Source organism: Parasediminibacterium schistidii (assembly GCF_046546515.1).
Lineage (GTDB): Bacteria > Bacteroidota > Bacteroidia > Chitinophagales > Chitinophagaceae > Parasediminibacterium.
In genome coordinates this window covers 173,015-230,685 of sequence record NZ_JBKHKJ010000002.1, presented here as the reverse complement: position 1 = coordinate 230,685, position 57,671 = coordinate 173,015, and the positions used below count along the sequence as shown (strand labels likewise).

The following is a 57,671-nucleotide window of genomic DNA, read 5'->3' as shown; positions in this document are numbered from 1 at the left end:
GTTGCACATTAAATGCCGTGTAAAAAGGTGTGAAGTTCATCAATGGACCCAGTACGCGCCAGTTGGCTGGCGAATGTGGATTGGTGTTTACCTGCTGGCGTAGCACTTCGTCTTTCTCTTTGCTGCGCCAAATCTGGGCAAAAGATATAAAGAAACGTTGGTCTGGCGTAAAGCCGTCTATTCGTGTAGTGTCTTTGCCCTGCTTGGTCATTTTAAAGGCTTCATAAGCTATGGCAATGCCGCCAATGTCTGCCATGTTTTCGCCAGTAGTTAGCTCGCCATTTATATGTAATGTATCTAAAACGGTAAAGCTGCTGTAGAGGTCTATTACTTTCTTGCTTTTGGCTACAAACTGCACACTATCGGCGGTGGCCCACCAATTGGCAAGGTTGCCGTCTTTGTTGTACTGTGCGCCTTGGTCGTCAAAACCATGTGTCATTTCATGGCCTATCACCATGCCTATGCCTCCATAGTTAATGGCATCGTCGGCGGCAGGGTCAAAGAATGGGAATTGCAAAATGCCGGCGGGGAATACAATTTCATTAAAGGTTGGGTTGTAATAGGCATTGATGGTAGGCGGTGTCATGCCCCACTCTGTTTTGTCAACAGATTTGCCCACTTTGCTTATTTGGTAGTTAAACTCGTTTTTGGCACAAGCAACCAAGTTATTGAAATAAGTACCTCTGTTAATGGTTACTGCACTGTAATCCCTCCATTTGTCTGGGAAGCCAATTTTCTTTAAAAAGGCGTGTAGCTTTTCTTTGGCAACAGTCTTGGTTTCACCGCTCATCCAATCTAGCCTGTTGATGCGGTTTTCAAAAGCGATGCTTAGGTTGTTTACCAAAACCAGCATACGTTTCTTAGCGTCTGCTGTAAAGTATTTTTTTACATACAACTGGCCAAGTGCATCGCCAAGGTTACCATCCGTGGCACGGTAAATACGTTCCCAGCGGGGTTTTATTTTTTTCTGTCCGGTTAGGGATTTAATATAGTTGAAACGTGCATTTACAAAGTCGCTGCTTAGGGCAGGGGCGGCTTCTTTCAATACGCTTGCTTTCAAGTATTCCTTCCATGTGCTTAAAGGCACTGATTTTAACAGCTCGTTTACCTTGGTATAAAAAGCAGGCTGGTTTACGTTTATAGAATCTGGGTTTACATGCAGCACAGCAAACAAACCCTTCCAGTCAAACACCGGCATTGTTTTTTGCAAATCCGTTACTGCCATTTTGTTGTAGTTGCTTTGAGGGTCACGTAGTTCTACGTTGGTGCGGTGGCTAGTGGCTAATTGTTTTTCCAAATCATAAATAGAGGCTACGTTTTTAGCTGCTTTTACAGAATCGGTTCCAGTAATGGTAAATAACTTTGCAAGGTAGGCTTGATATGCTTTTTGGATAGCAACGGTAGCAGGGTCGGTTTTAAAATAATAGTCCCTGTCTGGCAAGCCTAAGCCCGCCTGTGAGAAACTGAGGATGTTCATGCTGCTGTTTTTGTCATCGGCACTCACGCCAAGTGCATAAAGGATATTGGTGTTTTCAGCCTGTTCCCTAGCAATAAATAACGTAATGCCTTTTGAATCTTTTATGGCATCAATTTCTTTTAAAAACGGCTTTATAGGCGAATAGCCCAATTTTTCTATGGTTGCCGAATCCATCCCAGAAGCATAGAAATCGCCTACTTTTTGTTCTATGCTGCCAGGTACCTGCCCTCCTTTAGACACATCTAGCAATATGCCTTTTAGTTTTTCCTTGGTACGGTTGTACAAATCTAAAAAAGAGCCAATGCTGCTTTCGGTAGGGGGTATCACTGCATTTTTCTCCCATTTTCCATTTACATATGTATAAAAATTGTCGCCTGGCTTCACGGACTTGTCCATATTGGCCGTTTCGATAAACTTTTGTTTGGCAGGCATTTTTTGTGCCGATACGGCAATGCCCATCATTGCAAAACAAGCTGTGCCAGCTATTTGATATATTCTCATAAAATAAATTAAGCAATGAAAATATTGCTTTTTTCTATATTGTCAAATTTGAGTGTTAAAATAAATAAATAGGAGTCAATATTATATAACAAAACAAGAAACTGCCCTTATGGATATATCCCGCAATACAACCTGATAATGGAATTATAACTGAATAGAGTAATATTAAATTTAGCTTTAAGCCGCCACCCCCATCCGCCGAAATTCATTTACTGCCCGTTGGTACAATTTCTGCTACATATTATGTGTCGACTAGATAACTTCACCGCATGGTAAAGAGGTTAATGCTATTAATTTTTGTAGGCATGGCGGTCAATGGGCTTTGCCAACCCTTTTTTAGGCTGCAAGATGCCATTAATACCGCCCTGAAAAATAATTTTGACATACGAGTTGCACAAAACAATATAGACATTGCCCATATAAACAACTATAAAGGCATTGTAGGTGCTTTGCCTACTGTTGCTGGGTCTTTGGCCGACAATGAGCAGGTGCAAAGCATTAACCAAACCTATACAGACGCAAGCAAAGACGTAAAAAGAGACAATGTTGGCTCCAACACGCTTACAGCTGGCATTACAGGAAGCATACTGCTGTTTAATGGCATGAGGGTACATGCTACCGAAAAAAGGCTAGCCCTGCTGGAACAGCAAGGCAGGCAACAGCTAAACCTGCAAATACAAACGCTTATCGCATCTATCACCACGCAATACTATACTATTGTAATGCAGCAAGGGCTTTTGAAAACCATTTTGAAATCGATAGATGCCTCGGTAGAAAAACTAAGCATACTGCAAAGCCGCAAGCAAGTAGGGCTGGCAAATGATGCCGATATTTTTCAGGCACAGTCTGACTTGAATGACTTGAAGCAACAACAAAAAAGCCAGGAATTAGCTATAAGCCAGGCAAAAATAATCCTCCTTACATTAATTACCATACCAACCGATACCAACATTACTATTCGTGATACCATTATTGTAGATACAACCATTGTACTAGATAGTATTAAAAACAGGTTGGCTAACAACCCCCAAATTGTGGCGGCAGCACAGCAGGTAGCCATAAACAGGCAAATAGAAAAAGAAACTGCAGCCCTCCGCTACCCAACAGTAAAGGCAAATGCAGGCTATTTGTTTAGCAATAATAAAAGCGCGGCTGGCTTTAGCCTGCTCAACCAATCTTACGGCCCTTTTGTAGGCGTTTCCTTAGGCATACCTATTTATAACGGCTCTATATACAAGCGGCAGCAGCAGGTAGCTGCCATAAATACCGAGAATGCCGCCTTGCAAAAAAATAGCCTGTTGTTCAATGCTTATGCAAATGCCACCAGCTATTACGAAACCTATACCGTTTCGCTGCAGCAGTTAAAAACCGGCAAGGAAAACTATGCCCTTTCGGGCAAACTCTTGGATTTGGTACTGCAAAAATTCAGGCTAGGGCAGTCAACCATTATCGACTTAAAACTGGCACAGCAAAGTTTTGAAAATGCAGGTTACCAGTTGGTTAGCCTTAGCTACAACGCAAAAGCTGCTGAAATAGCACTGAAACAACTAGCTAGCAATTTAAAATTTTAGTAGTAAGTTTTTATTAGTAAGCAAGGCGGTTACCGATTGGTGACCGTCTTTTTTGTAGCCCTAGGACTTAAATAAGCCTTAAAAGCCGCTTTTATATCCCAATTTTTAATAAAGTGTAGCATAAATACCCCACTTATTTTTTTTATACCTCCTCATATCCCACATAGGTAGATACAAAACCATTTGGCACAATAGTAGCCTAATTGTAAAAATTATAACATTAAGACAGTTATGGCAATTACGCCCTAGCTAAAACATTAAATGACAAATAAGATGAAAAAATTATTACTACTAGCTTGTATGTGTATAGCATTTACACTAGTTACAAAGGCACAAACACAAGATTTGAAATGGAGCGTAGGCTTGCATGGTGGCGTAACGCAGTATAATGGCGACCTGGGGAACGATTTCTACAGCACAAATTACTCGCTGGACAATATTAATTATTTAGGGGGTATTACTTTTTCCCGGTATTTAGGAAACCACTTAGACCTGAGCTTAATGATAGACAAGGGCAAGATTGGCTATACCGCCGATAAAACTTCAAAGCCTTTTTCTTCTGGGTTTACGTCTGCATTGCTTAACTTGAAATTTAATATCCTTGGCGAAAAGTCTTTTGTAAGACCTTTTATTTTTCTTGGAGCTGGTGCTATGGTGTTTGATAAAAACCTAGCTATTTCTAATACAAACGTTGATTATGCTACACCATCTTATGGTGCTGGTGTAAGGTTTAAATTGGGTTCTCAAGTAAACTTTACTTTGCAGGAAACCTTTATTTACTCAAACAACGACAAAAGAGACGGGGTTGTTGGTGGTCAAAATGATTCGTACCTTTTTCATACAGCAGGATTTTCTTTCAATTTTGGCAAGAAAAAAGATGCTGACAACGATGGCGTAGCTGATCGTATAGACAAATGCCCCAATACTCCTGCCATGGTAGCTGTTGACAAAACAGGTTGCCCGCTAGACAAGGACAAAGATGGCGTTGCAGATTATATTGACGCTTGCCCCGATGTAGCTGGCACAGTGGCCTTGAATGGCTGCCCAGATAAAGATGGTGATGGCGTAGCTGATAAAGACGACCAATGCCCAGATGTAGCTGGCCTTGCTAAGTTTCAAGGATGCCCAGATACTGATGGCGATGGCATAGCAGACAAAGACGACAAATGCCCTACTGTAGCAGGCCTTGCCAAGTTTCAAGGTTGCCCAGACACAGATGGTGATGGTGTTTCTGATGCAGACGACAAATGCCCTAATACAAAAGCAGGCTACAAAGTAGATGCTTCTGGATGTGCAATGGATAACGACAACGATGGCGTGGTGAACGAAGAAGACCGTTGCCCTAATGCAGCTGGTCCAGCAAGCTTGAAAGGTTGCCCTGATACCGATGGTGATGGTGTGGCAGATATAGACGACCGTTGCCCTGCTGTAAAAGGCACAATGGCCAATAAAGGTTGCCCACAAATAACCAAAGAAGAAGTAACAAGGATTACACAAATAGGCAGCAAAGTTTTCTTTGAAAACAATAGCGATAAATTGAAAGTAGCTTCTCTTGTACAACTTGATGAACTTGCAAAAATATTAAACCGTAACGAAGGTGCAAACTTAATAATTGACGGCTATACAGATAGCAATGGCGACCCTGCTAAAAATGTTACGCTTTCGCAAAAACGTACTGAGTCAGTAAAAAATTACTTAGTAGATAAGGGCATTGCTGCCTCTAGGGTTACGGCTTCTGGCCATGGCGAAGAAAACCCAATTGCAAGCAACAAGACTGCTCTTGGGCGTGCAAAAAATAGAAGGGTTGAATTAAAAACAACCTACTAGCTTATAAAAATAAACAGATTTTATCTTGTTTTAGTGTTAGGGTTGGGGTTAGGGCTGTGGATTTTTTTCCACAGCCTTTTTTTAAAGCCCTAAAATATTATACAAAATAAACTTTTCAAATAGAATTTATCAGTTGCAAGCATTGGCACGGTAATGGTTTTATTCATCAGTAATTAAAAATTAAAAAAATGGGAAATTTACTTTATACAATCGCAGTAATACTTATTATTTGTTGGGCTATTGGGGTTTTTGCTTACAGTGTAGGGGGGCTTATCCATATTCTACTTGTAATAGCATTAATTGCCATAATATTTAGGTTAATACAAGGTAGATCTATTTAATAACAATTAAAAACAAAAAATCATGAGCACAAAAAGAATAGTTTACACACTATTGGCAGGGGCAGCCGCAGGAGCTATATTGGGCATTTTATATGCACCTGAAAAAGGGAGCATCACAAGGAGTAAAATTTCAAGCTTAGGCGAAGAAGACTATGCCGATATAATAAAAGACAAATTCAATGATTTGTTAGACACCGTTAGCGACAAATATGCTGTTATCCGCAGCGATGCAGAGGCCTACTTGGCAAAAATAAAGGCAAAGGCTGCCGAGGAAGAAACGAGCGGTGTGGAAATTGTGGTTTTATAAAACAACTCTAAGCATTATTTTTAGGCATAAAAACACAAAGAAGCACAAAGCAGAATTCGGAATTATGGGGTGCATAAAAGTATCCCAATAAGCAGCAGATGTTTAACTATTTAAGGGTAAGGCAATCAGCTAAGTTTTGAAATGGACCCGTATCATTTATTACAAGTCACATTAGCATTTAGCAATGATGGCTATTCAAAATAATCAAATTATGAAAAAAATTCTTTTAGCATTTACCGTTTTGCTTGCATTTGGCACATCCTACGGGCAAGGTTCATTAACTCCAGGAAAAGCACAACTAAACCTTGGCCTTGGATTTTCTAGCTGGGGGGTACCTGTATATCTTGGCATAGATTATGGTGCTTCGAGGGATATTACAGTAGGTGGCGAGTTGTCTGTCCGTTCGTACAGGGAAGACTGGAGAGGCAATCATGACTATTACAAGAGTACTATCACAGGTATCTCTGGCAATGTAAACTACCATTTCAACAGGGTTTTGGAAATCCCTAAAGACTTCGACTTTTACGCAGGGCTAAATGTTGGGTTTTATGTATGGTCTTTACCCGCAGCCTATGATGGAACGCACAGCTCTGGCTTAGGCCTTGGTGGGCAAGTAGGCGGCAGGTATTATTTTACCAATAAATTTGGCCTAAACTTGGAATTTGGTGGTAACAATGCGTTTGGCAACGGAAAAATAGGCGTTACGTTTAAATTGTAATTGCTAGTTTTCAGAAAGGCACGAAAACAAAAATTAGCACAAATAAAAAAAGAGGCACTAAGAAGAATAAGAAAAATGAATTACATGCTTTGTATTCCATCCTTTCTTTAAAACTTAGTGCCACCTTGCGTCTTAGTGTCTTTATGGCATATTAACCAAAACCAATTACCGTTTCCCTACTACTAACACTTGGAACGTGCCAGGTATAGCTTTTGGCCTGCCTTTGCCTGTGGATGCCTCCAAATCGGCAGTGGGAAGATACAATAGATGGGTTTGTGTGTCCAATGCAATTGTCCTAGACCCTTTTTTAGTGTTACTTGTACCTGTTACAGCAAACTTGTTGGCATCATCTTCATGTATCACGGTAATAGTGCCATCTGTTCCGTTTGAGGTATAGATATTATTGGTTGTTGGATCAAAAGCAGCCCCGTCACAGCCTGCACCTATGGCTAGCTTGTCTATAATAGCTCCTGTTTCGACATTTACGGCTATTAACATGCTGTTATCGCCACAGGCTGCAAACAATCTTTTTGTTTTTGTGTCTATTACCAGCCCCGTAGGTGCATCTCCAGGGGTAATTGGCCAATGTGCCAATATGGAATAGGTTTTGCCATCAATAGCTACTATCTCATTTTTGTCTTCAATGTTCACGAATATTTTTCCAGCACCATCGCTTACTGCTGTTTCAGGGCTGCCGCCAACTCCCACGGTAGCTACTACTTTATCGGTAGATGGGTCTATAAAAGACAAGTCCTTGCTTTTGCCATTGCAAACCACTATTTTTTTGATTGCAGCGTCATAGAAAATAGCATCGGGCTTTTGGCCAGTAGGGATGGAGTCAATAATCGCAAATGTTTTTAGGTTAAACACCGTGGATGTATTGGTTTTGCCATTGGTGGTATAACCCTTGTTCAAAGCAGGCACAAAAGCAATGCCATGCACGCCAATGGTATTGGGTATAACACCCAAGGAGTCGCCTGTGTTTTTATCAATAATATTTACCTGCGTACCGTGGGATACAAATACCCTGTTGGAGTTTGGCTGCACGGCAATATAATCCCACCCGCCCGCACCAGATATTTTAAATGTTTTTAATACTTTAAAGTCTTTTTGGGCTTTTGCATTGATAGCACAACTTGCTATCATGCCAATCAATAATATTCTTTTCATCTTTGCCTATTTCCTTTTTTTTAATACCTTAGAATTTAATAACAGCAGACAAAGACAACCCACTGCCCCTTCCCACGCTCCGGCCTGTAATATCAGTATATATGCCACCCCAGATAGAAACATTGTCGTTAATAACTTTTCCGGCATTAGCAGCTATGCGCACATAATCGAAATCTTTGTTGTAATTGTAAAACACTTGGGTGCTGCTGATGGCACTACTTAGCGAATTAATGCCGCTTATAGTGCCGCTTACCTTCCAATCATCGCTCAAGGGTACACCACCCGTGATATTGGCAAACACTTGAAATGGCCCCTCTGTATTAAAGTATTGCCTAACCCCAAACTCTATATCGTAATAAGGATTGCGTAAACTGCCCGTGGCACTACCAGAAAAACCCAGTTTCAGCTCGCCTGCAAGCGATTGGAAACCAATAATAGGATTTGGTTTTAATGGGTTGCTGTACAAAGGAAAATACAGCAGTCCTGTAAGGGACACATGGTTATTAGCATCGAAGTCGTTGAAAAAATAGCTAAGACCTACCATGGCATCGCCAAAGCCTGCTGTTGTAAGGCGTTTTTTGTTGCCCTGCGTATTATTGTCAACCTGTACCACAAAGGGCAGGCTGTACAGAAAGTTCCACCTGCGGCTAAGGCCATAACCTCCATATATGCTAAAATAATGAGAGGAAAAATTACCCGTAGGATAGTCTGAATAAGCCCTTTTGCCGTCCCAGTAACCATTTGCATGGTAATAATTGTAGCCCGGTATTATTACAGAACGCCCTTTGCCAATGGGGAAACCAGCCCAGGATAATTGTATCCCAAAAACAAGGCAAACTAGTAAAAAAGTAATTTTTTTCATTTGTATATTTATAATGAGCAAATTTAATACGAAAGCCTCAACGTTTCTTTTATCCAATTATTTTCAAAAATATAGAATGATTGGTCAATTCCCACTTCATTGTCGGGGCAACTGTATATTTCTCGCTTAGGCGCCAATACCTGGTTGTAAAAATTGTAAGCGCATTGTGGCAAACTAACCCCATTTTTTAAAGACGTGCCTACCAATGTGGGGCATTTTATTAACGAAGCAAAACTGAGGGCATCAAAATAATCCCACGTTTTAAAGAAATTATCAAGGGAAAGCCTGTTTGCATTGAAAAATCCTTTAAAAGCAGGGATAGGCCAAGGCACTAGTGTCTTTATTTCACCTACGGCAAAAGTAGTACGCATATCTACCAACGTAGGCCTGTCTAGCACAAGCCCCTTCACTCTGTTGTCAAAACCTGCCACTACTGCTGCAATTGCGGCCCCTTGCCCCGTGCCAGTAACTATTATTTTTGCTGGGTCTATCTTTAGGTCTGCGGCATTCTTGCAAATAAAGTCAATCCCCCTAAGGCAGTCCATGTATACTGCCCGGTAAATATAAGTTTCACGGCTGCCCAGCCCATTTACTATAAAGCTGCTATAGTCTAGCCTTCCTATGTCAGCACTATTGCCAATGCCCCTTACATCCAGCGTAAAAACCGCCATGTCTGCCCTCGATTCTGGCGCCACGGGTGTTACATAATCCGGCAGCCTATACAAAACCGGGTTTTTACCCCTGCTTTTTGGCACGCTAAGCCATCCCCTGATGGTTGCATTGCCCAGCGACTGGAACTCAACCAAATATACATCATTGCCATTGGTAGAAACATCCCCTCGCCTAGTAACCCTATAATTAGGGTTTGTGTTGGCCAACTCGTTGCGGGCATTGTCCCAAAAACTGGCAAAATCATTTGGCCGCACGCCGGTAGGCTTCATTTTTTCTGGCTCCACCGAAAACACATAACTCAAAAATTGGTTATAATGATTGGTGGTTATGCTGAATACTATATTATAGAAACCTGTAGGCAGCTTGGCAACATCTATCTCAACGTCTTTGGAATAGCTGCTGCCCGGTTTTATAAAAAGGGGTATATCCTCGTGATAAAGCGACTGTTGAAGGTCGTTTTGCACATCCACATAAATATTGCCCTTTTGGTTGTCGTTTATTACATTCTTTAACTTAATGCTATAACCCACTTTGCTGTCTTTGGGGCCATAAATCCCATTTTCCCTGTACCCTTTTATTTTATAACTCATGGAGCTAACATCCGGCTGGCCAAAGCAAACCATACTTGCAGCCATTAAAAAGCAACACAAAACGGCATATAGCAACATGCTGGAACGTGAATTGCCCTTATGTAACAGTGCCTGTTGCATTCAAAATAAATAGATACGGTGCTATAATAACGAAAAGATGGTTATAAAATTGCACAACTGAACAGTTGTGGGCAATTTTAAGTGGAAGTTGTGCGTAACGCACAAGGCTGCATATAGCGGGAGAAGGGATTTTAAAGATTAGTTGTAACTACTAAGGTGTTTTTGTGGGCAATATAACTATCGGTTGTAAAGCGGTTTAAATATCCAATGGCTTAGGGGCAGCAGCTAAAACTTCTTCGCTTACGCCATCTGCATATTGCTCAAAATTGCTGGTAAACAATGCAGCTAGCCTATTGGCCTCTGCAATATAGGCGTATTTATCTGCCCATGTAGACTGTGGGTTCAAGATGCTTGTTGGAACATTGGGGCAGGTTACAGGCATTTCTACCCCAAATACAGGGTGTGTTTGGTATACAACTTCATCCAAATCCCCATTCAGTGCAGCGGTAATCATTGCCCGTGTGTAGGAAAGTTTCATCCTGCTGCCCACGCCATAGCCACCGCCGCTCCAGCCAGTGTTCACCATCCACACGTTCACCCGGTTTTCGGTTATTTTATCGCCCAGCATTTTAGCATAAAACCCAGGGTGCAAAGGCAGGAAAGGCGCACCAAAGCAGGCACTAAAAGTGGCTTTTGGCTCTGCCACGCCAGCTTCTGTGCCAGCCACTTTTGCGGTGTAGCCGCTTATAAACTGGTACATGGCCTGCTCGGCAGTAAGTTTGGTTATTGGCGGCAAAACACCGTAGGCATCGCAGGTTAAAAAGAAAATATTTTTAGGCCGCTTGCCAATACTTGGCTCTGCGGCATTGCTTATAAAATCTATCGGGTAGCAAACACGGGTATTCTCGGTAATTGATTTATCTTGAAAGTCGATGGTATTTGTGCCTTTGGCAAAAACAATATTTTCCACCAATGCCCCCGGCCTGATGGCTTTAAAAATTTCAGGTTCTTTTTCCTCGCTCAGGTCTATACATTTGGCATAGCACCCGCCTTCAAAATTAAAAACCGAGTTTTTTGTCCAGCCATGCTCGTCATCTCCTATCAGTTTTCTTTCAGGGTCTGTGCTAAGGGTTGTTTTGCCCGTTCCGCTCAACCCAAAAAACACGGCAACATCGCCATTTTCCCCAATATTGGCACTGCAGTGCATACTCAATACTTGCTTCTCGAACGGCAGCACAAAATTCAAGATGGTAAAAATGCCTTTTTTCATCTCGCCCGTATAGCCAGTGCCGCCAATAAGGATTGTTTTGTGGGTAAAAGAAACGATGGCAAAGTTGTTTTGCCGTGTGCCATCAATTGCTGGGTCTGCTTTAAACCCCGGTGCTTGGATAATGTGCCAGTCAGCCTTGAAGTTAGCAAGCTGCTGCTCTGTTGGGCGTAAGAACATATTGTGGCAAAATAAGTTGCTCCAAGGGTTTTCATTCACTACCCTGATGTTCAGTTTATAATCGTTGTGGGCACATGCCACGCAATCTCTTACCCAAATTTCATGCTTTCTGTTTAGGTATTGCAGCATTTTGGTCTTTAGCTGGTGGAAATATTTTTCATCAATCGGTATGTTGAAATTGCCCCAGTCGACCGTACTTGCTGTAATGGCATCTTTTACTATGAACTTATCTTTTGGGCTACGGCCTGTAAAATCGCCTGTTGTTATGCACAAAGCCCCCGTGTCGTTCAGCACGCCTTCGCCCCTAAGCAATGTTTGTGTTATCAATTCATTGGGAGGAAGTTGGTAGCTAACGTTTAGATTGCTAATGCCAAGGCTATTTAATTGTTTGTAAATAGCATTGCCCACATTTGTTGCATTCATAACTATTCATTTTTGTTTGAAAAAATTGCATTGCTGCATAGGTATTTTTGCCACAAAGGCTCGAAGGCTCAAAGTGGCACTAAGGAAATAAAGAAGAAAAACAGGTCTTTTCAAGTATAATGCAGCATATTCGCCTAAACTTTGCCCTCATTAAGCGTTTTGCCTTTTTTGCTTACATCCACTTTGCGACTTCTTTGTGAGAACGGCTCTGCGAATCTTTGCGGTTTAGCCATTCGCTTCAATTAAAAAGATGCTTTTACGCCATAGCTACCAGAAGGTGAGGGGCAAATCAACTAGTACTTTCTACTACCACTGTTTTCCCTTCTACCATTTTGTTGTAAACCGCCATGTCCAGCATGTTCTCGTTTCGGGCAATTACTACCGTTGCCACGGTATTGCCTATCATATTGGTAAGTGCCCTGCACTGGCTCATAAATCTATCTACCCCTATTAGCAATGCCAACCCTTCTACAGGTATTATCTTAATGGCTGCCAAGCTGCTGGCCAGCACTATAAAGCCGCTGCCCGTGATGCCGCCCGCCCCTTTGCTGGTAATCATTAGCACGCCCACGATTGTTAGCTGCTGCCAAACATCTAACGGCACATTAAATACCTGGGCTATGAACAACATAGACATGCTTAGGTAAATAGACGTGCCATCTAGGTTAAAACTATAGCCCGTAGGTATTACCAGCCCCACCACCGATGCCTCGCAGCCTGCTTCCTCCAGCTTGTACATAAGGTTCGACAGTACAGACTCGCTGCTGAAAGACCCTGCCACAATCAATATTTCTTCTTTTATGTAGGCTAGTAGCTTTAAGATACTTAGTTTGTAATACCGCATTACAAGGCCTAGCACAAGGAAAATAAAAATGATTGCAGCCAAATAGAACGTCAACATCAGCTTGCCCAATACAAACAGGGTAGCAAAGCCAAACTTGCCTACTGTATAAAGGATACCTCCAAAAGCACCAAGCGGGCTTAACAGGGTAATCATGTTCAGCACCTCGAACAGCACTTTGTTTATTTTCCCGAATGTGGCAACGACCGACTTTCCAGCATCGCCTATTTTATTCAGCCCAATGCCAAACAGCACAGAGAACACCAATACCTGAAGAATATCGCCTTTGGCAAAAGAATCAATTACGTTGCTAGGGATGATGTGAATAAAGAAATCAATCCATTTTACCTCTTTCCCTGTTTGCACGAAGGATTCAATACTGCCAAGCGATAGGTTTTGTGTGGATATGCCCACCCCAGGTTTTAATATATTCACAATCATTACACCTAGGAACATTGCTACCGTAGATGCTATCTCAAAGTAAAGGATGGCTTTGCCACCAATTCGCCCAGCTTTGCCTAGGTTGCCAGAACTGGCAATGCCAATAGTGGCGGTAAAAAAGATAAGCGGCGCAATCAGCATTTTAATGAGGCTGATATATGCTTCGCTTATTATTTTGCCTGTACCGTTCAGCGATGGGAAAAAGTAGCCTATAGCTATGCCCAGCACCACGCCTATCAATACCTGTACATACAATTGCTTTAAATATTTCATGGCAAAGCTTTAAATTATTTTATGCCCCAAAAAAAGTTGGATACGCAAATTTACCAAGCATTGTTTTGGGTAAACAATTACAATAAATAATTCAAAGGCAATTAAGTTCCAGCTTTTAATAGGTAACGGCAACTGCTGAAACCCCTTTTTTTCATACGCAATATTTTTAGGCAGCTTGTGCAATTGTGTGCAAATTGATAGGGCAATATTAGGCAGGTAGGATGGAAACGAAACCTTCGGAATGGTTCGGAATAATTACCAAACGTGTTTTGGTAGTTTCGGAAACAAGACATGACTCATTAAAATTGCAATACCATCACTGTTATAGCAACATCACCTAGGATATATTCCTTTTGATGTTTGCACAAAGGCAATAATTGCTCTATAAATGGCTTTGCCAGCAAGCGTTGAGGAGTTGAAAGTATGATGGTGCAGCCTTTTTCAAGGAATGTTGTTATTACACCCAGCAATACTTGAAAACTTTCGGGGTTGTAGTTGATGTCGCTTAGCAGCAATACTTCTATATCAATTAGGTTACTCGGCAAATCGTTCCAGTCGAGCAAGCCCACTTGCATATTTTGTAGTTGGTTGTGCTGAATAGATTGCCCAATGGCATCAACAGCCTCTGGCAAATAATCCGTGCAGTAAACATTTTTTGCATGTTTCGCAGCCACTACAGAAGGCAAGCCTAACCCAGCAGCTATTTCAAGTACCTGTTTGCCTTGTATATACCGCTCATTTTCATCAAAGAAACTAGCCATTGCCAAAGAAGCTGGCCAAACTTTGGCCCAATATGGGAAAGGAGTATCTGGGTTTTGTTTCTTTTGCTGCTGGTAATGTTGCTTTATATACTCTTGATCGGGTACATATAGTTCCACAAAGCTTTTTCCAATATTGATTTGCTGTATGGCTAAAGGGGTGGTCATGGGGTAAAAATATATGAAATAGCCTGTTTTCTTAGTTCTTCTTCAAGTATTTATGTCTTTGTATCAAAATGATTTTTAACCCCAAATTGCAAAATCAAGGTTAAAGGATAGCATGGAAAGGAATGTTTCGCCTTTCTTTTCTTATATTTGGTATGGCAAGCTATAAAATATATCTACTATTTGATTAGAATTTTTACCTGAATTATTTACCAAAAACAATTAATGTGCATTAACTGTTTTCCTCATTACTACTTATCCGCTTTTTTCAGGGATTTTTTAAAACCATTAAATACAATAGCATGCCTTTAGCAAAAATTATTTGGGTAGATGACGAAATGGAAAGCCTGCAGTCGCAGAAAATGTTCTTGGAAAACAAGGGTTATGACGTAACCACTTTTTCAAATGGCTTTGATGCGTTGGACTACCTGAAAACCAACCCGGTTGACGTGGTGCTGATAGACGAGACCATGCCCGGCATTACCGGCTTGCAAACACTGGTAAAAATAAAAGAAATCAACCGCCAGATACCCGTGGTGCTGATTACCAAAAATGAAACAGAAAACCTGATGGACGATGCCATCGGCAGCCAGATAGCAGATTACCTCATTAAGCCAGTAAACCCAAACCAGGTACTACTTAGCCTAAAGAAAATAATAGATAACAAGCGGTTGGTTTCCGAAAAAACCACTACTACCTACCAGCAGCAATTCAGGAACCTGTTTACTGCGCTAAACAGCAACCCCGACTACAACGACTGGATGGATATTTATAAAAAGTTGGTGTATTGGGAGCTGGAAATGGAAAAAACCAATAGCCCCGAGATGCAGGAAATATTGGCTTCGCAAAAAGAAGAAGCCAACACGGAGTTTTTTAAGTTCATCAGCCGCAACTACACCAAATGGATGAACCCAAAAACATTTGAAAAACCCATCATGAGCCATACCTTGCTGCAGCAAAAGGTTTTACCCTTGCTGGAAAAAGGCGTGCCTGTGTTTTTTGTGTTGATAGACAACCTGCGGCTAGACCAATGGAAAACAATAGAACCCATTTTTACAGAAAGCTTCCGTATAACGGATGAGGAAACATTTTATTCCATACTGCCTACGGCTACACAGTACAGCCGCAACGCTATTTTTAGCGGCATGTTGCCCATAGACATAGAAAGGCAATTCCCCAACCAATGGAAGAACGATGACGAGGAAGGTGGCAAAAACTTATTTGAGGAAGATTTTTTCAGGGCCAGCCTAAAAAAGTTGAAAAAAGACAACCTAAAAGTAAGCTATACCAAGGTGCTGCACCACCACGATGGGCAGAACCTAGTGAACAACATACACAATATGCTTACCAACGACCTGAACATAATCGTGTACAATTTTGTGGACATGCTTAGCCATGCCCGTACTGAAATGGAGGTTTTGAAAGAATTGGCTGGCGATGAGGCAAGCTACCGAAGCGTTACCAAAAGCTGGTTTGAACACAGTGCCCTGCACAGTGCCTTGAAAAAAATTGCCGACAAAAAAATAAAACTGGTACTATCAACAGACCATGGCACGGTACGTGTAAAAAAACCAAGCAAGGTAATTGGCGACAAGCAAACCACCACCAACCTGCGCTACAAGCACGGCAGGAACCTGAACTATGAACCCAAAGATGTGCTGGCTTTCCGGGATCCTAAGGAAGCGGGTTTGCCATCACCAAATGTCAATTCCTCATTTATTTTTGCTAAGGAAGACGGGTTTTTATGCTACCCCAACAATTACAACCATTATGTAAACTATTACCGCAATACTTTCCAGCATGGAGGGGTGAGCATGGAAGAAATGATAATACCCGTGGTACAGATGGTTAGTAAGTAATAAGTCGCTAAAAACCCTGAAAGAGTTAAACAACAATAGCCACAGATGCAACCTGTGGTAGTATGCGTTTAATAGACCTAATGGCTGTGCTGAGAAATTTTATACTTAAAAGAAAATGGTTTGCGAAAATCATTTCAATAAAAGCCTTGCTCGTGATGAGGTTCAATCATGATAATCATTCAAATCATTTAATCAGTGGTATAAAATGTTTTACTTCGCTCAATCATGACCATAGAACAAGCACAAGCAGATATAGACAACTGGATAAAAACCGTAGGCGTTCGTTATTTTAATGAATTGACCAACCTTGGCATTTTAATGGAAGAGGTAGGCGAACTATCACGGTTAATGGTAAGAAAATATGGAGAACAGTCGTTTAAAGAGAGCGATAAAAACAAGGAATTGGCCGATGAAATGGCCGATGTACTGTGGGTGCTAATGTGCCTCGCCAACCAAACTGGCGTAAACCTAACCGAAGCATTGGCAAAGAACTTTGAAAAAAAGAATAGTAGGGATGCTAAACGGCATCTGGAAAATGAAAAACTAAAATAAAAAATGCGTGCTTAGGCTATCCATTTATTTTCTAGCGGCCCTCCTTGTCATTCAATCTTGTGCGTTGCGTAAAACTGAAAAAAATGGACTACCGTTTCCGTGGGCTATTACCCCAGTTCCCAGTTAAGCAAACAGGTGGGCAACCAGCTTTCCGAGAACCAGTTCTATACCCTTTGTGCCAATGCCACCCATTTTTACAAGCACCGTAGCCTGCTGATGATAAGTGCAATTATACATTTGAAAAAAAGAAAGATTTTTTGTGTCCAAGCATCCTATCCAAGATTTAGCTTTTACGGCGATAGCACCGTTCAAGGCTTAGCTATCTATTGAGCTTTTTCCGAAGCGGAGAAGAGGGAGAAGCATAAAATTCCCCACCCGAGGGGTGGCCGCAGGCCGGGGTGGTTATTCGCTCCAATAAATACATTATCTATAAATCAAGCTGATATTATAAAAATTCAGCAACAGCATTTTAGATAAACATTTATACTTTTACCAAATGACGGTTAAAGGCTTACGAAATTGTAATTTACTAATAAAGTCAAGCCGTTTATGAGCGGTAATATTGTGAGCTATGAGTATATCAAAACCTAAAATTCATTTAGATGAAACTGTAAAGGACTTAGAACTATTTAAGTCCAAGGAAGACTTCCAAATTTGTAAACCAGAAATATTTAAGTATGGTATCATGATGGAAGAAGTTCCTAATCACATTCGGGAAGCTGATTTTGAATACCTACAGTCAAAAATTCCAGCATATGAGTTATTACATTCTGACTTTATAAATATTTTCCCTGAAAGAATAGAAAATACTTCAAATGACGACAGAAAAAAGAAAATAATTTCAGAAATAATTGGAGTTTCTTTTGGAATAAAATATACTATTGAGTTATTAAATACTTCCCCTAGTAAATTTAAAAAGATTGGTGTGCCAATCGAAGGAAAATATTTAGACTACTCAATTATAGTAGAAAATAAAGAGTATGAATTAGAAACAAAAGGGACTGTCAATAAATACTATTCAACATTTAAAAATGATATTTTAGAAAAAAAGAAAGACCAATCATTAAAAAGCGTTTTTCTTAGATTTGGAACAATAGCAATGATTAATAATTTTGGTGATACAAAACTATCACAATGCGTTATCGTAGATGACCCCCCAAATGACAATAATATAGCAAGTGACGACTCTTCATTTGAAGTACAATTGCTGAACTATGGTATTTTTTTAAGTTACATTTTAGATTCAAAATATTTCAACAAGTACATAAGACCACTTAAACAGAAACAATTAAGGAAGGTTAAAATCAATCAGAAAAAGTTTTTTACGAAATACATATTTAAAGGAAAAGAGTTTTACGGTGAGTGCTTTGACTATAGATTAATTAGAGAGAATGAGGATGTTAATAATGGTTTAAACAATAATTTGGATTTATTTCAAGAAAAAACCAGAAAGTTTGGTAAAACAAAATTCTTCATTGGTCTTGAATTGAAAGTTATAGAAGCCATTAACAGAAAACATATAGACAATTTGAAAAATTATGAGGCTGAATGGACTTTAGAAGATGAGGGTCTCACCATAAAATTTTTAGATAAGGATGGAATACTCATTGTTAAGTCAAAAGATGGTGATGATAATCAATTAGAAAATATTTTTACGGAAGCAGAAGTGAAAAAAAGACTAGGTTATTCTTTTAACCAGCAACTTGGTAATGCACATACTTGTGGCGCGCCATGTAGGAGTAGAGAAATAAAGGATAAGTCATGTGAAATTAGAACATACCGAGAGTTCTGCCATTTTCACAGATAATAGTCAAGATTACCTACAATATACCCCTTCGACTTTAGCTAGGAGAAATTTAGGCTTTCAAAAAACCAAATTCATACACCTGTGGTTGTAACTTTTCCGATAATGTTTTATATACTTCTGCAAATTCTTTAAAACTAACTGGTATATAATCCCCACTGGAATTTCTTGATTCTAAGGCTTTGCGTATTTGATACCAACCTACATCTGCACGGTTTAATTTTAATTCATCCCTTACCGTCCTTACATCTGTTTGGGCAAAATAAGCTTGCCATAGTTTTTTGCCTTCTGCTAATACAGCTTTGGCTTCTGTACTAAATACTAAGTCTGCCATATACTGCACCATGAAATCACTCTCAAACCGATCCGGTGCGTTTACTTCATTTTCTGTAAAAGGGATAAAATGGTTTACTATGCTCCATGTTTTGCCATTCCACTCTAAATCATTTGCACTAGCAGTTAGATTACTACCATTAAATAACATCCATACTAAACAATCATTATTAAATACTGCTGGCAATGGCTTGTCAGGCTGTAGAAACTGGTCTCTATCGTTAAGCCATGTAGCTTTTACTAATCTTCTAATAGAAAATATTATGGCTGTTTCGCGAACATTTTCTTTGTTGATAAAAAAACCTCTTGCGCTGCCATAACCAGAAGAAAGCAAATTTGTATTCATTGTTGCATGTGAAACATCATTTGAATTGGAATACAAATAACCAATTGCATTATCAGACCACTTTGTACCTCGTAAGTCTTTTGTAACTGTAGCAGGAATAACAGCATTTTTTAAGGGTACAATGTCTATTTTATTGGTTTTGGGTCTTACAATCCAATTTGTTAATAACTGTGTAGATGGTAAGTTATAAAATACTTTTTCACCTATCGGATTTACATTTTTATCTAAGACTTCAACTTCAATTTCTTTTACTAATTCTTTTTTCTTTGCATTTTGATTTGTTGCCCAAACTAAAAAACCGATGGGAAAGTTTCCATTTATGCCATCAAAAGCTTTACTGTGTACAACAAATCCCCCTAAATATTTTGCGTTCCATTCATTTCTAAAAACTTCGAGAGTTGGGGCGTTGACATATTTTAATGTACTAAACATTGCAAGCTTAGCGGAAGGCATCTCTTGTGCAACTCTTACTACAAATTGTGTAAACAATTCATTACTCGCCTTGCCATATCCTTGCATTGCTGATAAAGCTAATTTTGTTTTTGCAACACCTTCTTTGTTGCCACCACCAATTCCTTCGCCAGATTCTGCATAAGGTGGATTAATCAATACCAATATCTTTTTGCCTTCAGCAATGGCGTTGCGTAAGCTTATAGGTATTTTATTTGTAAGCGAATAATCTATTTTACCGTCTTCGGAAATATCATCGTTTAAATAGTCGTACTGAAAACGTTGGGCGGCTACACAAGTTTTGGTAGCTTTCATTACATCTACATCGGCTTGGTCTAGCGTACTCATGTATATATTTCGGGGGTTACTATGCTTTACCTCTAGGTTGCCCACCCCGCAACACATATCCCATACTATATATTCTCGTTGCCAGTTATTGCCAAGGGTTTCGGTTAGTTTGTCATAGGCTTTATCAACCACGGCAAGTGGTGTGTAGTAAGCCCCTTTAAAGCTACGTTCGTCTATCGGTATCAGGCTATCCCTGCGTTCTAACAAATAATTCCGGTATTCTGCTTTTGGTGGGCGGTTGTAAATTGTCCAAAATTGGCGGTAGCCTTCTTTGCTGCCAAGTTCGTATATTTTGCCAGCAAGGCTAAATACGGGTGCATTGTTTTTATGCAATAATTCTGCTGGTAGGTTTTCGTGTGTGCTTACTGTTCCATCGCTCATAATATCGGCGAAAAACAAAAGGGCATAATTTTCTACAGCTATGCCTTTTATTTCCCTGCCAATCATTACTACCCATTTATCAAACACCTGCTTTAAATTGTCAGGCGTTATTTGGGTGCGTATAATGTCCCCTTTCTGTATAGCATTTTTTATAGTGCTTATAAATTCATCTTCGTGCGTTTCTATTTTAAAACTTACTATATAAGTGCCAATGTAAGCAGATACAATGTCTAATGCTTCCTGCGTATATCCGCTTGCACTTTTACCCCATTTTATAGGTTGCTTTTTATTAGATATTAACGGCAAAGCATCCGCAGTTTTCATTATTGCTCCTTTCTTTGTGTCTATCACACATAAAAAGGGGGGGATGTAGTCGCCTTGGTTAAGGGCTTGCTGCACATAATGCAAAAGCTGTGTAAACATTTGGTATGTGCTATGCTTATATCCGTCTTTAGCTTCAAACCATATTTCTTTGGTTTGTATATCAATAAGGTTTTTTGCTATATCCCTTTAAACCCAATGCCTTTATATAAGTATCTTTTACATCTTCCTCGCTATGTGCCAGTTGCAGCTTTTCGTATAAGGTCATGGGTTTTTGGGTTTTAATTTCTTTCTAAATTAATGGCAATCTAGTTTGTTATTTATTTGGTGCAATATATATCTGTTCATGTATATGAAATAACTTATTCAGATTTTCCCCGCTAGTCGTAGAGTTCCCAAATAAAAAGGTGATGCTGGGCGTATGTCTCCAGACTACGCCCTTGTGTTTGCAAAACTCCTGTTTTGCATATCCATCAGGGCATAATGTTAGCGAAACGTATCACAACTATACACTCAGTGCCAAAATCCTATATAGGGGAAATTTGGGATACTCAGCTTGGCGTAGACTCCTGTCTACGTCATAGCGTTTGCAAATCTCCCGATTTGCGTCTTCATCAAACCCAGACAGTTCAAGAGCTTATAGCATTTAGAGGGTTCATCTAACAATAGTACAATAATAATTTTCCGAAATACTAATATATTTAGTTTATCTTCGTGCAATATTTAGCTTAAAGCATGGAGACAAAACAACCCAAGCTAAATCGTAGTTCTTTTTTACTAATATTAAAATAGTTGTAGTGCCAAAATTTGGTGTTGCGTTTATCACCCACAAATCACTCACTTTTTCTCACAAATCACTCACAAATCACGCACAAATCACTCAAAAAGTACGCACAAAACACGCACGAATCACTCACAATTTTTTTCCTATATTGTTGATAATCAATGGTTTAAATGAGTGAAAGCAATTTTTGAAAAACAACAGAGTTGGAAAAAAACCAGAAATTGGCAAAACTGAAACTATTTTAATAAAAAGCAAGGTAAAATGGATATTATAAAAAATAAGCAATTGTTCTTGGTTTGCCCTTCCTGCAAACGCAGGAGGTTATAGTCGTTAGAAATCGGTTTGCGAAAATCATCCTGCTAAAAGCCTTTCAGGCTAAAGGCTTCCGGATGGTAGCTGGCTTAGGAAAATGATAATCCACCATCAAAATCTTATCAGTTTCTTATCAATAAATTATCATTCTACTATAATAAAACTATCATTCCATTATCAATACAGTATCATAAAATTCACTTAAATTATCATAAAAAATGAGGTAAAAAAAACTTAAACAACTGAATGTCAATGAGTTATAGTAAAAAATGAAAAAAGTAAAAAAAAAATAAACTACCGAAAAACAAAAAATAACCCATTTCAAACTATCGCTTAGGTCTTCGCATTCTCTCCTTCGTTCTTGCCCCCTCTCCCTTTTTCTTGCCCCTCTCCTTCGGAGAGGGGTTGGGGTGAGGTCGGCACTGGGGCAAGGTCGGGTTGGGGTGAGGTCTCTCCACAAAAAAAAGCACTCCAGCTCAAAATAGCTACTCCCCAAAAACCACTCATCGGCGGCCCCAACCAGCCAGAAATGGCTTCTTTCAAGTCTATCGGCACAGACAATATGGTGAACCTATTCACGGGTGACTTTAGCTATAATATCCCACTGCTATATGTAGGTGGATACCCCATCAATATCTTTTACGATGGCTCCATAACCATGGAGCAAGAGGCAAGCTGGGTAGGCCTCGGCTGGAACATCAACCCCGCCACTAGCGCAAGTGTTCAGCGTAGCTGGTCACTTGCGCTTGCAAAATAAGCCCGTTTGTAACTGGCATCTAGCTTGTAGACATATAGCCTAGTGTGTGAGTGAAATGCTATAAGGAAGCTATTTTTATGGCTAGTCCGGAATTTTAATGAATCCATTTGCCATAGGCAATCACTTGAAAAGCAATAATACATAAGATGAGTATTTGGTAAGGTACCTACCAATAATCCAATAAGCTTAAAACTATACTTTTTCAGTTAGCTTTAAACTTTTTATAATTTCAATCATCTATTTTTAAATAAAACTGTAAATGAATATGATTAAAGAGATTGCTTGTGTGGTTGCCTTTACAATGTTTTCTCTTTCTATTAATGCCCAACAAAGGGTGAACGCAAACGGAGAACCTTATGCCGAAGATATTCTTAATAATGTATGGAAATGGCCTGCTTCTCCCGAAGTACCTGCTACAAAACCAGACTTAACTGGCTTTGCAGCCGACCGTTTGGGAAAAGTGCCAAAAGCTGGCGTCCATCCAAGGATATTGTTCAGTCCAGATCAAATACCAGACATCAGAACAAGGATTGAAAATACCAATGCAGGGAAATTGTTATTGGAAAACCTACACAAGCGCACATCCATATTTGAGAAAGAAAGTAATTGGGAATATAAAACGTTCAATCAATTGGCAAATGGTGAATGGGAGGAGGCGAAGAAAACGCTTGATACCAAGCCCAAGGCAAACGGTAGCGAAGGTCATTACCAACCCTATTTTATTTATGAGATGATGCTTAAAAGCTTCGATTGCCTCATATTCGATAAGAAGGAAGAGGGCAAGAAAGTGGCAAATGCTTTTTACAATTATGTAAAAATCAAACGCCCTGTTTATGATTCACTCATAAAAGGCTCTGCCTATCCGGAGGATGCTTGGCGGGCGGGCACAAAGGAGGTGATGGCTTATCAGTTCATTGCCTATCTATATGATTTCACCTACAATAACCTCACTATCGAGCAGCGGGATTACATACGTGAGTTATTGGCAAAATATACCTATGGTAGGATAACATTGGGGATGAAGATACCGCCTCACTTTCGTAATTGGAATTGGATAATGGTGGCACAGTCCTTTGTGTTGAATGCAATAGCTATTGAGGGCGAAAAGGGTTATGACCCCAGAGTATATAAGAAATCTAGCGAAGTGGTACAGTCTTATTTAAGCTATGCCATTTCGAGTAACGGGATGAGTACTGAAGCAGTAGGTTATACTGCTTTTGGGTTCTATTGGGGCTGCCCTGCCATGATTGCCATGAGCCGTAGGGGCGATGTATATTTGGCACACCCACATTTTAAAGCGATGAAAAACTGGTGGGTGGGTACCATGCAACCGTATGCCTACAAATGGGAAAGTCACGGTGACGGCGGCGATGGTGGGCCATCAGTTGAGCAAGTGGGAATGATGAAATATTATTATCCAAAAGATAGTTTGGTAGATTATCTATGGCAATGCAAGGTGAATGAAAAAGGGGATAAATCACTCCTAGAGAAGATGAACATTATTGTGCCATTGATATGCGCCACCGACCCTAACAAAGATGCCAATGGCAAAACAATAGACTATCAGAATGGTGCAAAGCTAAACCTGCCACTCACATTTTATGATAGTACAAGAGGATCTATTGACACAAGGAGTTCATGGAACAAGGATGCTGTTTTTTTTGAAATGGAAGCAAGGCAAGACGGGATAGCTGCTTCGCACGAACATGCAGACAGGGGCAACTTTGATTTCAGCGCACTAGGACGTGGATGGAGCGTGGATGGCTTCCGTGGAGTAGAATCGAAGTACCACAATGTGATATTGATTAACGGAAAAGGACAAGGTTATTTTGCTACCCCTGCCAAATGGTTGAAAACAATTGACCTGCCAGAGGCTACTTTCGGCATTTGCGATACGAAATATGCGTATGATTGGCGTTGGCCTAAACCAATAGAAACATCTGCCATTGACGATCCTAAATTCAAGACATCCAGGTACAAGAGCTATCTGCCAAGTGTAGAACGTTTCCATAGTTTGTATAAGAACCAAAATTTTGAGAAAGATCCATCACCTAATGTAGTGGCACATTATCAACCTTATCTGTATGGCAACCCACTGCAATGGGATGAAGATGGATGGCCAGTACGTATACCTTACAATCCCGTTCAACGATCGTTTCGTACGGCAGGTTTAGTAAAAGGGAAACATCCTTATTCTTTGATTGTGGACGACATTCAAAAGAATAACGAACAGAACTTGTATGAATGGAACATGATGTTAGAGTGGGATTTGAGTATTATTTCAATTGACGGTAATGATGTTATTCTTGGAAAAGACAAGGGCGAAAAACCCGATGACGACAACCGTTTTAGGGGAGCATCTAGAAAACAAGAGAACGGAGAACCGCTTTTATTGGTAAGGATAATAGAATGCAATCACCCCGATTCACTTCATTTTGATGAGAACCCATCCCCACACTTAGAGGTATTTGAAAAAATAAATACACAGTTTTTTAAAGACAGAACTTTTGGTTTGGATAAGCGATTGATAATACCTTCTTTGTCCGTTGCGCCAAACTTCAAGATATTGTTGTACCCATTTAGGGGAGGAGATAAGCTACCCATTACGAGTCTACATGAAGACAAAGAGGGTACAAAAATATTCACTATTACCACAGATGATAAAACGGTAAACGATGTAGTTATCTTTAAGATGGGTGCAGCAGGAAGGAGTGAAATGAGTTATAAAAAAGATGGAAAGGTTGTGTTTTAATTTGAGAGAGAGAACTCTCTGAGAGCTTTCCACTGGTCCACTGGCGCGAGTGTTCTGCGCAGAAGGTCACTCGCGCCTACCAAATAAGCCAGTTTTCAACTGGCAGTCGCATAGGTAAAACCCTCCAGTAAAAATTCTTTGAAATATACATTTGTCATAAACGTCTTTAGCTTATCTTTGAATCATAATTGGGGTTAATAAAAGCAGGTAAAAGCACGGCAAAAAATAATTTTAAAAAATAAATGGTTTTCTGCTCATAAAAACTAACTAAGTCATTGGTTTTCAATACTTTAAAAATTACAGGCGTTATTAAAAATGCATAAAAACACCCATTTTCCTACACTTTTATTGTCATTTCATGATACTTTTACTATACTTTTATGGTAGTTTTACTATCATTTTATGATACTTTTCTAATAGTTTTATAGTGCTTTTTTTGTATTTCCCACAGCCCTTCCCCAATTCCTCCATTGAGGCTACCAGCCAACCGTTGCCCCACCTGCGATACCCTAAGCAGCCTAGTAAAAGCTATAAAGCATACTTTGCAGGCCAGCCAGATACAATAGCCCCCATAACCACCGACATTGTGCTAGACACCATGCGGGGAGCCATGGCTTACAATGCCACAATCGTTGCCTCCTTCCAAGAGTATATTAAAAACTATATGCCTATTTTTGATAAGAACTTTTCCTTATCCTTCCACTGCCACTAAACTATTATTTTTGCAGCCTGTATTATTATATACATTGGCACCACATAAACATCATTATGCAATTGTATTGTAACTCGCTCACTCAGTATAGCCGTTTAATTACCCGGGAAGTAAACATAGGGGGCTTGCTGCTGGGCAATGCGCACCCCATCCGCCTCCAAACCATGACCACTACCGATACAATGGATACCATTGCCACCATTGAGCAAAGTATCCGTTGCATAGAAGCGGGTGCAGAGCTGGTACGCATTACGGCCCCTAGCAAAAACGAAGCGGAAAACCTTAGGAATATCAAGGAAGGGCTTCGCAAAAGGGGATATAACACACCCATTATTGCCGACATACATTTTACCCCCAATGCGGCTGAAATTGCTGCCCGTATCATAGAAAAGGTAAGGGTAAACCCAGGCAATTATGTTGACAAGAAAAAGTTTGAACAGATTGATTATACCGATGCTGAATATGCCGAGGAGATTGACCGCATCAGGGAACGGTTTACGCCATTGGTAAAAATCTGCCAAGAATACGGCACGGCTATGCGCATAGGCACCAACCACGGCAGCCTGAGCGACCGTATCATGAGCCGCTATGGCGATACGCCCATGGGCATGGTGGAAAGTGCCATGGAATTTTTGCGCATTGCCCGTGGCGAAAGCTACCACAACATAGTGCTAAGCATGAAAGCCAGCAACCCGCAGGTAATGGTGCAGGCGTATAGACTATTGATACAGCAAATGGAAGGGGAGTTTGGCGAATGTTACCCACTACACCTCGGCGTAACCGAAGCGGGAGATGGCGAAGATGGCAGGGTGAAAAGTGCTGTGGGCATCGGCACTTTGCTAGAAGACGGCATTGGCGATACCATCCGCGTAAGCCTTACAGAAGACCCTGAACTGGAAATACCCGTTTGCCGGGATTTGGCGAAACGTTATTCGGTTGAATGTCAACAGTCAACAGCTAACAACGCAGCAGCAACGTCTGTAAACCTTCATCCGTCAACTGTAAAACCCGTTCCTCTGATTGACAAACCGCCTTACAGCCCTTTTCAATACGCCAAAAGAAAAAGTTTTGCCATTGATAATATGGGCAGCCACCATGTGCCTGTAGTAATTGCCGATTTGAGCAAGCAGAAATCAATTACCCCTGCCAGTCTGGAAAGCATTGGATATACGTACCACGAAGCCAGCGATAAATGGAACATCAGCGATGCGGCGGCCGATTATATTTTTACGGCTACAAAGCCAGTAGGCTTTGCCTTGCCAGGCACATTGAAAATAATTAGTTATTACGATGCCTGGAAAGCAGCAGCAAATAAAACAAAATGCTTCCCTATTGTAGATGCGGATAAATATTTGGATGCAAACACCACCCTTTCTGAAACATTGAACTTTGTAATGGTGGATTGCTATTCAGGAAGTTATCCACAACCTCACTTGGAAACCTTGTTTGCAAAGTTGAAAACCGATGCTACAGCAATTATTAGTTTGTTTTCTACTAATAAAAACAACATGCAAAGCATCCGCCGCATGTTTATGGAACTGGAGCTGCAAGGCATACAAAACCCTGTAATAATTATTATAGACAGCAACTGGCAAACGCCTGACGAACACCTCATCCATTATGCCACAGAAGCAGGGGCTTTACTACTGGATGGTTTTGGCGATGGCATTTGTTTTGGCATGACTGGTGATAGCTACAAATTGCAGGATGCTGGTTTCAAAAATACCGAGGGGAGGAATTACAGCAGCAACGCCTCGCCAGAGCAGTTTATCAATTCCACTACCTTTTCCATATTACAGGCCACCCGTACCCGTATTTCCAAAACAGAATATATCAGTTGCCCTAGTTGCGGCAGGACATTGTTCGATTTGCAGGAAACTACTGCCAAGATACGCAGCGTAACCAACCACCTGAAAGGTGTAAAAATAGCCATCATGGGCTGCATTGTTAATGGCCCCGGCGAAATGGCTGATGCCGATTTTGGCTATGTGGGCAGTGGCGTGGACAAAATAACCCTGTACAAAGGCAAGGAAGTGGTAAAGAAAAACATAGAAAGCAACATTGCCGTAGCCGAGCTGATTAATTTACTCAAAGAAAGCGAGGCGTGGGTGGAGCCATTGGTAAGTGCCAATTAGTAAATTTAGATAACTTGTGCCTTAGATAAACTTCTACAGAAGTTATTCTTTGTACCCTTTATGTTTTCGTGCCTTTGTGGCAAATAATAGTCTCTTAAACCCTGTGTGGTGAAAAATTAGAAACATGCAAACAGATTTTTTGGTAATTGGAAGCGGCATTGCAGGGTTAACGTATTCTTTAAAAGTGGCAAAATATTACCCCGAGAAACAAATCATTGTTATCACCAAAACCCAAGCCGATGAAACCAATACCAAATATGCGCAAGGCGGCATAGCGGGCGTGTGGGACGAGGAAAAAGACAGCTATGACAAACACATTGAAGACACATTGATAGCAGGCGATGGCCTTTGCAATGAAAAAATAGTGGAGATAGTTGTAAAAGAAGGTCCTGAAAGGATTAAAGAAATTATTGAATATGGCGCCCGTTTTGATAAAGATGCCTCGGGCGAATATTCATTAGGGAAAGAAGGGGGCCATAGCGAAAACCGAATCCTGCACCACAAAGATGTAACCGGGCAGGAAATGGAAAGGGCTTTATTGGAAGAAGTGGAGCGTACACACAATATCCGCCTGATTAAGCATTGCTTTGTCATAGATATTATTACCCAGCACCATCTTGGTTACCTAGTTACAAAATCCACCACAGATATTACCTGCTATGGCGTTTATGTGCTGAACGTGCATTCCAACGCAGTAGAAAAAATTACTTCTAAAATTACCTTGTTGGCCACAGGTGGCAATGGGCAGGTGTACCGCACCACTACCAACCCTCGTATTGCTACTGGCGATGGTGTAGCCATGGTGTACCGTGCAAAAGGACGTATAGAAAACATGGAATTTATACAGTTCCACCCCACAGCTTTGTTTGAACCCGGTGTTTCCCCCTCCTTTTTAATCACAGAAGCCGTTCGTGGCGATGGTGGCATTTTGCGCAACAAACAGGGCGAGGCTTTCATGGAACACTACGACGAACGCAAAGACCTTGCACCCCGCGATATAGTAGCCCGTGCAATAGACAATGAAATGAAAAAGAATGGTACAGAGCATGTGTTCCTAGATTGCAGGCACATGGACAAGGAAAAATTCATACACCATTTCCCCAATATTTACCAAAAATGCCTCAGCATTGGGATAGATGTTACCCAGCAAATGATACCCGTAGCCCCAGCGGCACATTACAGTTGCGGCGGCATTAAAACAGATGATATGGGGCGCACATCCATTAAGCACCTCTATGCCTGTGGCGAATGTGCAAGCACGGGTTTGCATGGTGCCAACCGCTTGGCCAGCAATAGCCTGCTGGAAGCAATGGTATTTGGGCAGCGTTGTTTTACGGATAGCACTGAACTGATTGAAGAAATAAATAATAACAACCATTTCCCTTCCGAGCTGCCCGACTGGAAAGCAAAAGGCACCACCGAACCAAAAGAAATGATATTGATTACCCAAACACGCAAGGAGCTTGAACAAATCATGAGCGACTATGTGGGTATTGTGCGCACAGATGTCCGCTTGCGCCGTGCCATGCGCCGCTTGGATTTATTGTATGAAGAAACTGAATCCCTTTATCGAGCCACCAAAGTTTCCCCCCAAATGTGCGAACTCCGAAACCTTATTACCGTGGGCTACCTCATTGTAAAAGGGGCAGAATTCAGGAAAGAAAGCAGGGGATTGCATTACAATACCGACCATTTGGAAAAAAGCGCATTGCTGCAGAATATTATATTGTAGTTCTTGGTAAACAATCAAATTATTTGATTAAACCTTACTTTTGAAAAAACAACCAATATGAAACACTTAAAAGAAGCAAACAGGTATTTAGACAATGCCTGGGAAATATTAAATGGAAAAGCCCAGAAAGAAAACGGGTATTATAAAGGCAGGAAAAGCGTAGAGTGGTACAAAGAGGAACTTGGGAAAATGGACAAAAAAATCCTTACTCATTTTAATAGTGCCTATAACACGCTACATTTATTGATGGGCTATGACGGGGAATCAAACGCAGATGTGTCTAGCATTGGCTTGAAGGAAGCAGAAAAATTTATTAATTGGGCAGAGCAAAAAAAAGCATTGCCACAGTAGTAATCCCGTAAGGTGATTATGTAGGCATTGTGCGTACCGATGCCTGCGTTCAGTGCTGCTCATGTAATAAGTGGTATAATAAATGTCTATTCTCAATGAAAAAAAAAACGATACCGCTTATCCCCCCGCACAAAATACCTGTTTATGCCATCGGGCTGCTCAGGAACCCATTGAAAGCCATTTCTAAAATGATTGGCCTATATGGCGATATTTTTGCCATGCAACTGGCCAAGAACAGCAATATCATTTTTGTAAACCATCCCGATTTTGTAAAGCATATTTTAAAAGACAACCAGGATAACTATTCACGTGGCAAAGCCGTGAAGCAGTCTGCCATCACAGGCCTGCACGAACTGCTGGGCAATGGGATTTTCATGAGTGATGGGGAAGACTGGGAAGCGCAACACAAGTTGCTAAAAGGGCTTTTTTCTGTAACAGCCATTGAAGCCACCCTGCCAACTATTGAAAACGAGCTAATTGGGTTGATTAAAAAATGGGAAAATGAAATAAAAACTAACCCTATTGTAAACATAGAGCATGAGCTAAACCTATTAATGTTGTGCATCATGCTGCGGACACAGGTATCTGCCGAGCTTAGTTTTGATTACGATGCAATGTATGATGCGCTTAGTGGCAGGATGGAGTCTTCTAGCGTAAAGGCTTTGTTCATGTTCCAATTAAAAGCTTTTTTGCTGAAGCCATTGGGCATTAAATACCAATATACCAAGCACAAAAAATATTTAGAAACACTAAATGCTATTGCCGATACTTTGGTAGAGGGGTTGGTTGAAGGAAAATACAAGCCCACTGGGTTGTTCCAATTGTTATTAGCCGATTACCAGTTGCAAAATACAACCAAGGAAGGCATACGCGACCAGTTTATGAATTTTTTGTTTGCAGGCTTCGACACTACAGCCACAGCCATTACATGGACATTGTACAGCCTTGCTGCAAACCCCGCATTGCAGCAGCAAGTAAAGGACGATCTGGCAAATTCCATAAAAAAAGATGCTACTTTGCACCTTGCCAACAGGCAATTGCCCTTGCTGCAAATGGTTATGAAAGAGGCTTTAAGGTTGTACCCACCCGTTTGGTCTTACGCAAGGGAAGCGGCAACAGATGATGTAATGTGTGGCTACCCGGTGCCTGCAAAAAGCATCATGGTAATAAGTTCTTATGCCTTGCACCGCCACCGGCAATTTTGGCCGAGTGGAGATGTGTTTACAATAGAAAATTTTGAAAAGGAAAATTTCAAGGGCAAAAACTTTGCCTATATCCCTTTTGGTCAAGGCAAAAGGATGTGCATTGGCCGTGCCTTGGCCGATTATCAAATGCAAGTAATTATAGGTGGTATTTTGCAGGCCTTTACCTTAGAAACGTTATCTGCAAAATATCCTGGCATTACTGCCAATATAATTATAAAAGGCGAAAAGCCAATAAGTGTAAGGATTTCTAAATAGAAATTTTTCATGGCTAAAGCCATTTATTGCTGATGGTTTTCCCTTATACAGCGCCCTTTTGCAAAGCCTCGTCTCTCCTTACTTTGTCCCAGTATTTTTTTGCGACAACCAGCATACCAAAACTTTCGCCGTCTTCTTTGTCTATGTGCTTGTGGTGCATTTTGTGCGCCCATCTAATGGCTTTTATATAGCGGTTATTGCTTTTAGAAAGCCATTTAAAACGTTGGTGTATAATTACTTCGTGCACTATAAAATAAGCCGCCCCATACATGGCAATGCCAGAACCGATGCTCACAATAATATCATGATCGTACATACTGCCCAGCATAATACCCAGCCAGCTAGGGATGGCAAAAATGAGGAAAAAGGCATCGTTTTTTTCAAAAAAGCCGTTGCTTTTTTGATGGTGGTCTTCGTGCAGGTACCACAAGAAACCGTGCATGATATACTTATGAGTAAGCCAAGTAATGCCCTCCATCATGCAAAAAACAAAAAGGGCAACAGCTATATGCAGCATCATGGCATAGAAATTTGCAAGGCTATAAAGAATAAACTTTGAATGATTAACAAATGCATGGCAAATTGGTTCTGTTTATCAAAATGAAGCCATTTAAAAACAAGCAGCAGCAAACAGCTTATGCAAAACCAGCAAACAAAATTATAATTGGGTATGGTGTGCCCATGCCACTCCCATAAATGCAGTTTGGCAGCCACCGGCTCCAAGATATAGTCGAACAATGTAGCTACCAAAGCCCCATCAACAACAAAGGAAACGGTCTTTAACCAAGGCCTTAACTGTATATCCGCCAGTTCGTATTGTTCTTCCAGCCAGTCATTGGCTTTGTTCAGCAATACGCCACTGCAAAAAACAACCACAAACCAGTTGATGCCAATAAGGTAAGGCACGCCATTTAGCTGCTTGCCCATAGTGGCACTGTAATGGTAGCTGCCAAATAACTTGCCCGTGTTCACCCCAATCATCTCTGCCCCCATACCTATTAAAAAAGCGGTAAAAAAGAATAAAAAAAATGGTATGTTTTTTTGTGGCTGTACCCAAAATAGCAAAACAGCCATTAACAACAAGTTGAAAGGGGTATTTTGTATAAACCAATTGCTGTTTGGCGAAAACAAAATACCAATTGCGCCACAAAAATGGAAAAGGATGGCTATAAAAATGGCAATATTGTGCTTTGTAAAATAGGTCTTTGTCACTTTGTTCAAAAAGGTTAATTGATACGCAAATGCAATTTTTGAATTTTTGAACTTTGGAATATGCATATGTGATTTCTTTTTACAAGTATGGCTGGCAATAATATACGCAGAAGCCATTTATATTAGCGTGTATAATATCATTTTAAAAAATTAATAACAATAAAATTCTTTAATTGTTTCAACAGCAAGTACTCATAAGTTATTTTTAAAAGAAAATATATGAGCATGTATCATGCCAAAACCTCAATATTTGTTAAAAAATGTTAAAAAAATCTTGCTTGTGGTATCCACAAATAAACATGAAAAATATCGTATTGGTTTCGGGTGAGGTATTTGAACCGAATGATTGGCCGAAATGTTGTACCGAAGACTTTTGCAAGTTAGAGCAAAATTATTTCTGTCCTTACTTTTCATTTTAATTTAAAATTCAAAATTAATAATATGTGCCTACCTTAGATGCTAAAGTACTACCCTTCCACGGTGTGCCTTTATTTCCCCTTTTCTTTTCTTCCCATCCAGCCTTTTTTCCTTGGCTGCTTTGCTAGGCTTGGAAGCAATCCGGATTTTCTTTTTTACAAGGCTATCGTTTACAAGCTGGTTCATTTTTGCTACTACATTGGCTTTATTGTCTAGCTGTGTCCTTGCTGTTTGGGACTTTACCAGTAGCAAGCCCTCGCCTGTTATCCTGTTGGATAGTTTTTGTTGGATGGTTTCTTTTTGTTTTTCATCTACGAGTACTGATGCGGCTACATCCCACCGGCCTTCTACCATTGTCTCTACCTTGTTTACGTTTTGCCCACCGCTGCCACCGCTCCTTGCCGTTTTAAATTGTATCTCGGCAGTAATATCTATGCTCATCATTTAAAATTATATGCCAAAGATAAGCCGCTGTCACAAAGGAATAAAATTGCCACTAAAGCACAAAAACACAAAGAAGCATAAAGCCTTTCATTTTTATTCCCTTCGTACAATTTTGCTCCTATGTAGTTTCGTAGCGACATTTTTAACGGTATTGGTAAAAACGGGTGCATAAAAGTCTCCCTACAAGCAACTGGTGTTTAGCTAAAAACAACCAATTAATATAAAAAATTAGTGCTATTCGTGCATTAGTGGCTAATTGGTTGTATAGGAATTTTTCGCTTTTTAGTGAAAAAACACCCTAGTACCACCCTGCCCGCCAATTATCCCAAAAAGCTGGAACATACACCTCATGGGCAATAATATGGGATGCAAAACGAGAACACTTATACAATTTCTACACTATTACTTTTTCTGGGTTTTTTATTAAAATAGTTTCAGTTTTGACAATTTTCGGTCTTTTTTCCTATTTGCGATTTTTTGAAAAATCGTTCCCAGGCATTTAAGTCATTGATTATCAACAATAACGGCAAAATTTTATGCGTATTTTATGCCTATTTTGTGCTTATTTTTTGAGTGATTTGTGCATACTTTTTGCGTATTTTATGCTCATTTTGTGCGTAATTTTTGCCTATTTTACAGCCATCAATACAAGGCTAATTTTTTAAGCTAAAACGATCTTAATATTAATAAAAAAATAACTTTGATGCAAGTACTGGTTGATAGCTTGTAAAATACATTCAGCCAGGGTTTTAGCAAGTGCATCCCTGGCACAAAGATAAGGTTTTTAAAGATTAGGGAATATCGCCACAAAGCGAAAAACTTTTATGCACCCGTAAAAACTATTTATTTTACCAAATTGGCTGTTATCTTTGCTTCCCTTTTTATTTAAAGCCTGTTTAAAGAATTTTATGACAGAAGAAGCAATTGTAGCCGTGTTACCCACATTGACATCCAAAGATTTTGCAACAGACCAGGAAGTGCGTTGGTGCCCTGGCTGTGGCGATTATTCCATTTTGGCACAAGTGCAAAAAGTAATGCCCTCTATCGGCGTGCCGAAAGAAAACATCGTGATTATTAGCGGCATTGGCTGTAGCAGCCGTTTCCCTTATTATATGAATACGTTTGGGATGCACTCTATCCACGGACGCGCAACGGCTGTGGCCAGCGGACTGAAAGCGAGCCGCCCAGAGCTAAGCGTATGGATAGTAACAGGCGATGGCGATGGGCTAAGCATTGGTGGCAACCACACCATCCACCTGCTCCGCAGGAATTTTGACGTGAATGTATTGCTGTTCAACAACCAAATTTATGGCCTTACCAAAGGGCAGTACTCGCCTACATCAGAAAAACAAAAGATTACCAAGAGCACACCAGTTGGCAGCATTGACCACCCATTCAATCCCCTTGCTTTGGCATTGGGCGCAGACGCTACTTTTATAGCTCGCAGCATGGACAGGGATCCTAAGCACTTGCAAGCAATGCTTACCCGAAGCCACCTGCACAAAGGGGCTTCGTTCCTTGAAATTTATCAGAACTGCAACATTTTTAACGATGGTGCTTTTGAAATATTTACCGAGAAGGGATCCAAACCAGAAGAGGCTTTGTTTTTGGAACATGGCCAGCCATTGATATACGGCGCAGCAAAAAACAAAGGCATTAAACTAGATGGCTTGAAACCAGTAGTCGTGAACCTAGAAGAAGGCGGCAGCAAAGACGATTTGTGGATACACGACGAAAACGATTTTTACAAGGCGCAGATATTGGTAAGGATGTTTGACGACCCAAGGATCGAGGGGCATTTCCCACGGCCGTTTGGCGTGTTTTACGAAGGCGAAAGGGATTGCTACGAAGATGTAATGGCCATGCAAATAGAAGAAGCCATTGCCACAAAAGGCAAGGGCAACTTAGATAAATTATTAAAAGGCAAGGAAGTTTGGGAAATTGTATAAACTGCCCAACGTTTTTTACTTAACAGAATAGCTGCCCAATAAGGGCGGCTTTTTTTATTCTGCCACAAAGCCACGAAGGCTCTAAGAAGCACTAAGAAGAAAAAGTAAAGTTATTATTCACCACATAGGCACAGTAGGCACATAGGCCTGGTTAAAAGTAAAAAGAAAGAAAACATAGTAAATTCTTATTTTATTCCCTCTTTTTCGCAAATAAATTTACAGCATAGTATCCCTATGTTTTCGCTCTCTTACGCGCTTAAAACTATGTGGCTATGTGGTGAAAAACCACCTGCGCAATAATGTTCTCTTGAAACTTTGTGTTCCTTTGTGGCTTTATGCCTTCTTGGTAAATTATTTAACTTGCAACCTTATATGAGAGCAGTAATCCAGCGAGTAACAGAAGCCTCTGTAACAGTAGAAGGCAGCATAACGGGCATTATAAAAAATGGCTTGTTGGTATTGCTGGGCATAGAAGATGCCGATACCGCAGATGACACAATTTGGCTTAGCAATAAAATAGGCAACCTCCGCATTTTTAATGACGAAGATGGGGTAATGAACAAAAGCGTACTGGACATTGGCGGGGACATTCTCCTGATTAGCCAGTTTACCTTGTTTGCAAGCACCAAAAAAGGCAACCGCCCCTCTTACCTAAAAGCCAGCAAGCCCGATTTTGCCATACCCATGTACCAAGCCATGATTGCGCAACTAGAAAAAGACCTAGGCAAGCCCATACAAACGGGTGTTTTTGGAGCCGACATGAAAGTGGCATTGCTGAATGATGGACCCGTAACCATAATGATAGATACAAGGAATAAGGAATAGTTTTTATTACTCGCTGCTACTAACCCCACCCACCCTGCCATTTTGAAAAAACACCCTCATATCGGCACGGTAAAAAACACCAATAATTATAACAAAATGATACTTTAAATATACTAAAAATCAATACAGCAAAGCATTTCAGCCATTTTTTCAAAATGAAAAAATCTTGCGGCATTCTGTTTGGCTATGCAATACCAAACAACCTGAAATGGAAAAGCAAAACAAAATAGGGCTGAGGATAAACAAAGAAACAGTGATAGATTTTATAGCTATCGCTATTGTTTGGGCTATTTCCATAGGGCTGCTTTATCTCGCTTTTATACGCATCAAAATGTTATTTACTCACTAAAAAATAAAAAAATGCTCACTGCAATCTTAATCGCAGCAGGCCTAGTAGGCTTTGCACTTTTCTACAAATCAATTGATGTTTTCGACAAAATTTAAAACCACATTTACCATGGCAGCTTTATTTATCATTTCCATACTGGTGTTTTGTTACATCTGTTATGTATTAGTAAAACCAGAAAAATTCTAAAACACAAAAGTAATAAGTGGTAAGTAGTAAGTAATAAGTATGGCCTTCGGCCAAAAACACACGTCTAAATACTTACCACTTATTACTTACTACTTACCACTAAAAATTAAATTATGAACACAGAAATCCTCGGCGTAGTGCTTATGTTTTTGCTCACGGTGGCTTTGGCCATACCGCTGGGCCGCTATATGGGCAAAGTTTATTGTGGGGACGCCACTTGGCCAGATGCCTTGCTGAACCCCTTAGACAAATTGTTTTTTAAACTAGGCGGAATTAAACCCGAAAAAGGCATGAACTGGAAGCAGCACCTGCTGGCCTTGCTCACCATCAACCTAGTTTGGTTTTTGCTTTCTATGATTGTGTTGATGACACAAGGCTTATTACCCCTCAACCCTGATGGCAACCCATCCATGACTGCGGATTTGGCCTTTAACACCTCTATCAGTTTTATCTCCAACACCAATTTGCAGCACTATTCTGGCGAAAGCGGCTTGTCTTATTTGGGACAGTTAATATTGATGTTGTGGCAGTTTGTTAGTGCCGCTGCGGGCATGGCTGCTTGTGCCGCTGTATTCCTGCACATGAAACCCAACCAAATCTTCCAAAAAGGCAATGATGGCTTGGCTTTGGTAGGCAATTTTTACAACTTATTCATCAAATCCTTAACAAGGGTATTGTTGCCTTTGTCTATCATTATAGCGGTGGTATTGCTGTTTAGCGGCACACCGATGACGTTTAAAGGAAAAGATCAGTTTATCTCCGTGCAAGGAGATACCATCTCGGTTAGTAGAGGGCCAGCCGCTGCCTTAGTTGCCATTAAGCAGCTTGGTACTAATGGTGGCGGCTTTTTTGGTGCCAACTCTGCGCACCCGCTCGAAAACCCCAGCTACTTTACCAACATCGTGGAAAACGTATTGATTATCTTGATACCTATTGCCTTGGTGTTTACCCTTGGCTATGTAATCAAAAGGATGCGGTTTGCATGGATGGTGTTTGGCATTATGACCATCGGCTTCCTGCTGTTTGTAGTACCATCCGTCTATTTGGAAATGAAGGGCAATCCTGCCATTGGCAAAATGGGCATCATCCAAAACTTTGGTAGCATGGAAGGCAAGGAAGTACGTTTTGGCCCTGCTGCTTCGGCTTATTGGGGCATCACTACTACTGTAACATCCAACGGTTCGGTAAATGCCATGCACGACAGCTTTACGCCGCTTACGGGTATGTTTTGCTTGCTGGGCATGATGATTAACTCCTTTTACGGAGGGGTTGGGGTAGGCTTTTTAAACTTCTACATCTTCATCATCATTGCGGTATTTATTAGTGGATTGATGGTAGGTAGAACGCCTGAGTTCCTCGGAAAAAAGATAGAAGCCAAGGAAATGAAGATAGCCGCCATTATTGCACTATTGCACCCTTTCTTAATATTGGTAGGCACTGCTTTAGCTAGCTATCTAATTGCCCATGATGCAACAACCTACGGTGGTTGGTTGAATAATCCCGGTAACCATGGCTTTAGCGAGATGCTGTACGAGTACACTTCTTCCTCCGCCAATAACGGTAGTGGATTTGAAGGCCTGGGAGATAATACCCCTTGGTGGAATATTACCTGCGGTATTGTGATGTTGCTAGGTAGGTTCTTACCGATTATTGGGCCAGTAGCCATTGCAGGCATCCTTGCCAATAAAAAATATGTACCAGAAAGCGCAGGTACATTGAAAACAGATACTGCCACCTTCGGTGTAATGATTTTCGCTGTTATTTTCATTATTGCAGCCTTGTCATTCTTCCCTGCTTTAACACTGGGGCCAATAGCAGAGTATTTTAACTTGAAGTAACCCTACATCCTTAAAGGAACTTCCCCAATGGAGGCGGGCTTTGCCCCCTCGCTTGGAGAGGGGTTGGGGCGAGGTAATTTATAATTCAACATTTAAACTAAATAAAATGTCAACAAAGTCAAACAAACTCTTCGAACCAGCCTTGGTGAAGGAGGCCTTAAAACAGTCTTTCATCAAGCTGAACCCGAAAATAATGTTCCGCAACCCGGTCATGTTTACGGTGGAAATAGGCACAGCCGTAATGCTCGGCGTGTGTATCTGGATTATTACAGGTGATAAAACACAAGGCAGCTTGGCCTATAACCTGATTGTTTTTGGGGTGTTATTCGTTACCCTGCTATTCGCCAACTTTGCCGAAGCCATAGCTGAGGCAAGGGGCAAGGCACAAGCAGACAGCCTCCGCAAGACAAGGGAAGAAACCCCTGCCAAATGGATACAAGCCGTAGGCGACATATTCGTGAACGAAATAAAAATTGTGCCTTCATCACAACTGCGCAAAGGCGATGTGTTCCTTTGCGAAACGGGTGATACCATACCCATGGATGGTGAAATAATAGAAGGTATTGCCACCATAGATGAAAGTGCCATCACTGGTGAGTCTGCCCCTGTAATCAGGGAGTCTGGTGGCGATAAAAGTTCTGTTACAGGCGGTACAAAAGTATTGTCAGATAGGATTAAGGTAAGGGTAACCACCGAGCCAGGCGAAAGCTTCTTGGATAAAATGATTGCCTTGGTAGAAGGTGCCAGCCGTCAAAAAACACCAAACGAAATAGCATTGACTATTTTGTTGGCTGGTTTCACGCTAGTGTTTATCATTGTATGCGTTACCTTAAAACCATTTGGCGACTATGCCAGCACGCCTATCACCATTGCAGCGTTTATCTCTTTATTCGTTTGCTTGATACCTACAACCATAGGTGGCTTGTTAAGTGCCATTGGTATTGCGGGGATGGACAGGGCCTTGAGGGCAAACGTAATTACCAAAAGTGGTAAAGCAGTAGAAACAGCGGGTGACTTAGATACGTTGTTATTGGATAAAACAGGTACCATCACCATTGGTAACAGAAAGGCTACCAACTTTTGGCCTGCCAACGGGGTAGATGAAAAAGCATTTATTGATGCTTGTGCATTATCCTCCCTTGCAGATGAAACACCAGAAGGGAAGTCAATTATAGAATTGGCCAACCTTGGCAAAGACCAATTCAATATTACGGGTGCCGTATTTATAGAATTTACAGCCGAAACAAGGTGTAGTGGTATAGACCTACCAACTGGGCTAAGGGTAAGGAAAGGAGCGGCTGATTCCATAAGGAAAATTGCTGAAAAGGCTGGTCATTCATTCCCACCAGAAACTGCTGAGCAAGTAAAAAAGATAGCTTCTAATGGTGGCACCCCATTGGTAGTTTCTCAAAACGAACAGATACTGGGTGTAATAGAATTGCAAGATATTATTAAGCCCGGCATACAAGAACGTTTTGAACGCTTACGCAAAATGGGTGTGAAAACAGTAATGGTTACTGGTGACAATCCCTTAACTGCCAAGTTTATAGCTGAAAAAGCAGGTGTGGACGACTTTATTGCCGAGGCGAAACCCGAGGATAAAATGAATTACATTAAGCGTGAGCAACAAGGTGGCAAACTAGTAGCGATGATGGGCGACGGTACAAACGATGCCCCCGCTCTTGCCCAAGCGGACGTAGGAGTTGCCATGAACAGCGGTACAGCAGCAGCAAAAGAAGCAGGCAACATGGTAGATTTGGACAACGACCCTACCAAGCTCATTGAAATAGTAGAAATAGGTAAACAGTTATTGATGACAAGGGGTACTTTAACCACTTTTTCCATTGCAAACGACGTAGCCAAATATTTCGCCATTGTTCCGGCATTGTTCATTGCTTCTTTGCCAGGCTTGCAAAGCCTAAATGTAATGAAGCTGCACAGTCCAGAAAGCGCTATCCTTTCAGCCGTTATTTTTAATGCCATCATTATACCTGCATTGATTCCTTTGGCTCTAAAAGGTGTAGCTTATAAACCAATTGGTGCGAGTGCATTGTTAAGAAGGAATTTGCTGATTTATGGTTTGGGTGGCGTGGTAGTTCCTTTTATTGGTATTAAATTGTTGGATATGCTGGTAAGTGTTTGGTTTTAATAATTTCCGTACAGTCATTTCCTTAAAAACTTAATGTCAATATCTTTAACATAATGTTTTCCATCCTTTGGCATATCCCAAGCTGTAGTTTGTTTGGTATGAATAGTGAAAAGTTCTTTGCCTTGTTGTAATTCAACTTTTGTTTTTCTTCTAAACCTTCTAAACGCTTGTTTTTTGCCAGGTTTATCAGATGTCGCTGTTGTATAACCAATGATGGGTGTTTTGTTTCTGGAGTTTGACATACAAGATTAGTTTTCTAAAAAAGGATTTATGATGGTTAGTTTATTATTAATAACCAGTCCATTCTGTAGGTCTTCCGAAAATAGTGTAACACAGCCAGCATCTAAAGCAGACGCAATGATTTTGGAATCATATACTTGTAGTTGGTGCTTAGCGAACAACTCAATGGCTAATAAACAGGTTTCTTTTTCTTCATTTAAAATTGTACATGTTTTAAAAAGGCTTTTTACAAAGAGGATGGCTTTTTCTTTTGGGTATTTAAATTTCCTTAAACAAACATTAAGGCATTCAAAGATTACTTGACTACTTATAAATGGATTTGACTGAAGTAATATTTTGACTTTTTCCTTTTTTAAAGAACCAGCTTCATCATTTAGGTATAAAATGACATTAGAATCAAGAAAATATCTATCGTTCATTAGCTTCATCACGGTTAAATTTAAAATTACGCATGTCAACATTTAAAGAATCAAAAAATGAAATGGCTTCATCAAACTCTTTAGCAGGCTTTCCTTTTATGTCCTCATCCAATTCAAAAGCTATAACTTCTACTTGTTTGTTTAAGTATTCTTTTGGTAGTTGAACTTGAAGATTATCCTCGCTTAAAACATCAATTATCTTCCTGTACATAACAAATAATTTTCTCAAATTTAAAGCAAATAAAATGAAAACACATATTCTCCCCGCATTAAAACTTACTGGTATCAGTATCGTTGTGTTTTGCGGGTTATATTCTTTAATCATCTTGGGCTTTGCCCAGATAGCCCCCAACAAAGGCGAGGGGCAAACTGTAGTGGTAGATGGCAAAGTGAAAGGCTATGCCTTAGAAGGCCAAGGTTTTACGCAAGATAAATACTTTAACGGCCGTCCTTCTGCGGCTGGTTACAATGCAGCAGGTTCTTCTGGAAGCAACAAAGGACCTACTAATCCTGATTACTTAAAACAAGTTCAAGATAGGATTGACAGTTTCTTAGTACACAACCCTACTGTTAAAAAAGCCGATATCCCTTCTGACTTGGTAACTTCATCTGGTAGTGGTTTGGATCCCAATATTACCGTACAAAGTGCATTGGTACAAGTAGATAGGATTGCAAAAGCACGCAAATTATCTGCAGAACAAGTAACCACTTTGGTAAATTCGCACATTGAAAAGCCATTGGCTGGTTTGTTGGGTACTGAAAAGATAAATGTATTGGCTTTGAATGTGGATTTAGATAAAATTAAATGAGTAGTCAGTGGTCAGTAGTCAGACATAGGCTCTTCAGTAGGGATCAATCTTACTGACGACTTGTTACTGACTACTGACCACTGACTACTGACTACTAACGACTACTATTATGCCTGAAGAAGAAAAAAGTGCCGAACATTTTTTAGACCTCATCCGCAAAAGCAGGCGGGGGAAGTTTAAGATATACATGGGGATGAGTGCCGGGGTAGGCAAAACCTACCGCATGTTGCAGGAAGCGCATACCCTGCTAAGGAATGGCGTGGATGTAAAGATTGGGTATATAGAAACACACAACCGCAAGGAAACCCATGAATTGCTGGAAGGGTTGCCCCTGATACCCCGGCGTAAATTGTTTTACAAAGGCAAGGAACTGGAAGAGTTTGACGTGCAGGCGGTAATAAACCTGCACCCCGAGATAGTAGTGGTAGATGAACTAGCACACACCAACATTGAAGGCAGTAAAAACGAAAAGCGTTGGCAGGACGTGATGGACATACTAGATATGGGCATCAACGTAATAAGTGCCGTGAACATACAGCATATAGAAAGCCTGAATGGAGAAGTAAAAACCATTACGGGCATAGACGTAGCAGAAAGGATACCCGACAGCGTGCTGCAACAGGCAGACGAAGTAGTAAACATAGATTTAACGGCAGATGAACTGATTACCCGCCTAAAAGAAGGCAAAATTTATACCCCCGACAAAGTAGAAATTTCGTTGCGCAATTTTTTCCAGAGCGAAAAAATATTGCAGCTTCGGGAATTGGCACTGAAGGAAGTGGCCAGCCAGGTAGAGCGCAAGATAGAAACAGAACTGCCCCGCAATGCGCACCTGAAAACGGAGCGCTTTTTGGCTTGCATTAGCAGCAACCACGAAATTGCAAAAAAGGTAATCCGTAAATCGGCACGCTTGGCATCTTATTACCACAGCAAATGGTTTTTGCTATATGTACAAACCCCTGATGAGGATGGCGATAAAATAGGATTGGCAGCACAACGGCATTTGATTAACAATTTCAAAATGGCTGCCGAACTTGGAGCCGAGATTATTAAAATAAAAAACAAGAACATTGCAAAAGGTATTTTTGAAGCCGCAGCGCAAAAAAATATTACCACCATCTGCATTGGCAAGCCACATTTGAACCTGATGAACGTAATATTGAGTACCGCAGTGTTCAATCAATTATTAAACAAATTGTCTGCATCGGAAATAGACATCGTAATACTATCGTAATGAAATTAAAAACTAAGTTGACCGTTGGCATTGGCTTCCTGTTCATCGTGATACTGGTGTTCGGTATCCTTGGCATCGTATCTATCAACAGGCTCAGCATAGATGCAGACAAGATATTGAAGAACAACTATGAAACCCTTGTTTATGACAATAATATGCTGAGGGCATTGGATGAATTGCCTGAAAATAAAAAGGCTTTTGCTGATTTTGAGGCAAATCTGACCAAACAAGAGAAGAATATTACTGAGTTTGGGGAAGAGGAAGCCACCAAATCGCTCCGTACCAATTTTGAGGAATTGAAGCAAAAACCTAAAGACAGCAGCAATTACAGGGAACTGCGGCAGTCAATACAGATAATTAATAACCTTAACCAAAATGCCATACTGCACAAAAACGAAACGGCGCAGAAAACGGCTAGTAGTGCCATTTTTTGGTTGACCATCATTTTTTCTGTATTGACCATTATTTCTTTCACCCTTACCATCAATTTTCCTGATGTAATTTCTACACCAGTAAAAACTTTGTCGAGGGGTATCCGTGAAATTGCCAATAAAAATTATAGCAACCGGATACACATGGAACAGGACGATGAGTTCAAGGAACTGGCAGACTCCATCAATACCATGGCAGAAAAACTACATGAGTATGAGCATAGTAATCTGGCTAAGATAAAATTTGAGAAAAGCCGCATTGAAACAATCATTAATCAAATGAAAGACGGCATTATGGGTTTTGACGAACGTAAAAACATCTTGTTTTTAAACGCTGTGTCAGAAAAAATGCTTGGCTTAAAAGAAAAAGAAATTATTGGTCAATATGCCCCAGACATCGCCTTGAAAAATGATTTAATGAGGCGCTTGCTACAAAATGACGACCACCACGAATTAAAAATATATGCCGACAATAAAGAAAGCTATTTTAACAAAGACATTATTAAAGTAAGCAATGATGAACAAGTAATTGGTGAGGTAATTGTGTTGCGTAACATTACCCCATTCCATGAATTGAATGAGGCTAAAACAAATTTTATTGCCACGGTTTCCCATGAATTAAAGACACCTATTTCCGCTATTAAAATGAGTCTGCAATTGTTGCAAAGCAGCAGCACGGGAGAATTGAACGAAGAGCAACAACAGCTAATAGAAGGCATTAAAGATGACAGCAATAGGCTTTTGAAAATAACAGGCGAATTGTTGAATATGTCGCAAGTAGAAACAGGCAATATCCAGCTAAGCATCCAACCTTGCAGGCCTTATGACATTTTGCAATATGCCTTAGATGCAGTAAAAGTGCAGGCCGACCAAAAACAAGTGACCATAAAAATAAATGCTATTGCAGGATTGCCCAATGTAAAAGCAGACAAAGAAAAAACCGCTTGGGTTTTAATAAATTTCCTGACCAATGCCCTTCGTTATACACCTGAAAATGGCGAAATACAAATAGAAATACTGAAAGAAAGCAACAAAGTACTATTTGCCGTAAAAGACTATGGAATAGGCATTGATACCAAATACAAGGATAAAATTTTCGAGCGTTATTTCCAAGTGCCAGGCAATGGCAAAACAGGTACCGGTCTAGGTCTTTCTATCAGCAAGGAATTTATAGAAGCCCAAGGAGGTAGCATTCATGTGGATAGCGAAATTGGGGTGGGGAGCAGGTTTTATTTTACGTTGATGGTGTAAGAGGGTGGGATAAATCGTGTTGATAATAAGTGATATTTTATTGTTCATCTTGATTTCTCGTCAATTGTTCAATGTCGGCTTTGTCTTTAAACCTCCCAGCAGCTTCTTTTGCCTTTAGGAGATGGTTTAGGTGAATATACCTAACGGCGGTTGCCCCTTGGTGAAATATTTGGCATTTATTAAATGCTTCTTCAAATAAAACGCCCTTAACTGCATTCATAATATCAATTCTATTTGGAGCTACCCCAATAGCCCAAACATCATATGTGTCACCTAAAAAATCTTCTTTTGAAAAAATGGGCGCACCAAATTCTTTATATGCACGTTTAAGTTTTTCGTAATTGCTAGGTGTTTTATTAACCCATACGTCCATGTCTGCCGTGCTTCTGATATAGCCATGTAAAATAACGGCGTATCCACCTACTAAGATGTATTCTACCTGATGGTTGTTCAAGGCATCAATAAAATCCCGAAAGTCGTTATTAAAAATGTCGCCCATAGCATTGGGTTTAAGATATTTTGTGTTTACGGCAGGTAATAACAGTCCTGTCCACTTTTGTTTGTGCGGTTACGCCATAAATTTGGTTGATTAGGAAACAAGCAGCATTCAGCCTTTCATTTGGTGTTTTATCTTGCCAGTAACTCGTGTGGTCGTCTGCCTGCTCAAAGCTCAGGGCTGTTACGGCTGTACGGTCTAGTTTATATTGTTTGTCCATGGGTTAAAGGTAAGGAGTGGAAGTGAAATTTACTGCTTCAACACCAAATAGCTATAGGGCTGCAAACTAACCTGTGTTCCTAAACTTACACTAACCCCCGTAAATACGTTCGTCCAGCTGGTGCTAACCAATGCGCTAGGCAAGGTGTAAGTGAGGGTATTATTTCGTAAATTTGATAATACAAACACCTTTTCACCAGTTATAGACTTCGTAAAAGCACAAACATCCGCAGAGCTATAAGAAACAAGCGTTCCTTGCCTGATGGCTTTGCTGCTATTCCTGAATGCCAATATTTTTTTGTATTCTGCCGTAATATCTGGGTTTATGTTCCAAGTAATTTTAGTACCCGTAAATGGGAAAATAATTTTAGTTGGGAATCCTACTTCTTGCCCATTGTACATCATTGGTACGCTTTTCATATAGGCGACCACTACAAAAGCAGCTATGGAACCAGTTTTGCCGCCAAATAAATCCAAAGGCGTACCATCGGAACCATTTACATCGTGGTTGGTAAGGTAGCGTACTATTTGCTGGCCATTACTAGCATTGGCATATTCGGAAGTATTTAGGTTGTCAATATTCTGCACCAAACTATTACTGCTAAAAACAGATTTCATCTGCCCATAAAAATTGAACCCAAAAGTAAAATCGAACCCTGCACTAAAAAGGCTGCTTGCATCGCTTTCGGCCAGCATCAGTAATTTGTGAGAGCTGATATTACGCAAGGTGTCTATTGCTTGGCCCCAGAAATTTGCTGGCGGTCCGTCTGCATAATCGCACCGGAAGCCGTCTATATTGGCACTATACACCCAATATTTCATGTCTTTTATCATTTCAAGCCGCATGGCTGCATTGGTAAAATTTAGCTGTGCAACATCGGTATAGCCTGTATTTGGTGGGCTAAGGATATTCCCAGCGCCATCTTGCAAGTACCAGTCTTTGTGTGCGGCAACCCAGGCATTGTCCCACGAGGTATGGTTGGCTACCCAGTCTAAAATAACGCTCATGTTGCGGGCATGTGCGCCGTCTATTAATGCACGCAAATCTGCCAGCGTGCCAAACTCTGTATTTACTGCTTTGTAATCTTTTATGCAATAGGGGGAATTAACAGCCTTTAAAGTGCCAACCGGGTAAATAGGCATCAGGTAAACCACATTGATGCCCAACGCCTTTATAGAATCTAGCCTTGCTGTTACCCCTGCAAAACCTTGTGAGCTAAAGGCGCGTATGTTTACTTGGTAAATAATGGCGTCTTGCTTATCGGGTACATTGGTAAAAGGTGTGCCATATTGTGCAACCGTATCTACAAGTGGTGGGTGTACTATAACTAATGTGTCACTAGGCGTAGGAGGAGTAGTAGTAGTACTGTTTTTGCTACAAGACAGCATCGCAAAAACAAGGCAAGTAAAGACAATACTTTTTTTCATAAAATGGCAACAATCAAAAGCAAAGTTACACAAGAAATGGATGTGGGGCAGTTAAATCGGGTGCATAAAAGTTTTTCGCTTTTTAGTGAAAAAATACCCTACTATAACCCTGCCCACCAATTATCCCAAAAAGCTGGAACATACACCCCATGGGCAATAAGATGGGATGCAAAACGAGGACACTTATACAATTTCTATACTATTACTTTTTCTGGGTTTTTTATTAAAATAGTTTCAGTTTTGACAATTTTCGGTTCTTTTTCCTATTTGCGATTTTTTGAAAAAACGTCCCCTCATCTTTAAATCATTGATTATCAACAATAATGGCAAATTTTAATGCGTATTTTGTGCCTATTTTGTGCATATTTTTTGAGTGATTCGTGCATACTTTTTGCGTATTTCATGCTCATTTTGTGCGTAATTTTTGCGTATTATACAGCCATCAATACAAGGCTAATTTTTTAAGCTAAAACTATCTTAATATTAATAAAAAAAGAACATCGATGCAAATACTAGTTGATAGCTTGTAAAATGTGTTTAATCTAGTTTTTTAGCAAGGGCATTTCTGGCACAAAGATAAGGTTTTTAAAGATTAAGGAATATCGCCACAAAGCGAAAAACTTTTATGCACCCGTTAAATCTTCGTTGCTACTGAGGTGTTTTTTGCCACTAAAGCAAGAAGCTTCAAGAGGCACTTTATTGTTTTATTTCGCCACATAGCCATATAGCTTAAAGAAAGTGCTTCGCTTGCATAAGCCTACATAGGCTTGCAAAAAAGGAAACAAAGCCTATGTCTGCCTATCTTACCTAAATGCTCTTTTATGTCTTTTAAATCTATGAGCCTGTGCGGTGAGAAGAAAAATCTATGCCATTATTGCTTTTCTTTCGCCAATTTGTTGCCTCCACATGGCATAGTACAAACCCTTTTCTACTAATAATTCTGCGTGGCTGCCCATTTCTACTATTTGCCCTTTTTCCAGCACATAAATCCTGTCGGCGTGCATGATGGTACTAAGCCTGTGGGCAATCATCACCGTAACTTGGTTTTTTTCTTCTGAAATAACCCTGATGGTATTGGTAATGGCCTCTTCGGTCAATGAATCCAATGCAGAAGTTGCTTCGTCAAAAATCAATAACCTAGGCCTGCGTATCAATGCACGGGCAATAGACAACCGCTGTTTTTCGCCGCCACTTAGTTTCAATCCGCCTTCGCCAATCATCGTGTCCAAGCCATGCTCTGCCCTTTGCAGCAGGTTTTCGCAACTTGCTTTGTGCAGCGCATCCCAAAGGTCTTCTTCCGTGGCGCCTGGTGCTGCAAACAATAAGTTTTCCTTGATAGTGCCGCTAAAAAGCTGCGTGTCTTGGGTTACAAAACCTATTTGCCCCCTTAGTTCGTCAAAGTCTATCTCGTTGCCATGCTTGCCATTGTAAAAAATATCGCCCTCCACAGGCCTGTACAGGCCTACCAGCAGTTTTACCAATGTGCTTTTGCCAGCCCCGCTGGGGCCTACAAATGCAATGGTCTCGCCTTTTTCAACGCTAAAGGTGATGTTTTCCAAGGCCTTGTATTGCGCCGTGGTATGCTGGAAAGAAACGTTTTCAAAAGACAGTTCTGCTATGTCGCCTACCTCTAAGGGCGCATCTGGCTTGTGGTCCACAGGCTTTTTCATCAGGTTGTCAAAATTGTTGATAGACGTTTCGGCTTCCCTGTATGATGTAATGATGCTGCCTAGCTCCTGCAATGGGCCAAAAATGAAAAAGCTGTAAAACTGCATGGAAATCAATTGCCCGGTGGTAAGCCTGCCAGCAAAAACAATATAAGTAAGTATAGAAAGGATAATAATGCGTATAAAGTGCACAGTAGTGCCTTGCAGGAAAGCAATACTGCGTACCCGTTTTACCTTCGACAATTCCAAGCCTAGTATTTTGTAGGTATTGGTATTCAAGCGTTTTACCTCCTGCTGGGTAAGGCCAAGGCTTTTGATTAGTTCTATATTGCGTAGGCTCTCTGTGGTGCTACCTGCTAAAGCAGCTGTTTCTTTTACTATTTTAGATTGGATGGCTTTTATTTTTTTGCTCAATGCCCCTACAAGAAAGGTTAAAATAAGGATTCCTACAAAATATACCAGCAATAAGCTCCAGTGGATAGAAACCGCCACTACAATCAAGAAAACAACACCCACTAGGATAGGGAAAAGCACGTTGATAAAATAGCCAATAAACTGGCTGCTGTCTTGCCTTACTTTTTGCAGTATAGACAGGGTTTCGCCACTGCGCTGGTCGGCAAAATCTTGGTAAGGCAACCGCATAGAATGTTTTAATCCATCGGTAAAAACCTTTGCACCAAACTTTTGCACCACTACATTTACCACATAGTCCTGAAACGATTTGGCTATGCGGGACACCATTGCAACGCCTATGGACATGCCCATCAGCACGGCAATATGCTTAATAAAGAAATCTTTAGTAATAGTAGTATTGGTAACAAATCCCTTTTTGCTCAAGGTGCCAGACGTATTTAAAAAGTCTATTATTTTACCAAAAATGGTAGGGTCTAGCAGCGAGAAAACTTGGTTTATAGCAGCCAAAAGCATTGCCAGCGCCAATTGCCAGCGGTAAGGGGAAAGATATTTTATTAATATTTTCATTCGGGTGGTTTAAAATGAATGTTTTCCAACTAATGCAATAATGCAACAATAATCAGGCTTTTGCAAAAACAACTGCTAATATAGCATGTCGGGATTGGGAAAACTAGGTTTTGCTGGCAGTATGTCTTGTTTTAGGTGATTTAAAAGTGCGTTAGAACTCCAGTGCAATTTTGAATAATTTGCACGAAGGCACAAAAAACACGAAGAAGTTCAAAGGAAAATAAGGTTAACGGGTATTGGATTTCATAAAGCAGGTTCTTTTCTTCGTGCCACTTTGAGCCTTTGAGTTTTTGTGCCGAAAAAATACATGCGTGGTAACAAAAACTTTAACACTACAATACAAAATACAACCTAACTTTATACAAGCAAATTTAACGATACTAAAAAGCTTGTACCATGCCAAATAATAGTGAACAAACAACCGGCAATACCACTATGGGTATTGCAGCAAAAACTGCTTTGAACGGCGGCGAATGGATAGTTAAAGAAAGTAACCCCTTCCAAACATTTATACCGGAAGATTTTGACGAGGAACAAACCATGGTGATGGATATGTGCCACCAGTTTTTGGCGGCAGAAGTACACCCCCTGCTCAACAGGATTGACAGCCTTGAACCCGGCTTGATGCCTTCATTGCTGGAAAAAGCGGGCAATCAAGGGCTGCTGGCAACATCCTTACCTGAAGCCTTAGGCGGATTGGGAAAAGATTTTATAACGGCTACCATAGTAAGCGAAGGCTTGGGTGGGGGGTATTCCTTTAGTGTAGCGGTGTCTGCCCATACAGGTATAGGCACATTGCCTATCTTGTATTTTGGCACGGAGGAACAAAAACAAAAATATATCCCAAAGCTGGCCAGCGGCGAATGGAAAGGTTCCTACGGGCTTACCGAGCCAAACAGCGGCAGCGATGCACTAAGTGCCAAAACATCTGCAAAATTGAGTAAAGACGGCAAAAATTATATACTGAGCGGGCAAAAATGCTGGATAACAAACGGTGGTTTTGCGGATGTATATACCGTATTTGCAAAAATAGATGGCGACAAATTCACCGCTTTTATTGTAGAACGGGGCTTTGAAGGCTTTACACAAGGCGAAGAAGAACATAAAATGGGCATCAAAGGCTCATCTACTGTCCAATTGTTTTTTCAGGATTGCAAAGTACCTGTGGAAAATGTATTGGGCGAAATTGGTCGTGGCCATATCATTGCTTTCAATATCTTAAATATTGGACGTTTAAAACTAAATGCCGCTACCATTGGCAGTGCAAAAATAGTTGCCGACATGGCTTTGGAATATGCCAACACCCGTGAACAGTTCCACATGCCCATCGCAAAATTTGGGGCTATCAAGCACAAAATTGCCGAGATGTACATCCGTATATGGGTAAGTGAAAGTGCCTTGTACAGGGTAGCCAATTGGGTAAACGAAAAAGAACATTCGTTGGAAAAAGAGGGCATTCCGGCTAACCAAGCCTTGTTAGGCGCAGCGGAGGAATTTGCCATAGAATGTGCCATGCTAAAAGTGTTTGGCAGCGAAGTATTGGATTTTGTGGTGGACGAAGCGGTGCAGGTGCATGGCGGCAATGGCTTTAGCGATGAATACCTAGTAAGCAAAGCCTACAGGGATAGCCGCATCAACCGTATTTTTGAAGGCACTAACGAGATAAACCGCCTGCTGGTAGTGGACATGCTGCTAAAACGTGCCATGAAAGGCAAGCTAGATTTGATGGGGCCTGCCATGGCAGTTCAAAAAGAACTGATGAGCATACCCGATTTTGGCAATGAGGAAGAAGGGCTTTTTGCCAAAGAAATAAAATGTATAGCCAATTTTAAAAAAGCCATCCTGCTGGTGGCAGGCGCAGCCGTGCAAAAACTGATGGCGCAATTGGATAAAGAACAAGAAGTGCTGATGAATATTGCCGACATGGCAATAGAAACCTTCCACTCAGAAAGTGCCTTGCTGCGCTTGCTAAAACTTGCTGATAAGCTAGGTGCAGATGCCACTGCTTTTCAAGCAGACATGGTAAAAACCTATATATACGATGCTGCCGACCGCATTAACAAAGCTGGCAAAGATGCCCTGAATAGTTTTGCCGAAGGTGATGAACTAAGCATGATGCACATTGGGTTGAAACGTTTTACAAAGGTGGAATCTTTTAATACGAAGGAGGCAAGGAGAAGAATTATCAGTTATAAATAAAAGTGAAATGCCATAGGTATGACTAATGTTATAGCCTCTGGCTTCAACCGGAGGAATATTGGTTTTGTTTATCAGTAAACTGTAAAATATCCTATAATTTGCAAATGGATATAACTAAAAAAGCAAATCCCTCACTAATATTGCATATAGCCAGAAGATTAAAACGCATAAACTCATAAGGTTTTTGAAATCTTATAGGTTTAATTTGCTTAACGAAATAACTTACTACTTATCACTTAGTTCTCACCACTATGATATTAAACCGCCGCAATAGGATACTCCGCCAGTCGCAAGCCATCAGGGCAATGGTGGCAGAAACCATTTTACAGCCCCAAGATTTTATTGTGCCGCTTTTTATTGTGGAAGGCTGCAATGTAAAAGACGAAATACTTTCTATGCCCGGCTATTACCGCCTAAGCCTAGACAATACCGTTGCCGAAGTAAAAAGCCTTTGGGCAATGGGGCTGAAAAGCATTTTGCTGTTTGTAAAATGCAAAGACGAGGTAAAAGACAAATACGGCAAGGAAGCCGTAAATCCTAACGGGCTAATGCAGCGCAGCATAAAAGCCATTAAAGATGCGGTGCCGGGCATGTTGATTATGACAGACGTAGCTCTGGACCCATTCTCTTCCGATGGGCATGACGGCGTTGTGGAGAATGGCGAAATTGTGAATGATATTACAGTGGAAATACTGGCCGAAATGAGCGTAAGCCATGCTGCTGCGGGGGCAGACTTTGTAGCACCCAGCGACATGATGGATGGCCGCATTGCCGCCATTAGGCAGGCATTAGAGCAGAACAACTTTACTAAAACAGGCATCATGGCTTATAGTGCAAAGTATGCTTCTTGCTTTTATGGCCCGTTCAGGGATGCACTAGACTCTGCCCCAGGCTTTGGCGACAAAAAGACCTACCAGATGGATTACAGCAACCGCTTGGAAGCCTTAAAAGAAACCCTGATGGACGTGGAAGAAGGTGCCGACATCGTGATGGTAAAACCTGCCCTATCTTACCTAGACATTATCCGAGAGGTAAAAAATGCTGTGGACATACCCGTAAGCGCCTACAACATAAGTGGCGAATACGCCATGGTAAAAGCCGCTGCCAAAATGGGCTGGATAGACGAGGACAAGGCCATTGTGGAAGTGCTTACTTCTATTAAAAGGGCAGGTGCCGATTTGATAGCTACTTATTTTGCAAAAGATATTATTAGGATAATGGACAAGTAGTGATAAGTCATAAGTGGTAAGTAAAAACCCAAAAAAGCCACTTATGACTTACCACTACTATATTTGCACCAACAAAAAAAGAACAGGTCTTTATGAAAATTATGAAGTTTGGTGGCACCAGCGTAGGCAAGCCAGAACGTATGCACCAAGTAGCACAACTGATTACAAAAACAGACGAACCTAAGATAGTAGTATTGAGTGCTTTAAGCGGCACAACTAATTCCCTAGTAGGTATCAGCAATTTTTTAGCACATAGCGACCGGGTTGGGGCAAAACAGGCCATTGACACTTTGGAAGCACATTACCGTTCTTTCGTGCTGCAATTGGCCACCACAGAAGCAGGCCGTGAAAAAGCAAACGCCATTGTTACGGAGCATTTCGAATTTTTAAACATCATTCTCCGTATTTCCTTTAGCGAAGCCTTGAACAAAGATATTCTTGCACAAGGTGAGTTGCTGAGTACCAAACTGTTCTCCGTATTTCTTGAAGAGCAAGGGATAGACCATTTATTATTGCCTGCCTTGGATTTCATGACCATTGATGCTAACGAAGAACCGCAGTTGGGGAGCATAAAGGTGAAACTAAGCCAGATATTGAAACATCATGCAGATAAAAAACTGTTTGTAACGCAAGGCTATATCTGCCGCAATGCCCGTGGCGAGGTGGACAACCTGAAACGTGGCGGCAGCGACTATACCGCATCCCTAATTGCGGCAGCTATACAAGCTACAGTGTGCGAGATATGGACAGACATAGACGGTATGCACAACAACGACCCTCGCGTGGTGGATAAAACCGTGGCCATCAAGCAAATATCGTTTGACGAAGCTGCTGAACTAGCTTATTTCGGGGCTAAGATTTTGCACCCTACCTGTATTTGGCCGGCACAGCAAATGAACGTGCCTGTAAAACTATTGAACACTATGCAGCCCGATGCAGAAGGCACCGTAATAACAGAGGATGCCGGAAGCGTAGGCGTAAAAGCAGTAGCGGCAAAAGATGGCATTATTGCCATTAAAATAAAGAGCAGCCGCATGTTGCTGGCTTATGGCTTTTTGCGCAAGGTGTTTGAAGTGTTTGAAAAATACCGCACCAGCATAGACATGGTAACCACATCGGAAGTGGCAGTATCTGTTACCATTGATTCAGATACTTTTTTAGAAGAAATAGTAAAAGAACTGGAACCATTTGGCACAGTAGAGGTAGACAAAGGCCAAACGATTGTTTCTATTGTAGGCAACGAGATAGCCAAGACAGACCACGTGTTGCAACGCTTGTTCGAGTCGATGGCAGAAGTGCCTGTGCGCATGGTAAGCTATGGCGGCAGCCCGCACAATATTTCATTGCTAGTAAACAGTGAGTATAAAATAAAAACCCTGCAATTGCTGAATAAAGGATTGTTTGGTTTGTAAGATAGAATTTTAATTTATTTAAAAAAGGCATACGGGAGGTATTCTTCTGTATGCCTTTTGTTATATATTAATTTAATTCTTCCCACTCGCCACCACAGTAGGCATATAGCCTAAATATAAAGAAAAAAGAGAGGGGGACATAGGTTATTTTATTCTTTTAAAGCCTTTTTTGTAAGGCACAAGCAGGGGTGCGGCTGACGAGCTAAGATTGATGAAAGCGTCTGCACATAACTAAGAAACAGCTTTGTTATTCGCTTTAATATAATCTGATGGGCTTTGACCAAAGCGTTGTTTGAAACAAGTGCTAAAGTACTTTGTACTATTGAAACCAACCTCGTAGGTAATGGTGGCTATGTTATGCTCGCCCGCATCTAAATATTGGAGGCTGCGCTTCAGCCTTATTTCTTTTACAAATTCTACTGGGCTAAGGCCGCTGAGGCTTTTTAATTTCTTATAAAATGGTGAGCGGCTCATATTCATCGAGTCAGCAACTACATCTATGTTAAACTGGGTATCAGCCATCTTCTCTTCTACAATACCGATTACTTTTTGAAGGAATTGTTCATCATTGGAAGTAATAGTGATAGATGATGGACTAATATCTATTTCCTTTTTCCCTTTTAAGATCGACTCGAACAATCTTTTGCGCTGTAATATCAGGTTGTTCAACGAAGCAATTAAATACTCATTTTGAAAGGGCTTGGCAATATAATGGTCTGCACCATAGTTCAGCCCTTCAATTTGACTTTCTACAGAAAACTTGGCAGATAACAAAACAACAGGTATATGGCTGGTAGCAGGGTTATTCTTTAGCCTATCCAGCATTTGAATGCCGTCCATCACTGGCATCATCACATCACTTAAAACGACATCGGGCAACAATGCCAATGCTTTTTCCAGGCCTTCCAGGCCATTTTCTGCCGCTTCTACCCTATAATTACTACCCAATTGTATTTTCAGGAATGACCGCAGGTCTGAATTGTCTTCCACAAGCAACAGCAATGGCAAATCTTTATTTTCTAGGTCGCTACCTTCGCTATTGCTATTTTCCTGAAGCTGCCCACTAAACACAGCTTTTTCAAATTCGGGGATGGTATCCATGAAGTTTACCTTATCCTTTTCAAAATGTGCTTTCCCTTGCTTGAGTTCAATTTTCACTGCCAACCCAGCACTATTACTAATATTATTTTTAGCAGAAATTGTTCCATGGTGCAATTGTACTATCTCTTTTGAAAGTGCCAGCCCTATACCTGTGCCTTTTAAACCATTGCTTTCTTTGTGCTGCCCTTCATAATACAAATTAAAAATATCACTCAATTCATTGGCGGCCACCCCTACGCCCTCATCAATTATTTCTATTATTACAGCAGCATTCGCCTCTATATATCTTATTTTAACATAAATATTTTTCCCGTTAGGGGTAAACTTGAATGCATTGCCCAAGATATTATAAATAACAATGTCCATTTTTTCTGCATCTATCCATGCAAATAGCTGCCTGTCCTGCGGTTCTACCTTCAAAGTGATTTGTTTCCTTTCAGCTACTTCAGCAAAATAAGTAGCTACCCTTTTTACAAAAGCAACCAACTCTACATTACTTAGTGTTAAAGTAGATTTCCCGCTTTCTATTTTCCGCAAATCCAAAAGCTGGTTAATAAACCGCTTCATCCGTTGGGCATTTTTCCGCACCAAGTTTAAGTTTTGGCTTCCCTGATAAGATAAACTTTCCTTTTTTGATATTTCTTCCAGCGGGTTCAATATTAATGTAAGCGGCGTGCGCAATTCGTGTGATATATTCGTAAAAAAAGCCAATCGCACATCAGCTAGCTTTTGGTCAATAATAATCCGTTGCCTTAGCTTCAACATGTCAAGCGCATATTTCCTGATTGCCCCTAACACAATGATAGACAATGCAGCATAAATAAGGTAAGCCCACCATGTTTTCCACGGGGGTGGCAATATGATTATGGCAATAGACTTTACAGGCGCATTGCTATACACTTCGCCATTATCAGCTCTTACCTGAAAGGTATAATCTCCTGGTGAAAGGTTGGTGTAAGTAGCCCTTCTTTGGGCTTTGTTGTTTCTCCATGCCGAATCAAGCCCAATTAAACGAAAAGAATATGACTCTTTAACTTCAGAACGATAATCTAGCACTGCATAGTCGATACTAACCACATTTTCATTATAATGCAAGGTAATTTTATCGGTATTGTTCACTGAATAACGCAAAGGGGAAGACTGCTCTCCGGGAAATACATCCTGGTTGTTTATCTGGAGGTTTGTAAGAGCAATGTTGGCATTAATCTTATGGTCAACAATGGTAAGTGGGTTAAACTGCAAATAACCAGTTGTTGTGCCAAAAATAAACTCACCCGCCTGGGTGGCAGTGCAAGAAGCTTCAGAAAAATTAACGTCTGGCAATACATCGGCATCAAAGTTCCTGAATATACC

At 40.7% G+C, this 57,671-nt stretch carries 45 protein-coding genes (2 of these 45 running past the window's edge); 26 read left to right on the top strand and 19 right to left on the bottom strand.

Going from position 1 to position 57,671, the window contains the following annotated elements; genetic code table 11:
• Positions 1–1,978, bottom strand: the 5' portion of a protein-coding gene (locus tag ACHFIY_RS02170) for a M13 family metallopeptidase (RefSeq protein ID WP_410844405.1). It extends 50 nt beyond the left edge of the window; 1,978 of the gene's 2,028 nt are visible here — the first part of the coding sequence; it begins with the start codon at positions 1,976–1,978; its stop codon lies beyond the left edge, outside the window.
• A 269-nt stretch (positions 1,979–2,247) separates the two neighbouring features.
• On the opposite strand from ACHFIY_RS02170, the gene ACHFIY_RS02165 reads away from it, so the two are divergent.
• The 5 genes from ACHFIY_RS02165 to ACHFIY_RS02145 all read left to right on the top strand — a co-directional run bounded on the left by ACHFIY_RS02165 (position 2,248) and on the right by ACHFIY_RS02145 (position 6,742).
• Positions 2,248–3,549 carry a TolC family protein gene (locus ACHFIY_RS02165; RefSeq protein WP_410844404.1) on the top strand — a complete coding sequence of 434 codons (1,302 nt, stop codon included), beginning with the start codon at positions 2,248–2,250 and terminating at the stop codon, positions 3,547–3,549.
• Positions 3,550–3,822: 273 nt separating this feature from the next.
• On the top strand, positions 3,823–5,376 hold the full coding sequence (locus ACHFIY_RS02160) for an OmpA family protein (protein WP_410844403.1): 1,554 nt from the start codon (positions 3,823–3,825) through the stop codon (positions 5,374–5,376).
• A 188-nt stretch (positions 5,377–5,564) separates the two neighbouring features.
• Positions 5,565–5,717 carry a lmo0937 family membrane protein gene (locus tag ACHFIY_RS02155; protein ID WP_410844402.1) on the top strand — a complete coding sequence of 51 codons (153 nt, stop codon included), beginning with the start codon at positions 5,565–5,567 and terminating at the stop codon, positions 5,715–5,717.
• A 22-nt stretch (positions 5,718–5,739) separates the two neighbouring features.
• Positions 5,740–6,024 carry a YtxH domain-containing protein gene (locus tag ACHFIY_RS02150; protein ID WP_410844401.1) on the top strand — a complete coding sequence of 95 codons (285 nt, stop codon included), beginning with the start codon at positions 5,740–5,742 and terminating at the stop codon, positions 6,022–6,024.
• Positions 6,025–6,235: 211 nt separating this feature from the next.
• Positions 6,236–6,742, top strand: a complete 507-nt coding sequence (locus ACHFIY_RS02145) for a hypothetical protein (protein ID WP_410844400.1) — start codon at positions 6,236–6,238, stop codon at positions 6,740–6,742.
• Between the two features lie 165 nt (positions 6,743–6,907).
• On the opposite strand, the gene ACHFIY_RS02140 is transcribed toward ACHFIY_RS02145, so the two are convergent.
• From ACHFIY_RS02140 to ACHFIY_RS02115, 6 genes are all read right to left on the bottom strand, one after another.
• The gene (locus ACHFIY_RS02140; RefSeq protein WP_410844399.1) at positions 6,908–7,912 is read right to left on the bottom strand and encodes a YncE family protein; all 1,005 of its coding nucleotides are present in this window, start codon (positions 7,910–7,912) and stop codon (positions 6,908–6,910) included.
• Positions 7,913–7,940: 28 nt separating this feature from the next.
• Complete coding sequence (locus ACHFIY_RS02135) at positions 7,941–8,774, bottom strand: hypothetical protein (RefSeq protein ID WP_410844398.1); 834 nt, start codon at positions 8,772–8,774, stop codon at positions 7,941–7,943.
• Between the two features lie 23 nt (positions 8,775–8,797).
• Entirely contained in the window at positions 8,798–10,156 is a 1,359-nt protein-coding gene (locus ACHFIY_RS02130; protein WP_410844397.1) for an acetylxylan esterase, read from the bottom strand.
• 196 nt (positions 10,157–10,352) lie between these two features.
• A complete protein-coding gene (pckA, locus tag ACHFIY_RS02125) occupies positions 10,353–11,966 on the bottom strand; it encodes a phosphoenolpyruvate carboxykinase (ATP) (protein ID WP_410844396.1) in 1,614 nt (537 codons plus the stop codon).
• 289 nt (positions 11,967–12,255) lie between these two features.
• Positions 12,256–13,521, bottom strand: a complete 1,266-nt coding sequence (dctA, locus tag ACHFIY_RS02120) for a C4-dicarboxylate transporter DctA (protein WP_410844395.1) — start codon at positions 13,519–13,521, stop codon at positions 12,256–12,258.
• Positions 13,522–13,820: 299 nt separating this feature from the next.
• On the bottom strand, positions 13,821–14,447 hold the full coding sequence (locus ACHFIY_RS02115) for a class I SAM-dependent methyltransferase (RefSeq protein WP_410844394.1): 627 nt from the start codon (positions 14,445–14,447) through the stop codon (positions 13,821–13,823).
• Positions 14,448–14,746: 299 nt separating this feature from the next.
• On the opposite strand from ACHFIY_RS02115, the gene porX reads away from it, so the two are divergent.
• The 3 genes from porX to ACHFIY_RS02100 all read left to right on the top strand — a co-directional run bounded on the left by porX (position 14,747) and on the right by ACHFIY_RS02100 (position 18,662).
• The gene (gene porX, locus ACHFIY_RS02110) at positions 14,747–16,303 is read left to right on the top strand and encodes a T9SS response regulator signal transducer PorX (RefSeq protein WP_410844393.1); all 1,557 of its coding nucleotides are present in this window, start codon (positions 14,747–14,749) and stop codon (positions 16,301–16,303) included.
• Between the two features lie 225 nt (positions 16,304–16,528).
• Complete coding sequence (locus tag ACHFIY_RS02105) at positions 16,529–16,855, top strand: nucleotide pyrophosphohydrolase (RefSeq protein WP_410844392.1); 327 nt, start codon at positions 16,529–16,531, stop codon at positions 16,853–16,855.
• 571 nt (positions 16,856–17,426) lie between these two features.
• Positions 17,427–18,662, top strand: a complete 1,236-nt coding sequence (locus tag ACHFIY_RS02100; RefSeq protein WP_410844391.1) for a hypothetical protein — start codon at positions 17,427–17,429, stop codon at positions 18,660–18,662.
• Positions 18,663–18,711: 49 nt separating this feature from the next.
• Here the strand turns inward: ACHFIY_RS02100 and ACHFIY_RS02095 are convergent, their stop codons facing one another.
• Positions 18,712–20,940 carry a hypothetical protein gene (locus tag ACHFIY_RS02095; protein ID WP_410844390.1) on the bottom strand — a complete coding sequence of 743 codons (2,229 nt, stop codon included), beginning with the start codon at positions 20,938–20,940 and terminating at the stop codon, positions 18,712–18,714.
• A gap of 1,523 nt (positions 20,941–22,463) precedes the next feature.
• Here ACHFIY_RS02095 and ACHFIY_RS02090 point away from each other — a divergent pair.
• From ACHFIY_RS02090 to ACHFIY_RS02060, 7 genes are all read left to right on the top strand, one after another.
• Complete coding sequence (locus tag ACHFIY_RS02090) at positions 22,464–22,691, top strand: hypothetical protein (protein WP_410844389.1); 228 nt, start codon at positions 22,464–22,466, stop codon at positions 22,689–22,691.
• Positions 22,692–22,956: 265 nt separating this feature from the next.
• Positions 22,957–25,443: a heparinase II/III family protein gene (locus tag ACHFIY_RS02085; protein ID WP_410844388.1), complete on the top strand. Its 2,487-nt coding sequence runs from the start codon at positions 22,957–22,959 to the stop codon at positions 25,441–25,443.
• A 427-nt stretch (positions 25,444–25,870) separates the two neighbouring features.
• The gene (locus tag ACHFIY_RS02080; RefSeq protein WP_410844387.1) at positions 25,871–26,155 is read left to right on the top strand and encodes a hypothetical protein; all 285 of its coding nucleotides are present in this window, start codon (positions 25,871–25,873) and stop codon (positions 26,153–26,155) included.
• 56 nt (positions 26,156–26,211) lie between these two features.
• On the top strand, positions 26,212–28,290 hold the full coding sequence (gene ispG / locus ACHFIY_RS02075; RefSeq protein ID WP_410844386.1) for a (E)-4-hydroxy-3-methylbut-2-enyl-diphosphate synthase: 2,079 nt from the start codon (positions 26,212–26,214) through the stop codon (positions 28,288–28,290).
• A 124-nt stretch (positions 28,291–28,414) separates the two neighbouring features.
• A complete protein-coding gene (gene nadB, locus ACHFIY_RS02070; RefSeq protein WP_410844385.1) occupies positions 28,415–30,022 on the top strand; it encodes an L-aspartate oxidase in 1,608 nt (535 codons plus the stop codon).
• Between the two features lie 57 nt (positions 30,023–30,079).
• Positions 30,080–30,373 carry a DUF5618 family protein gene (locus tag ACHFIY_RS02065; protein WP_410844384.1) on the top strand — a complete coding sequence of 98 codons (294 nt, stop codon included), beginning with the start codon at positions 30,080–30,082 and terminating at the stop codon, positions 30,371–30,373.
• Between the two features lie 95 nt (positions 30,374–30,468).
• On the top strand, positions 30,469–31,833 hold the full coding sequence (locus ACHFIY_RS02060) for a cytochrome P450 (RefSeq protein ID WP_410844383.1): 1,365 nt from the start codon (positions 30,469–30,471) through the stop codon (positions 31,831–31,833).
• Positions 31,834–31,876: 43 nt separating this feature from the next.
• Here the strand turns inward: ACHFIY_RS02060 and ACHFIY_RS02055 are convergent, their stop codons facing one another.
• From ACHFIY_RS02055 to arfB, 3 genes are all read right to left on the bottom strand, one after another.
• The gene (locus tag ACHFIY_RS02055) at positions 31,877–32,353 is read right to left on the bottom strand and encodes a sterol desaturase family protein (RefSeq protein ID WP_410844382.1); all 477 of its coding nucleotides are present in this window, start codon (positions 32,351–32,353) and stop codon (positions 31,877–31,879) included.
• Positions 32,350–33,045 carry a carotenoid biosynthesis protein gene (locus tag ACHFIY_RS02050; protein ID WP_410844381.1) on the bottom strand — a complete coding sequence of 232 codons (696 nt, stop codon included), beginning with the start codon at positions 33,043–33,045 and terminating at the stop codon, positions 32,350–32,352. The genes ACHFIY_RS02055 and ACHFIY_RS02050 overlap by 4 nt, the downstream gene beginning before the upstream one ends.
• 459 nt (positions 33,046–33,504) lie before the next feature.
• Positions 33,505–33,906, bottom strand: a complete 402-nt coding sequence (gene arfB / locus ACHFIY_RS02045) for an alternative ribosome rescue aminoacyl-tRNA hydrolase ArfB (RefSeq protein WP_410844380.1) — start codon at positions 33,904–33,906, stop codon at positions 33,505–33,507.
• 908 nt (positions 33,907–34,814) lie between these two features.
• Here arfB and ACHFIY_RS02040 point away from each other — a divergent pair.
• The 5 genes from ACHFIY_RS02040 to kdpB all read left to right on the top strand — a co-directional run bounded on the left by ACHFIY_RS02040 (position 34,815) and on the right by kdpB (position 41,202).
• On the top strand, positions 34,815–35,855 hold the full coding sequence (locus ACHFIY_RS02040) for a 2-oxoacid:ferredoxin oxidoreductase subunit beta (RefSeq protein WP_410844379.1): 1,041 nt from the start codon (positions 34,815–34,817) through the stop codon (positions 35,853–35,855).
• Between the two features lie 372 nt (positions 35,856–36,227).
• Positions 36,228–36,680 carry a D-aminoacyl-tRNA deacylase gene (gene dtd / locus ACHFIY_RS02035; RefSeq protein WP_410844378.1) on the top strand — a complete coding sequence of 151 codons (453 nt, stop codon included), beginning with the start codon at positions 36,228–36,230 and terminating at the stop codon, positions 36,678–36,680.
• A gap of 208 nt (positions 36,681–36,888) precedes the next feature.
• Entirely contained in the window at positions 36,889–37,029 is a 141-nt protein-coding gene (locus tag ACHFIY_RS02030) for a hypothetical protein (RefSeq protein WP_410844377.1), read from the top strand.
• 299 nt (positions 37,030–37,328) lie between these two features.
• Complete coding sequence (gene kdpA / locus ACHFIY_RS02025; protein WP_410844376.1) at positions 37,329–39,053, top strand: potassium-transporting ATPase subunit KdpA; 1,725 nt, start codon at positions 37,329–37,331, stop codon at positions 39,051–39,053.
• 106 nt (positions 39,054–39,159) lie between these two features.
• The gene (gene kdpB / locus ACHFIY_RS02020) at positions 39,160–41,202 is read left to right on the top strand and encodes a potassium-transporting ATPase subunit KdpB (protein ID WP_410844375.1); all 2,043 of its coding nucleotides are present in this window, start codon (positions 39,160–39,162) and stop codon (positions 41,200–41,202) included.
• 14 nt (positions 41,203–41,216) lie between these two features.
• Here kdpB and ACHFIY_RS02015 read toward each other — a convergent pair whose 3' ends face one another.
• The 3 genes from ACHFIY_RS02015 to ACHFIY_RS02005 are packed head-to-tail and all read right to left on the bottom strand — an operon-like array spanning position 41,217 to position 42,072.
• Positions 41,217–41,444 (bottom strand): hypothetical protein, encoded by a 228-nt coding sequence (locus ACHFIY_RS02015; RefSeq protein ID WP_410844374.1) that lies wholly within the window; start codon positions 41,442–41,444, stop codon positions 41,217–41,219.
• A 6-nt stretch (positions 41,445–41,450) separates the two neighbouring features.
• A complete protein-coding gene (locus tag ACHFIY_RS02010; RefSeq protein ID WP_410844373.1) occupies positions 41,451–41,870 on the bottom strand; it encodes a PIN domain-containing protein in 420 nt (139 codons plus the stop codon).
• Positions 41,851–42,072, bottom strand: a complete 222-nt coding sequence (locus tag ACHFIY_RS02005) for a hypothetical protein (RefSeq protein WP_410844372.1) — start codon at positions 42,070–42,072, stop codon at positions 41,851–41,853. Before ACHFIY_RS02005 ends, ACHFIY_RS02010 begins: the two co-directional genes overlap by 20 nt.
• A 34-nt stretch (positions 42,073–42,106) precedes the next feature.
• Between ACHFIY_RS02005 and ACHFIY_RS02000 the strand changes: the two genes are divergently transcribed.
• The 3 genes from ACHFIY_RS02000 to ACHFIY_RS01990 all read left to right on the top strand — a co-directional run bounded on the left by ACHFIY_RS02000 (position 42,107) and on the right by ACHFIY_RS01990 (position 45,586).
• Positions 42,107–42,670: a K(+)-transporting ATPase subunit C gene (locus ACHFIY_RS02000; RefSeq protein WP_410844371.1), complete on the top strand. Its 564-nt coding sequence runs from the start codon at positions 42,107–42,109 to the stop codon at positions 42,668–42,670.
• Between the two features lie 109 nt (positions 42,671–42,779).
• Positions 42,780–43,904 (top strand): sensor protein KdpD, encoded by a 1,125-nt coding sequence (locus tag ACHFIY_RS01995; protein WP_410844370.1) that lies wholly within the window; start codon positions 42,780–42,782, stop codon positions 43,902–43,904.
• A complete protein-coding gene (locus ACHFIY_RS01990) occupies positions 43,904–45,586 on the top strand; it encodes a HAMP domain-containing sensor histidine kinase (protein WP_410844369.1) in 1,683 nt (560 codons plus the stop codon). The genes ACHFIY_RS01995 and ACHFIY_RS01990 overlap by 1 nt, the downstream gene beginning before the upstream one ends.
• 37 nt (positions 45,587–45,623) lie before the next feature.
• Here the strand turns inward: ACHFIY_RS01990 and ACHFIY_RS01985 are convergent, their stop codons facing one another.
• The 4 genes from ACHFIY_RS01985 to ACHFIY_RS01970 all read right to left on the bottom strand — a co-directional run bounded on the left by ACHFIY_RS01985 (position 45,624) and on the right by ACHFIY_RS01970 (position 50,377).
• Positions 45,624–46,085 (bottom strand): DUF6036 family nucleotidyltransferase, encoded by a 462-nt coding sequence (locus ACHFIY_RS01985; protein WP_410844368.1) that lies wholly within the window; start codon positions 46,083–46,085, stop codon positions 45,624–45,626.
• Positions 46,086–46,095: 10 nt separating this feature from the next.
• Positions 46,096–46,302 (bottom strand): hypothetical protein, encoded by a 207-nt coding sequence (locus tag ACHFIY_RS01980; protein ID WP_410844367.1) that lies wholly within the window; start codon positions 46,300–46,302, stop codon positions 46,096–46,098.
• A gap of 29 nt (positions 46,303–46,331) precedes the next feature.
• The gene (locus ACHFIY_RS01975; protein ID WP_410844366.1) at positions 46,332–47,729 is read right to left on the bottom strand and encodes an alpha-amylase family glycosyl hydrolase; all 1,398 of its coding nucleotides are present in this window, start codon (positions 47,727–47,729) and stop codon (positions 46,332–46,334) included.
• Between the two features lie 863 nt (positions 47,730–48,592).
• Positions 48,593–50,377, bottom strand: coding sequence for an ABC transporter ATP-binding protein (locus tag ACHFIY_RS01970; RefSeq protein ID WP_410844365.1), 1,785 nt, complete (start codon positions 50,375–50,377; stop codon positions 48,593–48,595).
• Between the two features lie 396 nt (positions 50,378–50,773).
• On the opposite strand from ACHFIY_RS01970, the gene ACHFIY_RS01965 reads away from it, so the two are divergent.
• The 3 genes from ACHFIY_RS01965 (at position 50,774) to ACHFIY_RS01955 (ending at position 55,217) form a co-directional block, all read left to right on the top strand.
• On the top strand, positions 50,774–52,576 hold the full coding sequence (locus ACHFIY_RS01965) for an acyl-CoA dehydrogenase FadE (RefSeq protein ID WP_410844364.1): 1,803 nt from the start codon (positions 50,774–50,776) through the stop codon (positions 52,574–52,576).
• Positions 52,577–52,827: 251 nt separating this feature from the next.
• Complete coding sequence (gene hemB, locus ACHFIY_RS01960; RefSeq protein WP_410844363.1) at positions 52,828–53,805, top strand: porphobilinogen synthase; 978 nt, start codon at positions 52,828–52,830, stop codon at positions 53,803–53,805.
• 92 nt (positions 53,806–53,897) lie between these two features.
• Positions 53,898–55,217 (top strand): aspartate kinase, encoded by a 1,320-nt coding sequence (locus tag ACHFIY_RS01955; RefSeq protein WP_410844362.1) that lies wholly within the window; start codon positions 53,898–53,900, stop codon positions 55,215–55,217.
• Positions 55,218–55,448: 231 nt separating this feature from the next.
• Here ACHFIY_RS01955 and ACHFIY_RS01950 read toward each other — a convergent pair whose 3' ends face one another.
• Positions 55,449–57,671, bottom strand: partial view of a hybrid sensor histidine kinase/response regulator transcription factor gene (locus tag ACHFIY_RS01950; protein WP_410844361.1) — the 3' portion only. The gene runs 2,217 nt beyond the window's last position; 2,223 of the gene's 4,440 nt are visible here — the last part of the coding sequence; its start codon lies off the right edge, out of view; it ends in the stop codon at positions 55,449–55,451.

Coding starts and splice junctions, on each gene's coding strand:
- ACHFIY_RS02165 (WP_410844404.1), top strand. CDS start 2,248: ATGGTAAAGAGGTTAATGCTATTAATTTTTGTAGGCATGGCGGTCAAT.
- ACHFIY_RS02160 (WP_410844403.1), top strand. CDS start 3,823: ATGAAAAAATTATTACTACTAGCTTGTATGTGTATAGCATTTACACTA.
- ACHFIY_RS02155 (WP_410844402.1), top strand. CDS start 5,565: ATGGGAAATTTACTTTATACAATCGCAGTAATACTTATTATTTGTTGG.
- ACHFIY_RS02150 (WP_410844401.1), top strand. CDS start 5,740: ATGAGCACAAAAAGAATAGTTTACACACTATTGGCAGGGGCAGCCGCA.
- ACHFIY_RS02145 (WP_410844400.1), top strand. CDS start 6,236: ATGAAAAAAATTCTTTTAGCATTTACCGTTTTGCTTGCATTTGGCACA.
- ACHFIY_RS02140 (WP_410844399.1), bottom strand. CDS start 7,912: ATGAAAAGAATATTATTGATTGGCATGATAGCAAGTTGTGCTATCAAT.
- ACHFIY_RS02135 (WP_410844398.1), bottom strand. CDS start 8,774: ATGAAAAAAATTACTTTTTTACTAGTTTGCCTTGTTTTTGGGATACAA.
- ACHFIY_RS02130 (WP_410844397.1), bottom strand. CDS start 10,156: ATGCAACAGGCACTGTTACATAAGGGCAATTCACGTTCCAGCATGTTG.
- pckA (WP_410844396.1), bottom strand. CDS start 11,966: ATGAATGCAACAAATGTGGGCAATGCTATTTACAAACAATTAAATAGC.
- dctA (WP_410844395.1), bottom strand. CDS start 13,521: ATGAAATATTTAAAGCAATTGTATGTACAGGTATTGATAGGCGTGGTG.
- ACHFIY_RS02115 (WP_410844394.1), bottom strand. CDS start 14,447: ATGACCACCCCTTTAGCCATACAGCAAATCAATATTGGAAAAAGCTTT.
- porX (WP_410844393.1), top strand. CDS start 14,747: ATGCCTTTAGCAAAAATTATTTGGGTAGATGACGAAATGGAAAGCCTG.
- ACHFIY_RS02105 (WP_410844392.1), top strand. CDS start 16,529: ATGACCATAGAACAAGCACAAGCAGATATAGACAACTGGATAAAAACC.
- ACHFIY_RS02100 (WP_410844391.1), top strand. CDS start 17,427: ATGAGTATATCAAAACCTAAAATTCATTTAGATGAAACTGTAAAGGAC.
- ACHFIY_RS02095 (WP_410844390.1), bottom strand. CDS start 20,940: ATGTTTACACAGCTTTTGCATTATGTGCAGCAAGCCCTTAACCAAGGC.
- ACHFIY_RS02090 (WP_410844389.1), top strand. CDS start 22,464: ATGGCTTCTTTCAAGTCTATCGGCACAGACAATATGGTGAACCTATTC.
- ACHFIY_RS02085 (WP_410844388.1), top strand. CDS start 22,957: ATGATTAAAGAGATTGCTTGTGTGGTTGCCTTTACAATGTTTTCTCTT.
- ispG (WP_410844386.1), top strand. CDS start 26,212: ATGCAATTGTATTGTAACTCGCTCACTCAGTATAGCCGTTTAATTACC.
- nadB (WP_410844385.1), top strand. CDS start 28,415: ATGCAAACAGATTTTTTGGTAATTGGAAGCGGCATTGCAGGGTTAACG.
- ACHFIY_RS02065 (WP_410844384.1), top strand. CDS start 30,080: ATGAAACACTTAAAAGAAGCAAACAGGTATTTAGACAATGCCTGGGAA.
- ACHFIY_RS02060 (WP_410844383.1), top strand. CDS start 30,469: ATGAAAAAAAAAACGATACCGCTTATCCCCCCGCACAAAATACCTGTT.
- ACHFIY_RS02055 (WP_410844382.1), bottom strand. CDS start 32,353: ATGATGCTGCATATAGCTGTTGCCCTTTTTGTTTTTTGCATGATGGAG.
- arfB (WP_410844380.1), bottom strand. CDS start 33,906: ATGATGAGCATAGATATTACTGCCGAGATACAATTTAAAACGGCAAGG.
- ACHFIY_RS02040 (WP_410844379.1), top strand. CDS start 34,815: ATGACAGAAGAAGCAATTGTAGCCGTGTTACCCACATTGACATCCAAA.
- dtd (WP_410844378.1), top strand. CDS start 36,228: ATGAGAGCAGTAATCCAGCGAGTAACAGAAGCCTCTGTAACAGTAGAA.
- ACHFIY_RS02030 (WP_410844377.1), top strand. CDS start 36,889: ATGGAAAAGCAAAACAAAATAGGGCTGAGGATAAACAAAGAAACAGTG.
- kdpA (WP_410844376.1), top strand. CDS start 37,329: ATGAACACAGAAATCCTCGGCGTAGTGCTTATGTTTTTGCTCACGGTG.
- kdpB (WP_410844375.1), top strand. CDS start 39,160: ATGTCAACAAAGTCAAACAAACTCTTCGAACCAGCCTTGGTGAAGGAG.
- ACHFIY_RS02015 (WP_410844374.1), bottom strand. CDS start 41,444: ATGTCAAACTCCAGAAACAAAACACCCATCATTGGTTATACAACAGCG.
- ACHFIY_RS02010 (WP_410844373.1), bottom strand. CDS start 41,870: ATGAAGCTAATGAACGATAGATATTTTCTTGATTCTAATGTCATTTTA.
- ACHFIY_RS02005 (WP_410844372.1), bottom strand. CDS start 42,072: ATGTACAGGAAGATAATTGATGTTTTAAGCGAGGATAATCTTCAAGTT.
- ACHFIY_RS02000 (WP_410844371.1), top strand. CDS start 42,107: ATGAAAACACATATTCTCCCCGCATTAAAACTTACTGGTATCAGTATC.
- ACHFIY_RS01995 (WP_410844370.1), top strand. CDS start 42,780: ATGCCTGAAGAAGAAAAAAGTGCCGAACATTTTTTAGACCTCATCCGC.
- ACHFIY_RS01990 (WP_410844369.1), top strand. CDS start 43,904: ATGAAATTAAAAACTAAGTTGACCGTTGGCATTGGCTTCCTGTTCATC.
- ACHFIY_RS01985 (WP_410844368.1), bottom strand. CDS start 46,085: ATGGGCGACATTTTTAATAACGACTTTCGGGATTTTATTGATGCCTTG.
- ACHFIY_RS01980 (WP_410844367.1), bottom strand. CDS start 46,302: ATGGACAAACAATATAAACTAGACCGTACAGCCGTAACAGCCCTGAGC.
- ACHFIY_RS01975 (WP_410844366.1), bottom strand. CDS start 47,729: ATGAAAAAAAGTATTGTCTTTACTTGCCTTGTTTTTGCGATGCTGTCT.
- ACHFIY_RS01970 (WP_410844365.1), bottom strand. CDS start 50,377: ATGAAAATATTAATAAAATATCTTTCCCCTTACCGCTGGCAATTGGCG.
- ACHFIY_RS01965 (WP_410844364.1), top strand. CDS start 50,774: ATGCCAAATAATAGTGAACAAACAACCGGCAATACCACTATGGGTATT.
- hemB (WP_410844363.1), top strand. CDS start 52,828: ATGATATTAAACCGCCGCAATAGGATACTCCGCCAGTCGCAAGCCATC.
- ACHFIY_RS01955 (WP_410844362.1), top strand. CDS start 53,898: ATGAAAATTATGAAGTTTGGTGGCACCAGCGTAGGCAAGCCAGAACGT.